Source organism: Okeania sp. SIO1H4, from assembly GCF_010672695.1.
In the GTDB taxonomy this organism is placed as follows: Bacteria; Cyanobacteriota; Cyanobacteriia; order Cyanobacteriales; family Microcoleaceae; genus Okeania; species Okeania hirsuta.
This window is the reverse complement of record NZ_JAAHGB010000044.1, coordinates 10,819-59,618: the sequence shown is the minus strand read 5'-3', so window position 1 is coordinate 59,618 and position 48,800 is coordinate 10,819. Positions and strand designations below refer to the sequence as shown.

Annotated in this window: 40 protein-coding genes, 2 tRNA genes and 4 pseudogenes; 18 read left to right on the top strand and 28 right to left on the bottom strand. The window is 35.8% G+C overall.

Annotated elements, in window-relative coordinates; translation table 11 throughout:
* Nucleotides 1–231: 231 nt before the first annotated feature.
* From F6K06_RS23170 to F6K06_RS23135, 8 genes are all read right to left on the bottom strand, one after another.
* Nucleotides 232–915: a Uma2 family endonuclease gene (locus F6K06_RS23170; protein WP_287243041.1), complete on the bottom strand. Its 684-nt coding sequence runs from the start codon at nt 913–915 to the stop codon at nt 232–234.
* Between the two features lie 244 nt (nt 916–1,159).
* Nucleotides 1,160–1,369 carry a type II toxin-antitoxin system Phd/YefM family antitoxin gene (locus F6K06_RS23165; protein WP_192901224.1) on the bottom strand — a complete coding sequence of 70 codons (210 nt, stop codon included), beginning with the start codon at nt 1,367–1,369 and terminating at the stop codon, nt 1,160–1,162.
* A 256-nt stretch (nt 1,370–1,625) separates the two neighbouring features.
* The gene (locus F6K06_RS23160; RefSeq protein ID WP_287243038.1) at nt 1,626–3,137 is read right to left on the bottom strand and encodes a GUN4 domain-containing protein; all 1,512 of its coding nucleotides are present in this window, start codon (nt 3,135–3,137) and stop codon (nt 1,626–1,628) included.
* A 54-nt stretch (nt 3,138–3,191) separates the two neighbouring features.
* Entirely contained in the window at nt 3,192–4,448 is a 1,257-nt protein-coding gene (locus F6K06_RS23155; protein ID WP_287243036.1) for a GUN4 domain-containing protein, read from the bottom strand.
* A gap of 531 nt (nt 4,449–4,979) precedes the next feature.
* Nucleotides 4,980–7,076 (bottom strand): peptidoglycan DD-metalloendopeptidase family protein, encoded by a 2,097-nt coding sequence (locus F6K06_RS23150; RefSeq protein ID WP_287243034.1) that lies wholly within the window; start codon nt 7,074–7,076, stop codon nt 4,980–4,982.
* Between the two features lie 783 nt (nt 7,077–7,859).
* Complete coding sequence (locus F6K06_RS23145; protein WP_240038740.1) at nt 7,860–8,756, bottom strand: biotin--[acetyl-CoA-carboxylase] ligase; 897 nt, start codon at nt 8,754–8,756, stop codon at nt 7,860–7,862.
* Nucleotides 8,757–8,926: 170 nt separating this feature from the next.
* Entirely contained in the window at nt 8,927–9,100 is a 174-nt protein-coding gene (locus F6K06_RS23140) for a hypothetical protein (protein WP_161564294.1), read from the bottom strand.
* Nucleotides 9,101–9,393: 293 nt separating this feature from the next.
* Nucleotides 9,394–9,528: a hypothetical protein gene (locus F6K06_RS23135; RefSeq protein ID WP_287243032.1), complete on the bottom strand. Its 135-nt coding sequence runs from the start codon at nt 9,526–9,528 to the stop codon at nt 9,394–9,396.
* 310 nt (nt 9,529–9,838) lie between these two features.
* Here F6K06_RS23135 and pgeF point away from each other — a divergent pair, with 310 nt between their 5' ends.
* Together pgeF and F6K06_RS23125 are read left to right on the top strand one after the other, a co-directional pair.
* Nucleotides 9,839–10,699 carry a peptidoglycan editing factor PgeF gene (gene pgeF / locus F6K06_RS23130; protein ID WP_124142797.1) on the top strand — a complete coding sequence of 287 codons (861 nt, stop codon included), beginning with the start codon at nt 9,839–9,841 and terminating at the stop codon, nt 10,697–10,699.
* 582 nt (nt 10,700–11,281) lie between these two features.
* The gene (locus F6K06_RS23125; RefSeq protein ID WP_124142798.1) at nt 11,282–11,893 is read left to right on the top strand and encodes a CPP1-like family protein; all 612 of its coding nucleotides are present in this window, start codon (nt 11,282–11,284) and stop codon (nt 11,891–11,893) included.
* Nucleotides 11,894–12,170: 277 nt separating this feature from the next.
* On the opposite strand, the gene F6K06_RS23120 is transcribed toward F6K06_RS23125, so the two are convergent.
* Nucleotides 12,171–13,826 carry an ABC transporter substrate-binding protein gene (locus tag F6K06_RS23120; RefSeq protein WP_287243031.1) on the bottom strand — a complete coding sequence of 552 codons (1,656 nt, stop codon included), beginning with the start codon at nt 13,824–13,826 and terminating at the stop codon, nt 12,171–12,173.
* A 1,256-nt stretch (nt 13,827–15,082) separates the two neighbouring features.
* Between F6K06_RS23120 and F6K06_RS23115 the strand changes: the two genes are divergently transcribed.
* Nucleotides 15,083–15,589 carry a hypothetical protein gene (locus F6K06_RS23115; protein WP_124144961.1) on the top strand — a complete coding sequence of 169 codons (507 nt, stop codon included), beginning with the start codon at nt 15,083–15,085 and terminating at the stop codon, nt 15,587–15,589.
* Between the two features lie 520 nt (nt 15,590–16,109).
* On the opposite strand, the gene F6K06_RS23110 is transcribed toward F6K06_RS23115, so the two are convergent.
* Nucleotides 16,110–16,757, bottom strand: a complete 648-nt coding sequence (locus tag F6K06_RS23110; RefSeq protein WP_240038941.1) for a hypothetical protein — start codon at nt 16,755–16,757, stop codon at nt 16,110–16,112.
* A gap of 657 nt (nt 16,758–17,414) precedes the next feature.
* Here F6K06_RS23110 and F6K06_RS23105 point away from each other — a divergent pair.
* Nucleotides 17,415–18,083: a hypothetical protein gene (locus F6K06_RS23105; protein ID WP_124144838.1), complete on the top strand. Its 669-nt coding sequence runs from the start codon at nt 17,415–17,417 to the stop codon at nt 18,081–18,083.
* A gap of 593 nt (nt 18,084–18,676) precedes the next feature.
* On the opposite strand, the gene F6K06_RS23100 is transcribed toward F6K06_RS23105, so the two are convergent.
* Both F6K06_RS23100 and F6K06_RS23095 read right to left on the bottom strand, forming a co-directional pair.
* A tRNA-Ala gene (locus tag F6K06_RS23100) sits at nt 18,677–18,749 on the bottom strand.
* A 634-nt stretch (nt 18,750–19,383) separates the two neighbouring features.
* Nucleotides 19,384–19,457: transfer RNA gene (locus tag F6K06_RS23095), tRNA-Val, on the bottom strand.
* Nucleotides 19,458–19,789: 332 nt separating this feature from the next.
* Between F6K06_RS23095 and F6K06_RS23090 the strand changes: the two are divergent.
* The 5 genes and pseudogenes from F6K06_RS23090 to arsJ form a co-directional block, all read left to right on the top strand.
* Nucleotides 19,790–20,119: pseudogene (locus F6K06_RS23090) on the top strand (arsenic resistance protein); the annotation flags it as partial.
* A gap of 156 nt (nt 20,120–20,275) precedes the next feature.
* A pseudogene (locus F6K06_RS23085) lies at nt 20,276–20,464 on the top strand (arsenical resistance protein ArsH); the annotation flags it as partial.
* 2 nt (nt 20,465–20,466) lie between these two features.
* A complete protein-coding gene (locus F6K06_RS23080) occupies nt 20,467–20,916 on the top strand; it encodes a dual specificity protein phosphatase family protein (protein ID WP_124144837.1) in 450 nt (149 codons plus the stop codon).
* Between the two features lie 246 nt (nt 20,917–21,162).
* On the top strand, nt 21,163–22,176 hold the full coding sequence (locus tag F6K06_RS23075) for an ArsJ-associated glyceraldehyde-3-phosphate dehydrogenase (RefSeq protein ID WP_124144836.1): 1,014 nt from the start codon (nt 21,163–21,165) through the stop codon (nt 22,174–22,176).
* A gap of 878 nt (nt 22,177–23,054) precedes the next feature.
* Nucleotides 23,055–24,311, top strand: coding sequence for an organoarsenical effux MFS transporter ArsJ (gene arsJ / locus F6K06_RS23070; protein ID WP_124144835.1), 1,257 nt, complete (start codon nt 23,055–23,057; stop codon nt 24,309–24,311).
* Nucleotides 24,312–24,524: 213 nt separating this feature from the next.
* Here arsJ and F6K06_RS23065 read toward each other — a convergent pair whose 3' ends face one another.
* The 3 genes and pseudogenes from F6K06_RS23065 to F6K06_RS23055 all read right to left on the bottom strand — a co-directional run bounded on the left by F6K06_RS23065 (nt 24,525) and on the right by F6K06_RS23055 (nt 27,165).
* Nucleotides 24,525–24,788, bottom strand: a complete 264-nt coding sequence (locus tag F6K06_RS23065) for a hypothetical protein (protein ID WP_124144834.1) — start codon at nt 24,786–24,788, stop codon at nt 24,525–24,527.
* Nucleotides 24,757–25,836 (bottom strand): annotated as a pseudogene (locus F6K06_RS23060) (RNA-guided endonuclease InsQ/TnpB family protein). The gene F6K06_RS23065 and the pseudogene F6K06_RS23060 overlap by 32 nt, the downstream one beginning before the upstream one ends.
* 126 nt (nt 25,837–25,962) lie before the next feature.
* Complete coding sequence (locus tag F6K06_RS23055) at nt 25,963–27,165, bottom strand: FAD-binding oxidoreductase (RefSeq protein ID WP_124144833.1); 1,203 nt, start codon at nt 27,163–27,165, stop codon at nt 25,963–25,965.
* A gap of 784 nt (nt 27,166–27,949) precedes the next feature.
* Between F6K06_RS23055 and F6K06_RS23050 the strand changes: the two genes are divergently transcribed.
* Nucleotides 27,950–28,741, top strand: a complete 792-nt coding sequence (locus F6K06_RS23050; protein ID WP_124144832.1) for an aspartyl/asparaginyl beta-hydroxylase domain-containing protein — start codon at nt 27,950–27,952, stop codon at nt 28,739–28,741.
* A gap of 460 nt (nt 28,742–29,201) precedes the next feature.
* On the opposite strand, the gene F6K06_RS23045 is transcribed toward F6K06_RS23050, so the two are convergent.
* Nucleotides 29,202–29,324, bottom strand: coding sequence for a hypothetical protein (locus tag F6K06_RS23045; protein ID WP_275670365.1), 123 nt, complete (start codon nt 29,322–29,324; stop codon nt 29,202–29,204).
* Between the two features lie 295 nt (nt 29,325–29,619).
* On the opposite strand from F6K06_RS23045, the gene F6K06_RS23040 reads away from it, so the two are divergent.
* Nucleotides 29,620–31,146, top strand: a complete 1,527-nt coding sequence (locus tag F6K06_RS23040) for a GMC family oxidoreductase N-terminal domain-containing protein (RefSeq protein ID WP_240038940.1) — start codon at nt 29,620–29,622, stop codon at nt 31,144–31,146.
* Nucleotides 31,147–31,473: 327 nt separating this feature from the next.
* The gene (locus F6K06_RS23035; protein WP_287243030.1) at nt 31,474–31,629 is read left to right on the top strand and encodes a hypothetical protein; all 156 of its coding nucleotides are present in this window, start codon (nt 31,474–31,476) and stop codon (nt 31,627–31,629) included.
* Between the two features lie 78 nt (nt 31,630–31,707).
* Here the strand turns inward: F6K06_RS23035 and F6K06_RS23030 are convergent, their stop codons facing one another.
* The 6 genes and pseudogenes from F6K06_RS23030 to F6K06_RS23005 form a co-directional block, all read right to left on the bottom strand.
* Nucleotides 31,708–32,631 (bottom strand): aminotransferase class I/II-fold pyridoxal phosphate-dependent enzyme, encoded by a 924-nt coding sequence (locus tag F6K06_RS23030; RefSeq protein WP_287243044.1) that lies wholly within the window; start codon nt 32,629–32,631, stop codon nt 31,708–31,710.
* 2 nt (nt 32,632–32,633) lie between these two features.
* A complete protein-coding gene (locus F6K06_RS23025) occupies nt 32,634–33,044 on the bottom strand; it encodes a hypothetical protein (protein ID WP_287243029.1) in 411 nt (136 codons plus the stop codon).
* Between the two features lie 104 nt (nt 33,045–33,148).
* Nucleotides 33,149–34,219 carry an acyl-CoA dehydrogenase family protein gene (locus F6K06_RS23020; protein WP_287243028.1) on the bottom strand — a complete coding sequence of 357 codons (1,071 nt, stop codon included), beginning with the start codon at nt 34,217–34,219 and terminating at the stop codon, nt 33,149–33,151.
* A 1-nt stretch (nt 34,220) separates the two neighbouring features.
* Nucleotides 34,221–34,376 carry a hypothetical protein gene (locus F6K06_RS23015; protein ID WP_287243027.1) on the bottom strand — a complete coding sequence of 52 codons (156 nt, stop codon included), beginning with the start codon at nt 34,374–34,376 and terminating at the stop codon, nt 34,221–34,223.
* Nucleotides 34,373–34,511, bottom strand: a pseudogene (locus F6K06_RS23010) (IS1 family transposase); the annotation flags it as partial. The pseudogene F6K06_RS23010 and the gene F6K06_RS23015, both read right to left, overlap by 4 nt.
* Before the next feature lie 569 nt (nt 34,512–35,080).
* Nucleotides 35,081–36,154, bottom strand: a complete 1,074-nt coding sequence (locus F6K06_RS23005; RefSeq protein ID WP_287243026.1) for a DMT family transporter — start codon at nt 36,152–36,154, stop codon at nt 35,081–35,083.
* 391 nt (nt 36,155–36,545) lie between these two features.
* Between F6K06_RS23005 and sppA the strand changes: the two genes are divergently transcribed.
* From sppA to F6K06_RS22990, 3 genes are all read left to right on the top strand, one after another.
* Nucleotides 36,546–37,364 (top strand): signal peptide peptidase SppA, encoded by an 819-nt coding sequence (gene sppA, locus F6K06_RS23000; protein WP_287243025.1) that lies wholly within the window; start codon nt 36,546–36,548, stop codon nt 37,362–37,364.
* A gap of 37 nt (nt 37,365–37,401) precedes the next feature.
* A complete protein-coding gene (gene aroH, locus F6K06_RS22995) occupies nt 37,402–37,779 on the top strand; it encodes a chorismate mutase (protein ID WP_124144829.1) in 378 nt (125 codons plus the stop codon).
* 318 nt (nt 37,780–38,097) lie between these two features.
* Nucleotides 38,098–38,556 carry a hypothetical protein gene (locus tag F6K06_RS22990; protein WP_124144828.1) on the top strand — a complete coding sequence of 153 codons (459 nt, stop codon included), beginning with the start codon at nt 38,098–38,100 and terminating at the stop codon, nt 38,554–38,556.
* A gap of 90 nt (nt 38,557–38,646) precedes the next feature.
* On the opposite strand, the gene F6K06_RS22985 is transcribed toward F6K06_RS22990, so the two are convergent.
* From F6K06_RS22985 to upp, 3 genes are all read right to left on the bottom strand, one after another.
* On the bottom strand, nt 38,647–38,928 hold the full coding sequence (locus tag F6K06_RS22985; RefSeq protein ID WP_124144827.1) for a YggT family protein: 282 nt from the start codon (nt 38,926–38,928) through the stop codon (nt 38,647–38,649).
* 131 nt (nt 38,929–39,059) lie between these two features.
* A complete protein-coding gene (locus F6K06_RS22980) occupies nt 39,060–39,383 on the bottom strand; it encodes a hypothetical protein (protein ID WP_124144826.1) in 324 nt (107 codons plus the stop codon).
* A 607-nt stretch (nt 39,384–39,990) separates the two neighbouring features.
* Nucleotides 39,991–40,641, bottom strand: a complete 651-nt coding sequence (upp, locus tag F6K06_RS22975; protein WP_124144825.1) for a uracil phosphoribosyltransferase — start codon at nt 40,639–40,641, stop codon at nt 39,991–39,993.
* A 225-nt stretch (nt 40,642–40,866) separates the two neighbouring features.
* On the opposite strand from upp, the gene crtH reads away from it, so the two are divergent.
* The 3 genes from crtH (at nt 40,867) to F6K06_RS22960 (ending at nt 46,903) form a co-directional block, all read left to right on the top strand.
* Nucleotides 40,867–42,417: a carotenoid isomerase gene (crtH, locus tag F6K06_RS22970; protein ID WP_287243024.1), complete on the top strand. Its 1,551-nt coding sequence runs from the start codon at nt 40,867–40,869 to the stop codon at nt 42,415–42,417.
* 446 nt (nt 42,418–42,863) lie between these two features.
* Nucleotides 42,864–43,928 carry a sulfurtransferase gene (locus F6K06_RS22965; RefSeq protein WP_205127349.1) on the top strand — a complete coding sequence of 355 codons (1,065 nt, stop codon included), beginning with the start codon at nt 42,864–42,866 and terminating at the stop codon, nt 43,926–43,928.
* Nucleotides 43,929–45,013: 1,085 nt separating this feature from the next.
* Complete coding sequence (locus F6K06_RS22960; RefSeq protein WP_287243023.1) at nt 45,014–46,903, top strand: SBBP repeat-containing protein; 1,890 nt, start codon at nt 45,014–45,016, stop codon at nt 46,901–46,903.
* Between the two features lie 154 nt (nt 46,904–47,057).
* On the opposite strand, the gene F6K06_RS22955 is transcribed toward F6K06_RS22960, so the two are convergent.
* From F6K06_RS22955 to F6K06_RS22945, 3 genes are all read right to left on the bottom strand, one after another.
* Nucleotides 47,058–47,228, bottom strand: a complete 171-nt coding sequence (locus F6K06_RS22955; RefSeq protein WP_287243022.1) for a hypothetical protein — start codon at nt 47,226–47,228, stop codon at nt 47,058–47,060.
* Nucleotides 47,225–47,923, bottom strand: a complete 699-nt coding sequence (rnc, locus tag F6K06_RS22950; RefSeq protein WP_287243021.1) for a ribonuclease III — start codon at nt 47,921–47,923, stop codon at nt 47,225–47,227. Before rnc ends, F6K06_RS22955 begins: the two co-directional genes overlap by 4 nt.
* A gap of 286 nt (nt 47,924–48,209) precedes the next feature.
* The coding region (locus F6K06_RS22945; RefSeq protein WP_287243020.1) for a ribonuclease III family protein at nt 48,210–48,800 on the bottom strand (591 nt) is incomplete at its 5' end.

The window sequence follows — 48,800 nt, the reverse complement described above, 5'->3', positions numbered from 1 at the left end:
TTGTCGGTAGAGTTTTTCCAACTCTTCGATACTTTTGTGTGGTTCTAGCTTTAACAATCTCGGCATGGCGATCGCCCAACTCTTACTATTCATCCCTTAATTTATCAGGTTTAATTTTTTTATACCGATGCTACCGGATTTGATATGATATCATGTCCGGATAATCAGCGATAAAAAAACCTTCTCCACTTGAACCTTTCTTTACCTTCTGCCTTCTGCCTTCTGCCTTCTTCAAGATGATAATTTCTCCACAAAATTTTGATGTTCTGCTGTAGCTAACCCCAGTTGTACAACTTCAATTACTTTGATTAAATTTCCTGTTAATAAAGCTGCTTTATCTAACCATAAACCAGGAAAAACTTCACTACAAATTATTCCCTCGGAATTAGGTTGAAGCTGAACATATTCCCCTTTTTGTAGGCTAAACCAATCAATTTCTCCATCTTCGACGCGCCAAACCAGATATTCTTGAACTTGATTACGACGATAGATTTTCTTTTTTTCATGCACATCAATAGAAACAGTACTAGCAGCAATTTCTACTATTAATTCCGGTGCTCCTTCCACATAACCATCTTCACTAATAATTGACTGTCCACCATTTTCAATTCGCATTAAAGCATCGGGTTGAGGTTCATTATCTCCATCCAAACGAACAGTCGAATTATCTCCAAGTTGCACTCCTGGTGTTGAAGCACGATAGAGTAATAGCCATCCCATAATTGAAGCATGGGGTTCACCATGTTGGGTCATTCGTAAAGGAGATGCCATATAAACTGTTCCCTCAATTAATTCTGCTTTTTTAACATTTGACTTACTGTAACGATTTTCAAACTCAATTCGAGTTAAGCGATCGCCATTTTCTAGGGTGGGAATTATTGATGTTAATACTGTATTTTTAAATCCAATTTTCATAACCATCTGGCCTCAATATGTTAGATTTTGTTAGTAAATATATAATATAAAATATTAATTTTTGAGGTGTTTTGAATTGTCAAGGATAGGCAAAGTTTAGTTATTAATACTATTGTTAAATGTGGTGTGATTTTACTATCTGAATTAGATGCGATCGCTAATTTCAATTTGGTATTCCATGCTTCTGTTTGAGCTTGGTTAATGCTTGCTTTGCTGGAAAAGTGCGTCCCTCTTGCACTGAATTTCAACCTGCCTGAATACCTTCTATTGCTTGTATGCGGTCTACTAATTCTAGTAATTTTTGGTATGACTCTGCATCCTGAACTACGACTTCTGCTTTACCATTAACTGTGAGGATGAGTGGGTTTCCGCTTTCCTTAATTCGCTGCAAGTATTGGGTGGTATTACGTTTGAAGTTAGTAAGGGAGTCAATGTCTTTGGTTATGTCTAGCATCTTGTTACTTAGATAATTATTTAGCATCATATTAGCATTTTTTTAGATGTTTGGTAAGTCAGCTACTAGAAAAAAATCAGGGGCTAATTTTACCACTGAAGCTCTATATTGGTATAAATTACAAATGAAAATATTGTAGAAGCAATAAATTTTTGATATGACTGCTATGGTTATTTTGTTAATTTCATTCGTAACAATAAACTTTAAATCTCTTGCTGAACTGATAACTGATAACTGACTAAGGCGGCTGAAACGTTTATATGTTAAAGTCTACAAGTCTCTGCGAGAGAGAAGACAACCGTCGACCTGGCCCTAATTGAAAGAAGTCCTTATGCGGGAGGTGCCCCATTGAATGCGATGATGTATCCTTCTCCCAATTTAGCTCATCGTAGCTCAACAATTCGTCATCCCCCTTCATCCATCCTACTGAATTTCCAAAATTTTTCCATACCCGCCAATCATACTCTTTTCTTCCACCCAAATTATGGTAAATTTTCTTCTGCACAGAAAAGCCAAATTTACCATCACTATATTTTACCCAAAGTCTGTCAATTGTGCGGAGGTCTGTACAAGGAAAATTGTCTATATCTTGTTGGGTTAAATGTCCTTGCTCCTTTAGCCCCGGTACTTTCAACATTAAACGAGAAGTTTCTGTATCTGCCTCTTTCCATCTCTTTTGTTTTAGTAGATTTTCTAGGGTGGAATAGTCTGCATTTTTGTTTTTTGGCGTTGTTGTATTCTTGGTTTGTTCTGTGTTTTCTCCTAGGTAATGTACTCCTATAAAAATACTTATTCCCAATACTCCTACTCCGATAATTCCTGCTACAAAATTACCTTTTAACTTGAAAGTATTAATAGTATGCCAAATTATTTTCAAAGCTTTTAAAGCTTTTTCATTAGCAGGAGAAACTGCTAAAATACGATTCCATAATTGTTCTGCTAATTCTAGATTACTCTCATTTTCTGCTTCTAATGCCTCTTCTCTGAGAGTAGCAATATATTGTTCATTTGGCTGCTTTTTCAATAAGATTAAATGATATTTAGTAGCAGGTTCAACAATAGCATAAGGAGTTTGCCGAGGCTTTTTAAACTGACTATTAATATTAGGAACTTGATGACGTAAACGATTATATAATCTTTCTACAGTGGCACAATTACCTTCACCTTTAATTCTTAAAGATTCTAATAAAGCATAGGTAAAAGAACCCTGTTGTATCCTTTCATACTCAATTTCATAAGACTTTTCATTCGGGTGACAAGAAAAAAATGCAATTACTCCTTTTTGCTTTTCTTTTCCTATACCTAAACCTTTTGAACTTTCCTGACTGCGACAAGCATCCAAAAGTAAAATCACATTATCTGCTCCACATCGCCTCAATCTTTCTGTCACAAAATAAAGGGAAATAGCAGTATCTTCTACTCCATCTGGATGAGGGTCAGCATCAGCAGGCATCAAATAATCTCGGTCTTTAAAACGCATTCCATGACCGCTATAAAAGAACCAAAAATTATCACCTGCGGATAAAAATTCCTTGTCAAATATTTCTCGTAAAAATCTTTTGAGTCTGCCGTAAGTAGGTTGGGAATTAAAAGTTTTACCTGCATAATTAATTGAGGGTGAATTATCAGTAAATAAATAAACATTCTCAAAACCTGCTTCATTGAGAAAATAATTCTGCATTAATTTAGCATCTCTCTGAGCATACTTAAGATTTGGCATACTATTGTAATTGTTAATCCCAATACAAATAGCCCAATTTTTTGCCATTCTTTAAGACCCCTTAAATTCTAATTACGGCTGAAAAGCTTATGTGTTTAAAATTTACAATTTTCTGTGGGAGAGAATAGAGATTACTTCCCATCCATCCTTACCCTCTACTCCTTTCTTAAAAACTAGGCATCCTGGAAGATGTCCTGCCCTAGCTTCATTCAAGTAAAAGGTCAAGTCAGAGTAATATGACCATTCTCCTTCTCTGTACCAACCTACTTCGTGACCAAACGCTTCCCATATTTTTTCATCGTAACTTTTTGTACCATCTAACATATTTTTATAAATTTTCTTCTGTACAGAAAAACCAAACTTACCATTGCTATATTTCACCCAAAGTTTGTCAATAGTTTGGAGGTCTGTAGTAGGAAAATTTTCAATCGACTCAGGTTTTAAATAAGTTGTTATTAAAATTTCTGGTAATACCCCGTCATCTAAATCTATGTCATCTAACCCGAATAAATTTTTCTGTTGTCTGGCGCATTTTACCATTGCTCTAACTGTTTCTTCATCTGCCTGTTTCCACTCACCATTAGCTAGGAATTTGCGGAGTTTTGTATAGTCTACGTTTTTCTCAGAAAGTAACTTTATTTCATCGTTTTGAGGGCTAGTTTCAATAACTTCTGATTGAGGTTCTATAGGTTCTTCCATCTGCCAAATTCTTCTCAAAGCTTTTAAAGCTTTTTCATTAGCAGGAGACACTGCTAAAACGCGAGTCCATAAGTGTCTAGCTAATTCAATATTTTTCTCTACCTCGGCTTGATAAGCATCATTTTCTAGTGTGGCAATATCCCTCAAATTTGCCTGTTTTTCCAACAATATTAAATGATATTTAGTAGCAGGTTCAACAATAGCATAAGGAGTTTGCCGAGGCTTTCTAAATTGACTATTAATATCGGTAACTCGATAAGACAAACGATTATATAATCTTTCAACAGTGGCACAATTACCTTCACCTTGAATTCTTAAAGATTCTAATAAAGCATAAGTAAAAGCACCCTGTTTTATCCTTTCATCCTCAATTTCATAAGACCTTTCATTAGGACTACAAGAAGCAATTGTAATTACTCCTTTCTGTTTTTCTTCTCCTATACCCAAACCTTTTGAACTTTCCTGACTGCGACAAGCATCCAAAAATAAAATCACATTATCTGCTCCACATCGCCTCAATCTTTCTATCACAAAATAAAGAGGAATAGCAGTATCTTCTACTCCATCTGGATAATTAGCTCCAGTATCTACTGGATCTTTCTCACCAGAGACTTTTGAAGCAGTTTCATCAGCAATAATCCAAATTTTCTTGTCTTCCATGATAATAATTAGGTCTAATTCTTAAAGTTTTGGTTATTTTTCAGTGGTTGCCCAGAGATAATCTCTATATTTTAACTTATTTTATTTTTAGATAAACTCTTGAGAGCTTACAAAGTTTTTTGAGACTGAATCTTGCCCCCCTAGCCCCCCAATTTTGGGGGGAACAAGAGTCAATTTGCTATCTTTAAGTCCCCCAATTTTGGGGGATTTAGGGGGCGCGTGATGTAGCAACTTTCAGAGGATATCTCAAAAAACTTTTGAGACTAAATTTTGCCCCCCTAGCCCCCCAACTTTGGGGGGGAACAAGAGTCAATTTGCTATCTTTAAGTCCCCCAATTTTGGGGGATTTAGGGGGCGCGTGATGTAGCAACTTTCAGAGGATATCTCAAAAAACTTTTGAGACTGAAATTTGCCCCCCTAGCCCCCCAAAAGTTTGGGGAAAAAAGAGTCAATTTGCTATCTTTAAGTCCCCCAATTTTGGGGGATTTAGGGGGCTTGGAGTTTTGTAAAATTTTCCCTATTCAACTAACTCTATTCCACCACTTTTTTCTCCTCTTCATTCAAGCTAATTTTTGTCTCTTCATCAGACTTTTCTGCAGCTTTTGTCAATTCAAAAATTGGTGGTTCTAAATCAGGAATAGGTACTTCAAAACCAGGTGGTAAAGGTGGCAGTTGTGGTACACCAGAATCTAATTCTTTAGTTTGTTTCACCAATTCATTAATACTTATTTCCGGTACAGGTGGTATTTCAGTAACTTTCAACGCTGTCATCAAATTCACCAAAGCAAACTGAATATGAGTATCTGGGTTTTTCGCAACCCACCCATCCTTTGTTAACTGTCGCATTTCAAAATGTAAGTGCGGACCTGTAGACATTCCCGTACTTCCAACGCGACCGATAACTTCACCTTGTTTCACAACTTCCCCTGGTTTCACAAAAATTTCTGATAAGTGACCGTAGAGAGTTTCCAAAGATTTTTTCTGGTGGTCTAACACCACAGTTACACCATAACCTCCTAACCAGTCAGCGATCGCTACTTGACCTGCATAAGTTGCAACTACTGGGGTTCCTGTTGGCGCTCCTAAGTCTGTACCTGTGTGAAATTTCTTATAACCTAATATTGGATGTTGTCTCCAACCAAAAAATGAAGTTATCGGTGCGGGGATAGATAGAGGAAATATTATTCTAGTGTTACCATTTCCTGGTACTGCTGGCGGTCGCATGGTGCGGTTGTAATATGCTAAACCTGACTGAGTAATGGGGTTATCAAATAAACCCTGCACCTGAGCGGGTAAAACTGCAGCGACTTCTACTCCTTGTGACGACCCTGAGTAGTAACTTGGAGTGTAGGAAGTGCTGGAGTAATAACTGTTTTGACTGGAGGATGAACCAGAGTAGTAGCTAGTTTGACTATAACTAGAAGTGTCTGAATAATAATTGTTGTTGGAGGAGTAATAGTTACTTTTGGAGGATGAGTAATAGTTGTTATCGTAGGATGAGTCTTGATAGTTATTTTGAGAATAGTAACTTTGTTGAGTTTCCGCACTCCATGAATTGTTGGATGCTGTTTGAGCAGGAGCGCTCCAGTTATTAGTCTGAGCAGGAGCGCTCCAATTATTTGTTGCAGTTGTAGAACTCCAGTTATTAGTCTGAGTAGGGGCGCTCCAATTGTTATTTTCGGCAACAGCACCCCAATTTTTGTTAGTTGTTGGATATTGGGCGATATCACCTGTGGAACGTTCGGAGAAAACTACTGTGTTTGGTGCTTCATAACTTTCTGTTGCGCCAGTTTTGTATTCTGTATTATCTATATAAGCGTTGGTCGAACCGTCATAATAATAAAGTTTTTCAGGTTTTGGTAATGTTAGAGGTGGTAACTCCTGATATTTTGGTTGTTTTGATAGGTTGACTCCTGTATTCGTCGGAGGTGCGACATACAAATTTTTCGGCAGATAAATACCACTGTCTGGTTCCGGTTCTGGTTCTGGTTCGGGTTGGGAATAATAATATGGTTCAGGTTCGTAATAACTTGGCGCTGGTTGAGAATAATATGGTTCAGGTTCGTAATAACTTGGCGCTGGTTGAGAATAATAATAAGGTTCTGGTTCGTAATAACTTGGTGCTGGTTGAGAATAATAAGGTTCTGGTTCTGGTTCGTAATAGTATGGTTCCGAATAGTATGGTTCCGAATAACTTGGTGAAGCAGAATAATAAGGTTCTGGTTCGTAATATGGTTCTGGTTCGTAATATGGTTGTGAATAATAAGGTTCCGGTTCGTAATATGGTTCCGGTGTATATGAAGGTGCTGGTTCGTAGTAGGGTTCCGGTTCGTAATATGGTTCTGGTGAATAGGATGGTTCCGAATAGGATGTTTGGGGATAATAGTTATCTACTGGAGCAGGTTGATATGATGGCTCATAGTCATACACTTCTATTTCTAAAATTGCTTCGGCTAAAACTATACCTCTACTCAGCATTCCTAGACTTGCTAGACAACAACCAAGCTGCATAAGAGACTTATGAGTTAGAAGTTTGGTCTGAATAATATTTTGGTTTTGCTTTTTGGTTGTTTCCTGTAGTTCAGTTTTAGACTCTACTGACAGGTTTTGCTTCTCTGATACCATCATTTCCTCACACTATACTTATTACTTTGACAGGACTTACCCATGGACACTAAATCAATTGAGGGCGAATTAATTAGCCCCTACATATGGCGTTTTTAAAGTGAATTTGCGTAAGTCCTATTTGAATTGACAATTAATGCAGTTTAATAAAAATTAACTTTAACATTGAAGAAGGCATAAGACATAAGGTAGAAGACAGAAAGCAGAAGGGAAAATTGCCTATGGATCAACGACCGACCATGAGCGTGTCTTATAGCACAAGGAAGAAAGAAGAAAGAATAAGGAAAAATCTGACGTTGTCTGAGTTTTAAGATTTTGATATATCCGCGTCCTTTACTTCGACTGCTATATTAATTTCCCTAGTAGAAAAATCTACTTGCTTTATTTGACTTCAACTACAGCGCTTTTCATTTAACATTTAAGTAGACCACACAAAATTATTTTGGGTTAGGAAGTAGACAGTAGGAGAATGATTTAGCCCCTGTAGTCTATCTATATTGAAAAACCGCTATATGATTTTTTTCTGGTAATTAAATTGATTTGTTGCCCAAAAAAAATATTGCAGTTTCTTACTTTTTACCTTCTTATACCAAGGGTGAAAAAAGAATACTTAACTTAGGTGACACTTCAATTATTAAGTCAGGACTTACGCACGGACACTAAATCCAGTGAAGAAGGCGAATGCCATTCGCCCCTACTCCCCCACTCCCCTACTCCCTGACCTATCCGTATATCCGTGCCATAATCCGTGTGAGCCACTCCCCCACTGCCCTACTCCCCTACTCCCTACCTACTTCCGGGAAAAAGTTGGCCATAACCCAGATTGATTGTACCGGGTTTTAGGAAAATTTCTGAGGAAGATATTTGAGGCTGAGTCAGCGGACTAGTTGAGTCTTGGTTAAACTTGACCCGTAATTCCCCATTGGTCGTTACTCCCACAATTGTGCCAATACGATCTTCTACTACTACTTGCTGCCCAATATTTATAAGTAGTTGCTGATAGGAAGGTAAGATACTTTCTATTCCTGACTCTAAAAGTTGTTTAATGCCAAAATCTAGTCCATGAAAGACTATAGCAGCTAACATTTCTAGAGAGAATATTCCTGATTTAGACTGTTTCATATAATAGCTCTGCAAATTAATTCCTGTGTCTGGCACAGAATTAGCCCAATTAATCCCTACGCCAATTACTGCCTGAGAAATTTTTTTCTTGTGTATCCTGGTCTCTGTTAAGATGCCTCCTAATTTTTTGTGTTCTAAAATTAAGTCATTAGGCCACTTGACTTGAACTGGCACACCATAATCCCTCAAACTAGAAGCTATACCCCAAGCACTTGATAAAGTTAGCTGAGAAGTTTGAGATATAGAAATATTAGGAGCGATGGTATTGCTCTTGGCGATCGCTATTGACATATATAGTCCCCCGACAGTTGACTGCCAATTTCTTCCCCATTGACCACGTCCTGCTGTTTGTTGACTGGCAATAACAATGCTTGATGGGTTTCCGGAGTCGATTAACTGCCAAAGAGTTTGATTTGTTGAGGGGAGACTCAGAAAAATATGGAGATTGGCGAAAGTTGAAGCGGTTAATTTATCTGAAACTCCTTGAATATTTGACAAGCTGTCTATAAATTTTTCTTTGTTAAATTCTGCTACTGACAATTTTCCTAATATTTGGGTCAAAGTTTATAGATATAGCGCTGTGCGCAGGCAACAGGCAACAGGCAACAGGCAACAGGGGGAATAAAAAAACCGTTTGCGCAGCATCTCCGTTGGAATCATATAAGACTTTTAGCTATTGGACACCTCCTGTCATTTGTAAATATGCCTGCGCACATTGCTATACCAACACTCTACAATTGATTGGCAAGTTCTTGTTTCGTGAAGTAAGAAAATATTTGTATTGTTTGTGACTCAATTATTAGTTCTACTACTGTTGCGAATGCCGCAATAGTCATTTCATTGTCTGAAGCACTCGGAGTTGGGGGTGTGACTTCTACTTCTATTGCGACATCCGCAATAGTCATTTCATTGTCTGAAGCACTCGGAGTTGAGGTGCGACTTCTACTTCTGTTGCGAATGTCGCAATAGTCATTTCATTGTCTGAAGCACTCGGAGTTGGGATGCGACTTCTGCTTCTGTTGCGAATGTCGCAATAGTCATTTCATTGTCTGAAGCATCCAGGATTGATGACTCAATCATTAGTTAGTTCTACTTCTATTGCGACATCCGCAATAGTCATTTCATTGTCTTAAGCACTCAGAGTTGAAGGTGTGACTCCTACTTCTGTTGCGAATGTCGCAATAGTCATTTCATTGTCTTAAGCATCCAGGATTGATGATTTAATCCTTCTCTCTACTACTGTTGCGACATCCGCAATAGTCATTTCATTGTCTGAAGCACTCGGAGTTGAGGGTGTGACTCCTACTTCTGTTGCGACATCCGCAATAGTCATTTCATTGTCTGAAGCACTCGGAGTTGGGGTGTGACTTCTACTTCTGTTGCGACATCCGCAATAGTCATTTCATTGTCTTAAGCATCCAGGATTGATGATTTAGTCCTTCTCTCTACTACTGTTGCGGATGTAGCAATAGTCAAATTCATTCTGTGCAGCACTCTGGCTTTAGGTAAACTTCCTATCCCGTGCAGTAGAGCGAACAAAAATGTCAAAATAAACGAAGGCACTTATGCTGAGGTCAGGAGTCAGAATTTCCCTCTGCCTTCTGCCTTCTGCCTTCTACCTTTCCTGATAACTGATAACTGAAATGACTTTAGCTGACTCTGATTCACAAAAATCAAATAGATACTATCAAATTTTGGGCGAGAATAATACCACTTGGCACTGGCAAAAATGGCAAGGATTATCTTACCTAACTTGTAGCCTCTTGGAACATTGGCCTCATGGCTTTTTTACTCACCATTTCTGGCCTCGTACACCAGGAGAATTAGTAGAAGTATTCCCTTCTTCTGCTGAGGTATATCGTGTGAAACAAGTACATGGCAATACTGTACTGACAACAGGGAAAGCTACTCAGGTAGAGATGCCTAATTCTAGTCCCGAAAAAACTTATGCTGAAGCTGATGGTTTAATAACTCAAACAGCAAAACAAGCAGTTTGGGTTTGCAGTGCAGACTGTGTACCTGTTTTGATTGCGGACAAAAAAACAGGACAAGTGGCAGCAGTTCATGCCGGATGGCGTGGCACGGCCGCTAAAATTGTTCCCGTAGCATTGGCAAGTTTTCAAGCTCAGGGTAGTCAATTATCCGATTTATTATTTGTTCTTGGCCCTGCTATTGCTGGAGAGGTTTATCAAGTTTCTGAAGATGTGGCGGCTGAGGTTGGGGCGACTGTTGTTCCACAAATAGATAGAGCAACTACTGAAGATATTTTGCATTCTCTAGAGCTTTTGCCTAATTCACCAATTTTATCCGATCCTGAACCGGAAAAGGTCCGCTTGGATGTGCGTATGGTTAATGTTTTACAGTTGGAGCAATTGGGTATTGGTCATTCACAGATGGCGATCGCTCCTTATTGTACTTATCAACAACCGGATTACTTTTTTTCTTATCGGCGTGAAAAACAGAAGAAAGTGCAGTGGTCAGGGATAGTGAGTGGGTTGAGTTAGGGTTTGCTGAATACAGTATGAGTGGTAGGGGTAGGAGACAGGAGACAGGAGACAGGAGACAGGAGAAATGGAAATTATAGAGGAGGTAGTCGGGTATATTTGTCCCAAGATTTTTCTGCCATAATCATCCCAAAATACTATCTTTTTGACCTTTTTAGACCAAAAAAGGCAGCAAACCAATATCTGTCAGTGCTTTGATATTTAATCAGCAAGCCCGATCGAGTCAAGAGTCTAAATTTACAAGCCAAAAGATAGGTAAAATACATTAATCAAGTGGTAATTTCAGTGTTTGGCAGAAAATGCTCTAGAGCTAGAATTCCTTTTTTCTCTAACCAATGTTAAATGCTTCCCTAAGTAAAGTCGTATTCTTTGCCTCTAGATATCTTTTTTTGATTTTCCTTCTATTAATCTCAGGGGGTTAAAAGCTATTTTTGATAGTCAGTACTTATGTTAATTTATGAGATTATTCGGTAATTTGTGTAGAAATGTTTGTATATTTAACTGAGCATATTTCTGGAAAACTAGATAAGATTAAAATACTAGAAACTTTGTCATAGTTTAAAAAATTATTAATAAATTGAAATGAGCGATTTAAGTCATTATCAACAACTTGGTCTCACTGAAGATGCTTCTTTTGATGAAATTCAAGCAGCAAAGGAACGTTTGAAGCAGCAGCATAGTGGCGATCAAAAAGTTATAGAAAATATTGAAGCTGCTTATGATTCGATTTTGATGGACCGTTTACGGTTGCGTCAGGAAGGAAAGATTAAGGTTCCTGAGCGTATTCGGTTTCCTGAGAAGCAAACAAAGAAAGTCCCTGATAGTTTTACTCCTGGGTTGACGGAAAAAGGGCCAGTTTGGCTACAAAAGTTAATTGATACTCCTAGTCAAGCTGATATTTTGTGGCCTACTGGTATATATGTGGTTTTAGGTGCTATTAGTATTTATTCTGGGGTTAGTCAACCGTCTATTTTGCAACTTACTTTGGCTTTGGGAGTTGGTGGTTGTCTTTATTTTCTTAATCGTAAAGAGAATAAGTTTGGTCGTGCTGTATTGTTGACTGTTGGGGGTTTAATTCTTGGGTTGATTTTAGGTGGAATATTGAGTGCTTTAGCAACTGGTTTAAGCACAGAAATATTTATTACTTTGGTAACGTTTTTGGTGTTATGGATGGTTAGTTGTTTTTTACGTTAATTTGTTAAGGAGTCAGGAGTCAGGAGTCAGGAGTTAGAATTAATTACTAAGAACAGAGGTTTTAAATCTACTTAATTTATGAATAACTCAATGATTTATCCTGAATTTTAGCTCCTGTACCTTGCAAATATGTCTTCTGAACTCCCTTGAAAGTTATAACTCTAACTATCTACATAGATCTCTTAGCTCAAATTCTTTTTCGATCAAAAATCTAAATCACTAAATCAGAGTATCTAATTCTAAATCTTTACTTCCTTCTCAATTCCAGTCAGAATCTCTACGATTTATTAATTGTCCAGAAAGGAAACTGCTGAGTCGGTTCTAAATTTACTCCATTAATGTTTTTCTGAGCAAATACATAATCTTTATCTAACCAAAGTGGAATAAAAGGAACGTCTTCTCCTAATAAGTCTTGAATTTCTCTGAAAATATCTTGGCGCTTTTCTGGGTTTTGTTCTTGACGTTGTTCTTCTATTAATTGATTGATACGATCACTATAATAAAATGAACCTTGAAATTGGCTAGCTCCTGCTTCGCAACCTGTTTCTTCTGAACCTTTTGTACATTCTAAAAATGGTTGGATATAGTTATCAGCGTCAACAAAATCTCCGTACCAATCTAACATAAAAGTTTGATATAGTCCTTTATCTAAATTTTTAAAGGCGGTTGCTGCTTCTACACTATTTAATTCTAATTCCATTAAACCGTCTATTTTTTCTTCTACAGATGCTTTGAGTGTACTAGCGACTAATTGTCTTTTTGTCGAATTAGAAGCATACCAAATTTCTATTTTTGCTGGATTATCTTGAGAATGTCCTGCCTCTTTTAATAACTCTTTAGCTTTGTCAAAATTTCCATCTCCATAATTTTCTTGAAATACTGGTTTATAACCTTCAAATTTATTGGGAATTAGACTATAAATAGGTTCAGCTTGCTCTCGTAAAACTCGTTTATTTAACAAATTCCTGTCAACAATAGCTGCTAATGCTTGTCTCACTGCTTTGTTATCTAATGGTGCTGAATTAATATTTAAAACTATATAATTAACTGTCTTGCCATCTGTAGAAATTACTTGCCAACCTTGACGTTCTGATTCTTGTTCTAAATTAGAAATTTGGTCAGTATCAAGAGATAAATAAGCTACATCAATAGCACCTGTTTTAAAAGCATTAAATAAATTGGCTGAACTAGAAAAGATTTGAATATCAATTCCTTGATTTTGTGGTTTCTCTCCCCAATAATTGTCAAATATATCTAATCGTAAAACATCAGTACTGTACTCAACTAATTTGTATGGTCCGGTACCAATAAATGTATCGGGTTTAAATTTATTTTCATCTATTGTATATGCTTGAGGCGAAACAGCACAAAGACCAGAAAATGCTAGTAGAGGAGTAAAAGCAGCAAAGGGTTTTTTTAACTTTATTGTTAACTGATATTCTCCCGTAGCTTCTACTGACTCTACTGTATTTGCTAATAAAGAAGAAGGTGGACCTTCATTTTCAATAAAACGTTTTAAAGAAAAGGCCATTGCTTCGCTGTTGAAGGGAGTACCGTCATGAAATGTTACCCCCTGACGAATAGGAATTGTATATGTTATGCCATCTTCGCTAATTTTTGGCATTTCTGTAGCTAGTTGAGGGACAAGTTCTGTTGTTCCTAACTTGTAACCATAGAGGCGATCGCCCAAGTTATAGAGTAAGTTACCAGATATTACTTCGTAGGCATCTGCCGGGTCTACAGTACGAGGTTTAAGAGTTGTACCAATTGTAATACGATTTGTTTGAATTTCTGCGGTGGAGGTGTTATTAGGATTATTCTGTGGTTGACTACAACTAATGACCAGGAAACAGCAAAGACAAAACAAACTAATAAATTGAATAATTAGCTGTCGGGAACGGTTGACAGAATTAAATAATTGATGTTTGAACAATTTAACTATTTACCTCACTTATACTGGAGCTTATTATTTTTTCTGAGATAAATTCTACCAAGATTTTAACTTCTAAGAAAATTATTTAAAATATTGCTTCTAGTGCCGCTACGCGGAAGTTAAAAGTCAAAAGTCAAAAGTTAAAAGTCAATCATTTTTGATTTGTAATTGTGTTAGGATTTTGTAACTGCTCAGTTATTTCTGCCATCCTGCATTAGATTATGACTTGTTAGTGCAAGTTTCAACAAAATATGAGAACTAATATAGAATTACTACTATTACTATATGTATGTATGTGATGACTTTAGGGAGAATTTATGGAGAGTTTTGTTGACAATTTATGATTATACTAATTTGATGTGAGACTACAGGGAGTTATACATTTATCTTTTTCTTGAAATACCAGGGACTTATTTTAGTAATACTATTCACTTTTTCTTTTTTTGGTCTTTCAGTTCTGGTTTTTTCCAGAAAAAATTATTCTTTATCTACAGTCAACTGTGAGTAAATTTTTATTCAGAGAATTACTACTATTACTATGTGGTTGATGTTAATTAATTTGATATACCAGTCGAAGCAAAGGGTACGGATATATCAAAAGCTTAAGATTCAAACAACGTAATATTTTTCCTTCTTCCTTCTTTCCTCTTCCTTCTTCCTTGTTGATGGTTGATGTTAATTCATTTGATATACCAGTTGAAGCAAAGGGTACGGATATATCAAAAGCTTAAGATTCAAACAACGTAATATTTTTCCTTCTTCCTTCTTTCCTCTTCCTTCTTCCTTGTTGATGGTTGATGTTAATTCATTTGATATACCAGTCGAAGCAAAGGGTACGGATATATCAAAAGCTTAAGATTCAAACAACGTAATATTTTTCCTTCTTCCTTCTTTCCTCTTTCTTCTTCCTTGTTGATGGTTGATGTTAATTCATTTGATATACCAGTCGAAGCAAAGGGTACGGATATATCAAAAGCTTAAGATTCAAACAACGTAATATTTTTCCTTCTTCCTTGTTGATGGTTGATGTTAATTCATTTGATATACCAGTCGAAGCAAAGAGTACAGACATATCAAAAGCTTAAAATTCAAACAACGTAATATTTTCCCTTCCTTCTTCCTTCTTCCTTCTTCCTTCTTCCTTATTTATTCTGCTATAACTGAGAAAAAAGTTAAGAATTATCACAGATTATAGATCGGTTTAGAAGTTCAAGTTTAAAATTGCTATACCATATAGCTTTATACTGGCAAATTATATGTGTAATTCTCAAAATATCAATAAAGATTTGAGTGTAGAAGAAGTTTATACTTGTCCTGTATGTTATCATGGCCAGATATCAGCAATGATTTTAATGGATGCTTTTGCTTGTAACTTCTGTAACCATATTTTTACTGCCGATCTGGTAAAGCAATCATTGAAAATAGTAGATAGTTCTTCTAATTTAAGTTGGCGGTGGAATGGTAGAAATTGGAAAGTCGATCATCCTAATGTAGAATTGAACTGGGTAATTAAGTTATTAGCAGTTGCATTTGTAATATTACCAACAACATTAATAGGATTAACGGCTTACTTTTATCCTCCAATACCTGGTACTCCTTTGTGTTGGTTACCAAGAGTTTGGACTGGTTTAACTTTTTTATTTCATTTGCTAATTATCGTTAATATTTTCATTGATTATTATCAGTTTCCAGTCAGGTTATATTTAAAAGCAGTAGGACGATATTTATGGCTTAGGATTTCACCACAAAATTCTTCTACTTGAAAAAGGAAGAACCTAAGTTGGAAAAAGTGGACGGGGATTCAAACCCAAACCAATTGTAAACACTGTGTAGACGGCAGGGTATTAAACCCAAAAGAAAAAGATAAATTTCAAGATTTGGCAGTGCTAAATCAGATACAATTAATGAGCAAGATATGAAGATATAAAAATTCCAGATGAGTTATGAAACTGGATTATCATTTTTTACCATACTAAAAAATCTGTAAAAATTTTCACTTTTCCCTGTTCCCTGAAGTCTTGAATTGTATTTTTACATTTCACGAGATGTAAATAAATAGTATATCAGGCTTCATGTTTAAATTTAAAGATACAGCAGATTGCAAGTAAATGAGGTACACTTCTTAAATTTGATCAACCCCCAGAATTTTAAAATTGGTTGACAAATTGTTGTTACTGTACCTCATCAACCTGAAATGACCTGCATTATATTAACCAGCTTTTAAATCTTCAGAGGGAAAATTCAAAAAGCCGTTCTCTAAATTTTAATTGCTACAAAATTATCTTAGCTAAAGATAGCATTAATTAAAACATCAGTTAAATTCATCTTTTTCAAATCGTCAATAGTCACAGTATTACAAATATCAAACCTGGCACCTATTGTTTGTAATTCATTATCTAATAATTGAAAAAACTTTGTTACTTCAGGCTTATTTCCTACCTGAATAAGTGAAATACCCAATTCTTCATCTTGTTGCAAATTATTAGCCGCAAAAATTATAATATCCTTGACTCGCTCAGGGTCTTCTATCTCACCTACCGTAACAACTAAGATAGTTTCCCCATTTGGCTTTGCTGTATTTAAAGCACGTCGCTCAAAATAATTATCAATAGCATCCTTAAGAGCATCTGCTAAATTAGTTTTGCCCGAAGGTTGATTTTCCAGGAAGATATGAGCTAAGTCCGTGGATGTCACCTGGTCATATCGTTTAAAATAGTCTGAAAATAGGTAAACTGTTAGTCCATCTAAATCTAGCTTCTCACATTCACTTGCTAATTTGATTACCGACTCTTGCATTAGTTCCCAAGGACTTTTGTCTATGGCAGAGTCAGATAGATACATATCTTTGCTTTTATCGATGATTAAGGTGTAATCACGCTGTTGTATAGCAGCACCACCTTCAAGTAACGGGTCCATAATATTGGTCTCCATTATCTTCTCTTACTAAATTGTTAATAGCACCAAAATTTGTTTGTGCTGACTTAATTTTCTACTGCCTGCGGAAAATATTTTTATCCATCTGTAGAAACTTCTAAGTTGTGATGAGATTATAATTATAATTTTGATTTGTCAGTAAAAATTTAGAAATTCACTAGCTAAATATTGTATCGTCTTGTTGATAGCTGCAGATCTTTTCAATTAAGCAGAAATTTTAGATAGAAGCAAACTTTCATTTACATAAGCTTTGGGAAAAAGTCTCTTCTCCGGAAAAACACCCAATTAAGTTGAAATCAAGTAATAGTTGTTTGTTTTTAGAGCTTTTATGACAAATTATTATGGAACTAACTGACTTTTTAGTAAGTCTATTGATTTTAGTTAAATACTGTAAATTTGTATTATCTGTGACTAATCAGACAAAATGGTACAAATCAAGTCCATTTTAGTGATGATAGATTAATTAGAGATAGACAGATTAAGTTCAACTAATACTAAATTTTGCAATTCTACTGTTATATGTAGCCAAGTAGCAGAATAAAATTAAAACTTAAACTTTTATTTGATCCTGTAGTTCTAGTCATAGTTCTCAAGTGACTGGTTTCCCAACTAATAATCACAAGTAAATCTAGCAATAATAAATGCGTATTAACCATGAAATTAAACTCTAAAAATCATAAACAAAATCCAAATGAACGAGTTGATCATAAATCACCTCATCCTTTTTTACTAGCATTAATTTTGACTGGAATATTAGCTGCTGAAGCATATCCCAATCTTACTGAAACAGCAATTGCTGCTGTAAAAGAGCTTCAATCTCAACAATTAGAAACAAATACCAAAACTAATTCTACAGCTAATAAATTTGCTAACCTTATCAAGTCTGCAACAGAGATTAAAATCGACAACCAGACAGAAATATCTCAACCATTTTCTCTAAAAAATAAATCTATCAATCAGATACTTGCTGTTAGCGAACCTTCCATTAATCAAAATTTTGATGATCTAAAAAAAATCAGTAAACCCACCCTAGATAAAGTGGAAAAAATTGCCGATCGTGACGAAATAATACCTAATAATATAGTTGATGCTGTTCGCGAAGATTTAAGTAATCAAACGGGTATTTTGCCTAAAAATATCAAAGTTACTCAAGTCAGTCAAGAAATTTGGCCTAATACTTGCTTGGGACTTGCAAATAGTGATGAACTTTGTGGGCAAAGATTAGTAGAAGGTTGGTATATTATCTTGTCTGATGGTAATGAGACCTGGTCTTATCGTACAGATAATAAGGGTAAATCAATCAGAGTAGAAGCAAAAAATTAAATATAGTTATCATAAATCCCCTATATAATTACCAAATACTTTAAAAAGGATAAATGAAGATTCCATAAATGTATTGTGTTACACTACGTTTTGATACATCAAATGAAATATTTGACAATTGTGGAGCAATAGCTAAGTTTGGTATTATGAAAATCTATCGACAACTATAGCTAGGTTTAGTAGGTGAAGGAAAACCTTCAAACAGACTTTAGTCTATCTTAAAAATGATATGGTTTTAAGAACTGAAGTTTTAATTTGAACAAAAAGGAAATATTTGGAGTATTTAGATATTCTTGTTTCAACAGACTTACTCTATCAGGAGTAGTTTATGATTAATTTATCTAGTTTCAGTCCATACAAATAAGAATTGTTAAAAGCATTGATAACGGTAAAAAAGTAAACTCAAAACTGCTATTATTTAAAGTTGAATTTCACAGCTAAGTAGAACATGGTAAATTTTGGGCGCTATGTATCAAATTGTAAATTAGCTCAAAAGTTTATATTCATTTTCTTTAGGGTTTTTTTTGATTAAAAATGCAACGTCTTTTTTTTAGCCTGCTCTACTTAAGCTAAGTAGTTATTGAATATTAACATGGAGTTAAGCGGACTCGAACCGCTGGCCCCCTCAATGCCATTGAGGTGCTCTACCAACTGAGCTATAACCCCTAATCACTAATATTTTAGCCTTTTCTAGACTAACTACTTTTTCCAATTTAGTAATCTGATTATACCATGACTTCTAGATTTTACAGACACTTTATCAAAAATACTTCTTTTAAATTAATTTGTATATAATAATCTTTTATATTGTCGTATAAAAATAAGCAGTTGGCCAATAAATAATGTCTAGTGGTATTTGTATGGCATTTAGACATCTCCAGAAAAGAGGCAGTAGGCAGTAGGCAGTAGGGAGAAAGAATTGATAATTTATGTGTGATAATTGATTTGATTTTGGATTTTTACCAGATGTCTATTTACATATCTTGGTTGTACCTATAGATGGCCACCTCTAATAGTTTCGCTATATTTAACAAGAAAAGGAATTAATTTTTACACTTCTTTAGATTGTGACTAAAGAGGTAAAATATTCTCTCTGTATGTGTTAAGCATGAGTTATCTTGATCATTTTTACTTCTTTAGTATCGAATAGATTAACGAAACAATGGGTATATTATTAACATGACTTACCCAAAGACACTATATATAGCCCATACCAATTTAGGCGATTGCTGACACAAAGCTCCGCTAACACTATAATCTTTTCAGGATAAACTTCTACTCAACAAGGTTCGCAGAAAAATGGACGTAACAGGACTCGAACCTGTGACCCCTACCATGTCAAGGTAGTGCTCTAACCAACTGAGCTATACGTCCAAACTATGCTTTAGTATACCAATTCTAGAGCAAAAGTCTAAATTTTATGAGAAATATATAAATAATAACTATTTTTTATATATAAAAAATAAGTATATCTTATAAAGATACCTTTTACCCCAGCAGGGGTATTGTCATAGATACTGAACTACCCCACTGTAACCTACGCTGTGGGGAAATTTTCTGACTTCAGAGGGGACTGCGTAAGTTTGTTCTTACCTCCACTTTTTTCGCTATACTAGCCTTACCTAAAATATCAATTTTTTTTGAAATATACAGATATAAAAAATATGAACAAAACTGTAAAAATACTGCTGAGAGATTTCAAGAAGGCCGTACCACTATTTCTCCAGACTAATTTTATTTTCTTGATTACTTATGTAGCAGCTTTGAAAATGAAATTACATTATGAAGATGCTACTCCCGCTGCTTTAATTGGAGCTAGTAATCATTTTGAAGTAGCGATCGCCACTTCAGTTACTCTATTTGGTTTGAATTCTGGGGCAGCTTTAGCAACAGTAGTGGGAGTATTAATAGAAGTACCAGTAATGTTGATGTTGGTATAGTTTTGCAAACGCACAGCTTTTTGGTTTCCTCACGAACCAGAGAAGGCAACTTTATTAGATTCTCCTTGTTGTGCGACTCCATTTGTTGGAGATTAGGGGAAGGGGAGTGGGGGAGTAGGGTAGAAAATTTCACTGAAGTTAGAAGTCAGAAGTCAGAAGTCAGAAGTTAGATTTGATCTACTAAAAACTTTGATAAGACCATAGTTTGGGGCAATTATTTGACATTTAAAGGAGCGAAACTATTTATAACATCCCTATCAGTCTTCTGTAGCGAAAGCTTATCAGGAATTTAATGAAGATGGGACAATGAAAGATTCAGCTTATCGCGATCGCGTTGTTGATGTTATGGAGGAATTATGCAAGTTTACATTATTGTTGCGAGATAAGGTTGATTATTTGACAGACCGCTATAGTGAGCGTAAAGAAAAGGAAAGAAATTAACTATGGAAGAAAAAACAACTCAACCGATAGCAGAAAATTTGTGGTGGGTGATTCCACAGAAACTGGCAGGAGTTCGCAAACCATTGCCAGAAGAGTTGCCAGAATTACAGAAACTAGGTATCGGTGCAATAGTCTCTTTGATGGATGATCCCTCTAACTTAGAGCTTTACAAACAAGCAAACTTACCTTACTTGTGGTTGCCTACCAAAGGAGGAACTGCACCAAGTCGGGAACAAATTAAACAACTACAGGATTTTATTGATAGTCAAAACAATGGTGTTGTAATTCATTGCAGCAATGGCAAAAGACGAACAGCTACTGCTCTTGCGGGGTATTTGATTATTTCTGGTTCATCTTATGATGAGGCAATGGAAATTATTTCAACTGCAAACCCAGAAATTGATTTACGGGAATCTCAAAGTAGCTTTTTACAGACTTTGGCAAAAAATTAACTTGTTTAAGAGATTAAAAAGCTGGATACTATCATGCCATTTGCTTCTACAGATAGTGTATTATCTAATAATTTGCCTAAGTCCTGAGCTAGTTAAGAAAAAAGAAAATTTGGTGTTGGTGCATTGTAATGGTAGTGCTTTGTAGTTATTTTTATTATGAGACACTACAGTGGGAGCATCTTCCTCCCGTACTATGCTATTCACCATTGCTATGTAAAACTATCGAAAATTTAAAGGAGGAAAAATATGGCAATGCGCATAGGAATAAATGGATTTGGTCGCATGGGAAGGTTGGCACTGCGTGCAGCTTGGGAATGGCCAGAACTAGAGTTTGTTCACATTAATGAAATCAAAGGAGGTACGGCAGCAGCAGCGCATTTACTTAAGTTTGATTCTGTACATGGCAGGTGGTCGCCGGAAGTAGAAGCAGCAGACGAACAGGTAATAATTGATGGTAAACCTCTCAGTTTCAGTGAATATTCCCAACCAGGTGAAGTACCTTGGGACAAATTTGGTGTTGATATTGTGTTGGAATGTTCTGGCAAGTTTAGGACTCCAAGCACTCTCGAACCTTACTTTCAGAATGGTGTCAAAAAGGTAATTGTGGCAGCACCAGTTAAAGAAGAAGCTTTAAATGTAGTCATGGGTGTTAACGATAATCTGTATGAACCTGAAAAACATCACTTACTCACGGCAGCTTCTTGTACTACCAACTGTTTAGCTCCAGTGGTAAAGGTGATTCACGAAGGATTGGGAATTAAACATGGAGTTATTACTACTATCCATGATAATACTAATACTCAAGTTATTGTTGATGCACCTCATAAAGATTTGCGTCGTGCCAGAGCTACAAGTCTTTCACTGATTCCGACTACAACTGGTTCGGCAACAGCGATCGCATTAATTTACCCAGAACTTAAGGGTAAGTTGAATGGTTTAGCGGTGCGGGTTCCTTTGTTGAATGCTTCTTTGACAGATTGTGTGTTTGAAGTAGTTCGTCCTACTTCGGTAGCAGAAATTAACAGTTTATTGAAAGCTGCATCTGAACAACCACCGCTGAAAGGAATTTTAGGTTATGAAGAACGTCCTTTAGTTTCCGTTGACTATAAAGATGACCCCCGCTCTTCTATTATTGATGCTCTTTCAACAATGGTAGTAGATGAAACTCAAGTGAAAATTTTGGCTTGGTATGACAATGAATGGGGTTATGCTAACCGTATGGCAGAGTTAGCTCGAAAAGTTGCTCTGAGTTTGAAATAGTTATTGTAATATTACAGTAAATAGGCAATAGTAGGGAAGGGAGCAAGATGCTCCCACTATTGTTCTTCTTGGAAAGCTGCTACAACTAGAAAAAAGATTTCCTAAACTTAATAAATGGGAAAATAAATCAAATAAAAATGAGAAAAATATGACTGATGTTTCTATTACAATGAAAGATATTTTTAAGCAGAGATAAATTCCAATTATAGATAATTTCCTTGCTACTGATAATTTGTTTGAAAATTTAGAAAGAGATGAAATGGTTGAAGTTATATTCGATACTTTTATGAGAAATTGTTCTCTAGAAGAATTACAATAAATGACTGAGGAAATAATTAGTTCTAAAATCAGACGTATATTGGGGGACAAGTATTATATGAATTAATAAGTGATTTAACTCCTGAATAATAAATAGAAGAGTTTGATGCAGCAATGCGAGATATAAGGAAAATGTGAATTGAATATTTATTAGATACAAATATTTTAACTGCTATTCTTAAAAAAGATTCTAGACTTGATATTCGGCTGAATAATTTTAATTATAGAAAAGAAAAACTTTTTATCAGTTGTATTACCTATTTTGAAAGTAAGGGAGTTTTATTAGCAGTTAATCCCCAAAAAAGTTAGCTATTTTGGAGGATTTGTGTAATAGTGATATCAATATTTTGTTTTTAGACAAGATAGAGATAATTAATATCACCTCTGGCATTTATGCAAATTTAAGGAAAAAATGAACACCCATACAATTTCCCGATATTTTGATTGCTACTACAGCAATTTATCATAATCTAGTGTTAGTTTCTAATGATTCTGATATGTTAAGAATTGAAGGTTTAATTTTAGCAAATTGGTTACAATAGTTTAAATTAATTAAAATCATGGCTTCTACCACAAGTTCTAGTATAAAAAATTATGCCCTAGTCACTCTTGCTTACTGGGGTTTCACCATTACTGATGGTGCTTTACGAATGTTAGTGCTACTCTACTTCTACAAAATTGGTTACTCTCCCCTAGAAATAGCCTTTTTGTTCTTATTTTATGAAGTTTTTGGCATCTTTACTAATTTTTTTGGTGGTTGGATCGGTTCACAGTTTGGATTAAGAGTAACTCTTTACAGCGGTCTTGCTCTGCAGGTTTTCGCCCTAATTATGCTTTCATGGGTAAACCCAAGTTGGGCACAATGGTTGGCTGTATCTTATGTGATGGTAGCACAAGCATTTTCGGGAATAGCTAAAGACTTAACGAAAATGAGTTCTAAAAGTGCGATTAAGTTAGTTGTGCCTGAAGATGCTGAATCATCTCTATTTAAGTGGGTGGCAGTATTAACTGGTTCCAAGAATGCTCTGAAAGGAGTTGGTTTTTTTGTCGGTAGTGCGCTACTGACATTATTTGGATTTGTCAATGCTCTGTGGATAATGGCAGGCGGATTATTTTTAATTCTGTTCACCAGCATAATGTTGCCAGAAGACATGGGCAAAATTAAGCAGAAAGTGAACTTTAAAGAACTTTTTTCTAAAAGTGAGGAAATTAATATTCTTTCTGCTGCTCGCTTCTTTTTATTTGGTTCGCGAGATGTCTGGTTTGTGGTAGGATTACCTGTTTTCCTGGAAGGTACTTTGGGTTGGTCGTTTTATGAAGTTGGTGGATTTATGGCTTGTTGGGTCATTGGTTATGGTATTATTCAATCTTTAGCACCAACACTGATACAAAAATTTGGTTCTGGTGAGCCACCACAATCAAAAACTATTCAATTTTGGACGTTTACATTAACTGGTATTCCCGGCGCGATCGCTATTGCGTTACAATCAGGTTTACCTGCTAATTGGGTTATTGTTAGTGGACTGATGCTGTTTGGTGTAGTGTTTGCTTTTAACTCTGCGGTTCATTCCTACCTGGTATTGGCATTTACAGATGATGACAAAGTAGCTTTAAATGTTGGCTTCTATTATATGGCTAATTCTGGTGGTCGTCTTGCAGGTACAGTTTTATCTGGGTTGGTTTATCAGATATTTGGTTTAGTTGGTTGTCTGTGGGTATCAATGTCGTTTGTATTAGCAGCAGGTTTAATTTCCCTGAAGTTACCCGATCCTCAACCGAGTCAAGCTATTGCTTGGAAAGCTGGTGGAGGCGATTAAGAACGTAGGGGCGGGTTCCACACCAAATTCATCGGCATTAACATTAAATTAAATAAACCCGCCCCCATTCCGCGTTCAATCAATATCAACATACACCCAAAATCTGGTTGAAAGCAGGGCGGGTTTAGAGAAATCAATCAGTTATAACAATATTTTTGGTGAAACCCGCCCCTACAAACCCCACTGATAACTGATAACTGAAAAAAACCGCCCCTACCACTCCACAGAATAATTGGGAAAACGGTTCGCTTTAATAAAATGTATCGCTGTCTGTGCAATTTCTGGAATTTCTATCAAGACAATCTTTTCTATCAAAAATGGTAAGGGTATTTGTCCGGGAGATACCTTGCTTTTGGGAACTTTGCTCAATATTCTCTTGCCCCAATCATTTTTCTTGGTTGTTTTTTTCCTGGGTGTGTAACGGCGACAGAAACCTTTGTATTTGTCAGCGCATTCTTCTAAAATTAATTGAGGCATTTAAGTCTCGGTCTATTGATAGACCGCATTCTGGGCAGTCATAAGTTCTGATATTCAAAGGCATATCCTGTACATGACCACAACTAGAGCAAGTTTTAGATGATGGAAAAAATCTGTCTACTACTACTAATTCACAGTCGTACCATTGACACTTGTATTCAAGCTGTCTTCTAAACTCATAAAATCACTATCTGCTAATTGATTTAGCTAGTTTATGGTTGGCTAACATACCAGACACATTCAAATCTTCAATGACAACACAGCCGTGGTTCTTAGTTAAGTAAGTTGTCAGTTTATGAAGTGCATCTTTGCGGATATTAGCTACTCGTCTATGCTGCTTGGCTAACTTGATTACAGCTTTGTACCAATTATTTGAATACTTGACTTTTCTACTAACTTGACGTTGCAGCTTAGTCAGTTTTTTCTCAGCTTTTCCATAAGGTTTGATACTAGGAAACACCTTGCCATCGCTTAAAGTAGCTAAGGTTTTTACACCTAAATCTACACCGATAACATCAGTTTTTTTGGGTATGGTGTGAGGATGAAATTCAAAGCTAAAGCTAATATACCAATCTCCTGCTTGCCTGCTAATAGTTATTTTTTTAACTGTTGCCTCAATAGGTTCATAAGTTTTAACTATACCAATAAAAGGTAATTTGTGACTCCATCCGTTTAGTTCTATTGGTTTTCCACAATTATCTATTGTGTTTGCGTAGCATTCCGTAGGAAATGAATCAGACTTACCTTTCTTCTTAAATCTTGGATATTTACCTAACCCTTGAAAAAACCTCTTAAATGCTTCACCCAAGTTAATAAAAGCATATTGATAAACTTTAGATGATAAGTCTTTCATCCAAGGATAAAGAGGTTTTGTGTGATTGGTAAACACTTCTCTGAGTTTACGAGTATTAGGCTCGTAACCATCAATGTATGCAGCATTCCACAAACTTAAACCCCAGTTATAGCACCATCGAGAGTAGCCCGCGTGTTGAGCCATCAGAGTTTTCTGCTTATTATTTAATTTGAGTTTGGTTCTAATGGATTTCATGTACGAGTTAGCGCAGCCTATCTAAAAGTATGCTTTTTAACGTATTGTATCGTTATTCTTTGATTAAGTCAATGCTCCTCCCACACTCCCCACAACCACAAATTCATCCCGCACTCTATGCAACGCCTAAATTTCAGAACCTCTCGCTTCTTCAACTTGAACGGTATCAGGTGTTAAATGTCGCCATCTAAACCTTTGGGAAAATTGATTTGATTTCCCTTCCATAACATCCGCTGTAATTTCTCCTAATAAAGGTGCCATTTTAAATCCATGCCCACTGCCACCACTACTCACAGAAAGACCTTTAATTTCTGGATGGTTATCTATCCAGAAGTGTCCGTCAAGGGTATCAGTATATAAACATCTACGAGTATACACCAAAGGTGCATCTACCAATTCGGGGAAAGTCATTTTCAGAAAAGACCGCATCTTCTCTACCTCATCATCCTTTATTCGGCGATCGCTATTTTCGGGATGAAGAGGTACACCACTAGAATGTTTAGCTATTTTGACAACACCATATCTAGGCAAAAAAGGAAAACCATACCAACCAGAATTAGAAATATCGGCTGCAAAAACGCTCAAATATGGCGACGAAAAGTATTTAGGATTTTGAGGTTTTAACCAAAAAACAGGATGGCCAGTCGTTTTCATGTAAGGTTGTAGTTCTGGCAAAAGATAGGGAGTATTCGCACCTGCTGCTACTAGCGCATGACCACATTGAAAAGTATTTCCCTCTCTAGTTTTGACTCCTTGTAGCTTCCCGTTTTCTACAATCAAACTTTCTGCGGTTTGCCCTTGGTAAATTTCAACACCTAAAGAACAAGCATACTCAGTTAGTTTTTCTACTACCAGTGAAGATTCTACATAACCTCCTTTGGGATTAAAATTAGCATCTATGTAGACCGAGGTATTCACAACTGGAAAACGTTCTTTAATACTTTCAGCATTCATTCTGTCTGGAGAATAACCACTTTCGATGAGATTTTGGTAACTAAATTTTTCAAAGCTGTGGCGATCGCTTTCTATTTTATCTTTACACAGCATTAAAAAACCTACTTCGTGATATAATTCTTCCGCAAAAAAATCATTCCATTCTTTCCAGCGGTCAATACATATTTCTGCCATGCGGAAATATTCTTTATCAGTACCATATTCCATACGAACAACTTTAGTAATATCAGTAGAAGCTGCTAGATGATGGGGAATGGTATCTGGGTTAATAACTGCCACTTTATATTTTCTTTTGGCTAATTCTACAACAGCAGTAATACCAAAGATGCCGCTACCTACAATTAGAAAATCATATTTTGTATTGGGATTTTTCATTAGACATCTCCAGAAAAGAGGGAACAGGGAACAGGGAACAGGGAACAGGGAACCCACCCCTCGCCCCTCCCAGGAGGGGAGTAATTGATTATTTATGGATAAGAATTGATTTTATTTTGGATTTTTGGAATTTTTGTAGACTTTTTCCTGCGTCATACTTACCTGGAGTTTTGTGAGACTTAAAATATAATTGTCTGCCATAATATATTCCCATGTTAGTGAGCTTGTGAGACTGTTCACATAAGAATTTTAAGATAGCAATTAATTCGGGATTTTTACTTACTAAAACTTGCGGACAAGAGTAAATTGGAAACCGGCGGTGCGAAAACTTATTATTGATCATAGTAACAAAGGACAACTAAAGTTGTCTAGTCCAAACAACTCCCTTGTTTTCATGTCCCGGTTCAAACACGGGGAGCTTCAACGTTGCTTTGAGGTAAAATAAAATATTCGGATTAAAATCCGACTCCTCACCTTTGATCCATCGCTTAAAAGACTATGGCTTTCATGCTCCCGTGTTATTTAGGTGATTTTGTATCCGCTCAGTAAATTGGGGGTAAATAACAGCTTGACAAGAACTATGATTATTTAGAGAAAATCATAGATTTATGTAGATAATCGTAGGTTTCTAAGAATGGATACCAAAAGACGTAGTGCCATAGACAATTGTTTTAAAATGTTTTAATTATTCTCGACTTCCAAAATATTAGTTTGTGTACTATATTAACTTGGACTGGTTAAATAAAAATTATCCAAACAGCTTAAAATCAAGCCAAAAAAATCTATGGTGAATCTCTCTTTAGAAACAATCAGGGCAAAATTTAGGAGAATATTAATATATGGTATTGGAGTTAAACTTCTTGGATATTATGAAAAGTTAATTCCTAAATATTCCTTGATTGGCGATACAGCATTTTTTGACTCTAAACAATTTGACTGGACCACTGAGGTAGAAGCAAATTGGGTATTGATTCGCAAAGAATTAGATGAACTCCTAAAATACAGAGATAATTTACCAAATTTCCAAGACATTTCTCCAGACCAAGCTGATTATACTAGCCCTGATGATTTGTGGAAAACATATTTTATGTATGGGTATGGTATTAAATCAGAAAAAAATTGTCAAAGATGCCCAGAAACAACTCGTTTAATCGAAAAAATTCCGGGGATGAAAACAGCATTCTTTTCAATTTTATTACCTGGTAAACATATTCCCGAACATCGAGGTCCCTACAAAGGAGTTATTCGTTATTTATTGGCATTAAAAGTACCTGAACCAAAAGAAAAATGTCGCATTCGAGTTGGTAATGAAACCCGTCATTGGGAAGAAGGAAAAAGTATGATGTTTGATGATTCTTTTCCCCATGAAGCTTGGAATGAAACTGATGGTGTCCGTGTAGTTTTATTCTTAGACATAATGAGACCAATGCGTTTTCCTCTTTCAGTTTTTAATGAATTATTTATGAAGCTAATTGCAATTTCTCCCTATATTCAAGATGCTAATATTAATCAGAAACATTGGGCAGACCGTTTAGAAAAATTGTTTGCACAGGAACGTGAAAAAGAGAAAGTTTAAAGTTGAAGAAGGCAGAAGGCAAAAGGCAGAAGGCATAAGGAAAAATTGCTTATGGATAGTCTTCCACAGGGCACTCCGTGTCTACAAACCCTAAACAATTTTAAGCACCCCCGTTGACGGTGGGGTATTAAACCCGCAAAAGAAAAGATAATTATGGAGTTTTGTTCAGAAATCCAGTGAGCAAAAATGGTGACAAAAATAGTTGCCAATTATCCTTTATATCTATTTGGTAAAAATCTAGTGGCTAAACTATAAATACAGTCATAAATTCATTGAAATTATCTCTCAGTAATTCTGATAAAGCCAAATAAAAACCAGAAAAAACTTGAGAATAAACTATCCTTGCTGCATTTTGTTTGAGGGAGACATACTTATACCATTTCTCCATGAAGTTGCACTTAATATCAAGATTAGAATAGTCAGCTTAATTAGGTCTGAGCAACAATTATTAAGCACATTGTTACAGAGAAATGGTATTACCATCGGTTAAACTAAACCAGTCAAACTGACCAGGATAAATTTGCCCAACTATTCTGTTACGATGGTAAGAATTTTTCTTGTCTCCCAAATCAATAATAGCCATAATAGCTATAATTTTTCCTCTATAATCATTATTGATTAATTCCCTTAGTTAGATTCTAAACTTGATGGTATTTTTTAAAATTTAGAGGTTAAGTAAGGCAATCGCTATTTTTTTTGCTAGAGGTAAACTTGAAATTTTTAGCTTTTTTATATTGATAATATTTACTCCCCTTTTTGTTCTACATATAAAGTGTTTTGTATCTCAAATAACAAAAAATTAATGATAAATTATTCATATATTTTAGGTAACTTATACTTAAGTTTATTTAATCAAAAACAAAACTCAAAAAATATATTTGGAGAGAGTAGTGGGTTACGATTTTGACGCAATAATTATTGGCAGTGGTGCAGGGGGAGGAACAATTGCCCATACTCTAGCAAAAGCTGGTAAACGAGTTCTCCTTGTGGAACGTGGTCCTAGATTTAGTGATGTTGAAGCCTTTCAAGATGAGCAACGAATGCTGATTGATAAAGAAGCTTTTGATGATCGCCAAATTCAAGTAAATGGACGTAGCGCCCAACTTCACATCGCAGGAATATTAGGTGGTGGTACATCCCTATATGGTGGGGTACTCATGCGCCCAAGTCCATACGATTTCCATCCAGGTAAATTTTATGACCAATGGTTACCCCGTCATCTATGGGATTGGCCGATCGCCTATGATGATATGGCTCCTTACTTCGACCAGGCAGAAATTTTATTCGGTGTCGCCGGGGATAAACCACACAAAATGCTGAATATTGGTACGCCAAGTCATGGTTATCCGGCCACAGTTCCACCTCTCGAACCAATTAACCAACAATTAGAAAAAGGTATTAAAGCTGCGGGACTAACTCCATTTCATCTTGCCTTCGGTATAAACTTCGATACTTGTCTACGTTGTTCTAAATGTCCTGGTTTCTACTGTCCCAATGAATCTCGTGCTTCTACAGTGATGCGTGCTATTGATCAGGCAATTCTTGATTATAATCTCAAAGTTCAAACCCTAACAGAGGCAGAAAATTTAGTTACTAATACCAGTAAAAAAGTTACTGCTATTCGCCTTCGTTGTCGCAAAACTGGCACAGTTGAGGAACTTACAGCTAAAACTTATATTCTGTCTGCTGGAGCATTGGGTAGTCCAGTTATTCTGATGAAGTCTGGTTTAACAGGGCGTAGCGGACAACTAGGACGGAATTATATGTATCATTGTGGTGCTTTAGTGGCAGGATTATTCAAACAATCTACTGGTGGGGCGGATAAATTTATTAAACAGTTAGGGTTTACAGACCTCTATCTTGGTTCCAAAGAATTTCCACATAAATTAGGGTTAGCTCAAACTGTACCTATTCCCGGACTTCTTTCTCTACAAGAAAATTTTCCTGTGCCAATTCCTCAACCCATTGCCGAATTTCTGTTGAAGCGGATGTTGGTAATAACTGGTATTGTAGAAGATTTACCCCAACAGGAAAATCGGATAGAAGTTGGTCAGGATGGGAAAATTCGTCTGTTCCACAAATTTCATTCCTATGATGTTTTTCGTTCTCGGTATTACATGACTAAGTTAAAACGCGTCTTTCGGTTAGCAGGAGCAATATTATGCTTTGGGGCGATGGGTCATAAGGATGATATTCATACGTCCCATCAGGTAGGTACAACTCGGTTTGGTAAAGATCCAAATACATCTGTGCTTGACCAAGACTGTCGTTTACATGACCATGAAAATGTTTTTGTTGTGGATGGTGGTTTTATGCCAAATGCTTTGGGTGTTAGTCCAGCTCTGACTATTGCAGCTAATGCTCTGAGAGTAGGGGATATTATGTTGCAAAAAGCGATAATTTGAATTTGTGGCTTCATGGCGATCGCATTTCTCTAACTAGGGTTTGCTGAAAAAGTCTTATGGGTGAGGGTAGGAGACAGGGCAAACGCATCTAAATTCTGGAACCTTCTACGGTTAAGCTTTAGAGAAGTGATAAGTATAAACACTCAGACCCCTAACATCCTTGCCCTGTTAGAACTTCAAAATAAGATGCGTTTGCCCTGGTTAAATTGAAATTGAAATCCCAGGAAATTTGAAGAAAATTTAGGGTTGTTTTTTCAATATTCATGCAATCGTTTCAGCTTCATCTGGATTTAAGGAATTTGTAAATCTTCAAATTTTCTCATCCAGATGATAGGAATAGCTGCTTTTCCCGGAAATTGGTTAGGTAATTTTGTATTAGAAAAAGTCAGTCGCCAACTCTTCCGTTGGCTAGTTATTACTTTTATACTTTTCAGTGGAGTTTATATTCTCTGGGAACAAAAGCAGTTGTTAATAATTTGGTAGATTGACTGGTTGCTACAGCCATTACAGAGTAGAGTTCTATCGTATATCATGGATATCTGAACCGCCATACTTTCACACCTAGATCCCTTCCCAAGGACGATAACCTTGTCTCAACATCTCATATTCTTGATTGATTTCTCTCTCTAAAGAAATATAAGAAACTCCTTTCTTAATATTTTCAATGGTAGCTTGCATACAGGCTAATCCGCTTTGATACTCCGAAATATTTGTCACGTTTATCCGAAAGCCAATTTTCTTTGTAAACATTGAGCTTAAAGGTAAAAGTGTAACCTTTCCAATTTGAGAAAAATATTCACCCAAATTATAACTATCCCCTATCCCTAAACTCTTCATCCTAGATTCAAGTTCTGAGTTAAACCCAATATTGATAAAAGGCCCGGCACAGCTACTCTTTATAATCTTCATTCCCATAGCCAAGAAATCAGAATTCATCAGCAAAGCTTCAGCATTCGCCCTCAATCTCTCTAACTCTTTTCTCAATTCTTCACGATGATTCAAGTCTCTTTGTTTTAGAGCCCAAGAAGCTGTAAGTACCTCGGCATTGGTGTAACGAATATGTGCTGCAACAACAAAGCGCTTAATTTCTTTTACAAGTGCCTCATTCTGACTTGTCAAAAAACCTACTTTGCCAATACCGTCAATTCCAAATTGTCTTCGCATTCCACAGGTTGTGATCACTAAATCTGAGCGACTACTCACACTTGCTACTGAAACTTGGTCATTTTCTATTGCTTCAGTTCCTGAAAAATACAGATCATTAATGATTAGGATATTATGTTGATTCGCGACCTCGGCTAATTCTTTTAACTCATCTGGACTATAAATTTGGCACCAGGGATTATTAGGGGTTTCCAGTATAAAAGCAGCAATTAGATATCCATTCTTTTTTGCAGTACAAATGACTTCTTCCAATTTGTCTGGCTTAATCTTAAAACTCGAGGGACAAACTTCTACTAAATGCCGAGTAGTGCCACAAAATATATCTATATTATGTTATGGTTGTAGCGAAAGTTCCCTTCTGGATAAATGACTGTAATAGGTTTAACATTTCCTCCCATCCGTAATAATCTATCTTTGGAGGCTAGAATCGACATTTTCACAAGAATTGTTGAAGTCTTCGGGAAAATAACTACGGATTTCGGATCAACTTTAGGAAAAGAGGGAATTAGCCCAAAAATCTTTTCTGTACCTAGATTAGCAAGAATTTCTGGCACAGTTACTTTATGAGAATCGATTAAATACTGGGCAGGGTAAGATGCATATAAATTCTCCAGTTCTACCATTAGATCTTTCTTCTTATGTTCAGGGGCATCTGAATGACCCAGATCAACCTGACCTTGATAGCGTTTAAGTTTTCTAAATAATTCATACTCTTCTGTTGAACGTGATTTCATAAACCAGGAGATTAATTAATAGTAAAGTTTACTAATCTCATCTATACTACTGGCAACTCAGTCTGTCTTCGAGTCGGCTTTAAATTCTCTTTACAAATCAGCTATTAAAGTGATGACTGCCGACTTAATCGATTGAGAGTTGCTGCCATTAGACTTTGATTTTGACCAGAAACTGTAAAAACTAATGCTTCTCGATAAACTCTTTGGGCATGATGATGACTTAAATTAGCACCTCCACTTGAACTCGTAACAGCAGCATGAGCGCATCGCAGGGCTAAATCAATTGCCCACGCTCGGAGTTGATATTTTTGGTCGATATCTAGATTAGAATTCTGTTGGGCTTTTTGAATGATTGCACGACATTGATTCAGTTCCTGATTCAGTAATTCTGTCGCATCTTGAATAAAGATAAATTTCTTTTGTTCAAAAACTGTTTCCAGAATATCTAACCCAGCTTTAGCACAGCCCAGGGCTAAAAAACTGGCTGGTAATGCATTTTTTTGATCCCTTTGATGAATCCAATCTATGGGTTGAATTGAAACAACTTTTTCTGCGGGTAAAAACCAATGATTGAGTGTAGCAGTAACGGTATTGGTTGAAGTCATGGCACACAGAGACATGGGCTGACTGAATGAAATTTGTTCGCTATTTTGAAACGGAACTAAACCAAATACAGCTTGACCATCCGCTAAGGTTGCTGCCACAATAAATTGATCAAAAATTTGCCATCCACTCACCCAAGGAACGTAACCATTGATGTGATACCCCCCTTCAACTGGAATCGCTGTAATGGTTGGATTTCCTGTTCGTCTGATTTGAGAAAAACCCACCCCGATTTTTATTTTTCCATCACTCATTTTGGGAAGATAAACCTCCTGAAGTTGAGTGTTTGAACTCTGCATCAGCATGGCGGATGCACTTTGATGTTGAGTTTGTAAAAAAGCTAATGCGCCGGAATATCGTGCGACTAATTCCTGAAATTGAACGAAGGTTTCTGAAGTCATTCCTATTCCACCCCACTGTTGGGAGACACGTAATGTTAATACTCCTAATTTACCTAAGCCGTCTAAGGCTTGATAAAGTAACTCTGGAGAAAAATCGATTTCATTTGATCGGGGATAAACATCGGTTTCTAGATAGATTTTAGTTGTCTTGAGTAGATGTGAAATTGTCATTTTATAAAGTTTGTGATAGAACTGACGTTATGCCCAGAGCGATCGCGCTGCGATCATCAACAACAGTTGGGCAAATGCCGGCCTTCAAGCAGTTTGACAGACTTTGAATAGGTCTTAATTGAAGCATCCCATACCATTTACATACATTTTTCAGCATTTATCTGGAGAGTTCATCACTATAACCTCTATAAGTTTCATCGCCATCAATAAATTGACAACCACATTCTACACAGATATAGTTTTGCTTTCCTTTCTTTTGGCTATTTTTATTGATGTTAGTTGATTGATCCATTTGGACATTCCATAATTTTTCTGCCTAAGATCGCGATCGCTCCTTTCTCAAATCATACCTTAATTCACCAACGTCATTTTTTCCACTAAGAACTTTGTACTGTCCAGATCCTAATACAAATCTGGATACTCTCTTAGAAATATGGACATATCAGGTTACAGCGGTTTTCATTTGCGTAGACCACAGTAGGGACATTCCATGGAACGTCCTTACAAGGTTTTGCTTGTGAAGATGTGGTTCATCAATTTGAAAAGCGCTGTAAGATAAATTCAAGATTTACATAGATAGCAATCCATCTCTCAATAAAATTCTAGAATATCATTCTCTATTGTGCAACACCTAATTTCAGTATAATTAGGCTAGTAGTTGTGCTTTAGGAACTAAAGCACTTATTTTTTTGATCAACAAGTCCAACTATAAACAAGTACTTGATTATAATCTACTTACAGCGGTTTTCATATTGATGACCTCAAGTCAAAACTAAAATTTTCTAGGTATGATTCGCGTTTGCCGAGCATAACCCAGGAAATAATCCCTACTATGGTCTACCCAAATTAAAACCACTGTAGTTAAATTTTCTCTGATATTTCAACTCCAACTGGCACCTTAACTTCAACTGCTTCCTGTTGAGACTGTTTCAATAATTTGCCTGTAGTGGTATTTGAAACATCTTTTTGTTTTGAACTCCTCAATTTCAACTTCTCGGCTAATACATCCCGTTGATTAATCAGATAAATACTAACTAAAGTTAAACCAACTCCCACTGACTGCAACGAACTCAAAACTTCCCCTAAAAACAAATTGCCAAACAATAAAGCAAAAATTGGAGTTAGAAAAGTTAAAGCACTTAAACTCGTAAGATTTCCAGAAGAAGCAAAATAAAAGAACAAACCATAGGCGATCGCGCTGCCGAAAATTGCTGCATAACCCATCGCTATCCAACCATACCCATCAATATTTACCCACTGTCCAGACTCAAACCCAGCGGAAAGAACAAGTAATGGAACACCACCTAAAATCAAATGCCAACCAGTTGCCATAACTGGGTCATTATATTTGCAAACCCAACGCACTAAAACTGTTCCGACTGCCATAGATAGAGATGCTAATAACATCAACCATTCTCCACTTTGAAACAGTGCACCCATTCCCAGAGATGCTTCTATTGTTTCTGGATGCAGCAAACTCCCGATCCATTCATCAGGTAAACCAATTAAACTTATACCAAAAACGCCAATACCTAACCCTAACCAACCCCAAAATCTAATTCTCTCTTGAAATAGCCATAATGATAAAATAGCTACTGCCAAAGGTTGGGAGTCAATCATCACCGAACCCAAACCAGCACCTGTTCTGACTAACCCTTGAGCCAAAAATCCCTGAAACAAAGCACCATCTACTAAGGCAAATAATAAAATCCACAACCAAGCTATTTTTCCTTGTGGTTGAGGTCTTCCCTGAATCATTCCTACCAGTAACAATAATATACCTGCTGGCAATATACGCATTGCTGCCATAAAAAATGGTGTTGTCTGAGGAATAACACCTTTCATAGCTACCATTGCAGTTCCCCAGAAGAAAAAGGGAGCAATTAGTAACAGTGGTGCAAAGGGGAGTTTTGAGTTAGTCAGTTTTAGCTGCATAGTAATTTCAGTTATCAGTTATCAGTCATCAGTTATCAGTACCGACCGCTGTTTGCGCAGCATGACCTAGGTAAATCAGAGGCACCGAAATACTGAAGTTTAATTTTTCTGTCCCCTTGTAGAGCGACAGCTCGTGGCGCAGCCAAGGGGAGACTATTGACCCTATTTTTTGGTCATTATTTTATACATTTTAATATTAAAACTTTATTTACAAATTGTAACAATTTTTCATAGAAGTATCTATTATTAAATTTAATGAATTAATAATAAGGCAAAATTTCCAAATATTCATTAAATATTATCTTTGTTGACAATTTAAGTTGAATATGTTAATAAATAAATTCAGATAATTTGTGCTATAATTAAATTTTACTTTTGACTGAATAAAAGTATGATTTGGCCATTTAAGCCTCGGTATCGTAAACAAATTGCCCGAATTGAAATTAATGGTGTCATCGCGAGCGACACCAGAAAGCGAGTTTTAGAAGCACTGAAAACAGTAGAAGAAAGAAAATTTCCGGGTCTGTTACTGAGAATAGATAGTCCCGGGGGTACTGTTGCTGACTCTCACGAAATTTACAATGCCCTGAAAAATTTGCAAGATAAAGTCAAAATTGTATCTAGCTTCGGCAATATTTCAGCCTCTGGGGGCGTGTATATCGGCATGGGTTCTCAACATATTGTGTCTAATCCTGGGACAATTACAGGTAGTATTGGGGTGATTTTGCGAGGCAACAATATAGAACGTCTTTTGGAAAGAGTAGGGGTTTCTTTTAAAGTAGTAAAGTCTGGTCCATACAAAGATATATTAGCCTTCGACCGAGAAATGACAGATCCAGAGAAGCAAATTCTCCAAGACTTGATTGATAATAGTTATCAGCAATTTGTCAAAATAGTGGCTGAGGCGCGAAATTTAGCTGTAGAAACTGTCAGAAGTTTTGCAGATGGCCGAATTTTTACAGGAGAACAGGCATTAGAATTAGGTGTGGTTGACCGTTTAGGTACTGAAGAAGATGCCCGTAAATGGCTTTGTGAACTGATAAAATTAGACCCAGAGAAGACGGAGAGTTGTACTCTCGAAAAACCAAAATCTCTAGTAAATCGAGTTTTGGGTAATAATCAGGTATCATCAAAACTGTCGGCAGCTCAAAGTTGGGTAGAATTTGAAGTTTCTACCAATGGTTTACCTTTGTGGCTGTATCGACCTTAAGTTAAAATAAAAAGTTGTTGATTGGGAGGATTTTGGTGTGGTGTGGCGAGTTCAAGCAATTCGTGGGGCAACTACTGTCTCAGAAAACTCAAAAGAAGCTATTCAAGAGGCAGTAACGGAACTACTAGATGAGCTAGAGAACCATAATCAAATCGAACCAGGCCAAATTATTAGTACGACTTTCTCTGTGACTCGTGACTTAGATGCTATTTTTCCTGCTGCGATCGCCCGCCAACGTCCCAACTGGAATAATGTACCTTTATTAGATGTGCAGCAGATGCACGTTGAAGGTAGTTTAGAACGTTGTATTAGATTTTTGATTCATGTGAATATGCCAGAAACTCAGGCCAAAAAAATTGTTCATACCTATTTGCGAGGGGCAAAAAATTTGAGGCCTGACTGGCAAAAAGCTTGAATAAGGCATAAGGCAGAAGTCAGAGTTGCTTATGGATAGTCAACGATCAGCCACTCCGTATCTGATAACACCAAGCAATTTTAAGTATTGCAAGTGACTGTGGGGTATTAAACCTGCAAAAGAAAAGAAATAGCAATAGTCTGCTACGGATTTTTTTCTACCCAACGTTACGTTAATGCAAACTATTAAGACAGACTATAACCAATATATTCAAGGGTTATTTTAGCTGCTTAGTTTCACTATACTCATTTTTTTTTGATAACCTTTTCAGAAAATAAGCTAGAGTTACTTATAATTCTCACTCTAAATTTTTATTACATGAGAGCGCCATTTTTTTCCAATATTGTGATATCTACCCTTGTTGCCATAGTCACTTGGCTCTGGACTAGCACTGCCTTGGCTGCAATTCCAGTTCAACTATACGACCTAGAATACAAAGAATGTCCCTCTAGTTTAGAAAAAGGAATGATTTCCAGTGGTTCTAGTATGGCAGCTAACTGTTTTATTATCGGTGGTAAAGCTAAAAATTCTACTGATAAAACTTTGTATGATGCTGATGTATATGGGCGTATCTATGACGCTGATAATAATAATGTTATGCAAAATCGTACAAGACTTGGGTCAATTGAAAAAGTCCCCCCAGGTGTAACTGATTTTGAAATTAGAGTTTCCGTACCAGCAAACCTACCTACTCCATTGAGACTTAAACAGTTTAAATCATCTGGCTTTTCTCATAAAGTTCGGTGGCAAACTATAGAAGAATTTGATGGCTTTTAATTCTTGAAGGCAGGTTGAGTTCTAAGAATTAATATCTTTTTTCAATCTGCCTCAAAGTTTTTTTTTAAAAGAAAACTATATTGATAGATACTAATAAGCCAAGCCATTTAGTAACCCAGTCAAAACTTGAGCAACAAACTGGAGAGCAAATATAGCAATTATAGGAGAAAAGTCTATACCTCCCAAGGGTGGAATAATAGAACGAAATATATTTAGATAAGGATCAGTCAATTGACTCAATACAGAAAATGGTGGATCGTACCAGTTAATATTAGGGAACCAACTTAATAAGATCCTAATGAACATTAAAATTAAATATATTTGTACAAATGTTCCTAAAGTTTGTGCTAGTAGTCCTATGGAGGCATTCATAAGTGTTATTATTCTGAAACTACAAACAATTCATTCATAGATATTAAAGTCTATTTTAACACAGCTTTGCCTTATTCATCTTTCATTCTGGGCTATATATAAAATCTATTTCATAAAATCTAGATTTATTCTTAATAATTTGAGGATTCTTCAGAGAGCGATCGCCCAGAATTTGTCAAGCTTCCATTAACACCATTTATTTGTTGGCGCACTTCATCAATTGCTTGATTCAATTGGGCTATTTTACCTTCCAAGGTTTGACGAGTCTCTTCTATAATTTCTGATTCTTTTATGGCTTTTTGTTTTTCAGTATCTTGAGTCTCTAATAAATTTTCTGCCTCATCTGCATCATTAGATACCCTTGCTCCTACTAAAATTCCCAATAACCCACCAACTAAGCCGCCTACTGCTGCTCCTGCAATCAAACCACTTGCAAAACCATCTCTATTACTCATATTTAGCAAATAGCTAATCGTTTATGTTAATCTTTAATCATTACAATCTAGCATATTCTTAATAGAATGTCAAAAATAAATTAATTTTGATTTGCTTCAAGTGGCCAGTAATATAAAATCCCGTTGAATACTTATTATATAGTTGGGAGTAGGGGAGTGGGGCAGGGTCAATTTATTGTCACCAGAGAAAAAAGGAGGGGGGTGGGGAGTGCGGGGACTGTGGGAAGCACAGGATCTCAAAAAAATATAGGGTTGTAAATATTCTCTGACGACAAAGAATTAGCCTTGGGGGAGTGGGGGAGTAGGGAAGATGAAATATTGAAGTAATTATAGAATTATCAACAGATATTAAACATATCCTCCAAAAAAGGGAGTAGGGAGTAGAGGGAAAGAATTGATAAATAATAGTGCGATAATTGATCTGATTTTTTATCAAAATAATTGGGTTTAAAACCCCGCCTTTTAAGGGAAAATCTTTTTGGAGAGTTGCTCAAATCCCCGTGACAAAAATAACTTTTGACTTCTGATTTCTGACTTCGTTAATATTGGATATATATATTTAATTATAACCAGATTCTATGTGCAACCCCACCGGATTTGATATAACTTAAGTACCAAAAGTTCGATCGCCAGCATCGCCAAGACCTGGTATAATATAGCCAACATCATTAACAACCTCATCAATAGTTGCTGTGTAAACAACCAAGTCAGGATAACTAACACTCAACTTTTGTAGAGCAGGAGGAGCAGCTACTACAGAAATAATTCTGATTGAAGCAACATCAACCCCACGCTCAGTTAATTCAGTCATGGCCTGCATAATTGTTCCACCAGTAGCTAACATTGGGTCGCAAATCAAAACCCGAGCATTAGGGGCCAACTGGGGAGGCAGTTTATTCAAATAACAGCTAGGTTCGAGAGTTTCTTCATTTCTAACTATTCCCAGATGATAGATGGATGCCAAAGGTAAAACAGTTTGCGCCCCTTCTAATAATCCTAGACCAGCTCGGAGAATTGGTATTACTACGACAGGGACTTGAGGATTAACAAAAGTAGCAGGACATTCAGCTAAAGGAGTTTGTACTGTTGTTTCTATTATTGGTAACCAATCTCGAATTGCTTCATAGGTTAACCATCGGCCTAATTCTGTCATTGCAGAACGAAATAGAGCAGAGGGTGTATTTATGTCACGAGCTACGCCTAACCAATGTTTTACTAAAGGATGAGGTGGGACATAAACACGAAGTTGCATAGTCATTTCAGTTATCAGCTATCAGTTATCAGTTATCAGTACCTCTAGTTAAAGTCAGAGGTTTGAAATATTGAACTTTATTTCTCTTGGTTGATTGGATATGGCGCAGGTTTCCTCGCCATCCCTCGACCGCTTTGTCACGCCACTACTAAACTTTGATTGACTCAAGTCAAACACTATTAACATCATAAGCGCTACACTGAAATCTAGCAAATTTTCAAAGGTGTTACTATGGCAATTTCTCCTGCATCTCAGTCATTAACTGATAAATTTCCTCCAATACTTGAATATGATGCAATAGTTATCGGTTCTGGTATTGGTGGTTTAGTTACAGCTACTCAACTTGCAGCTAAAGGAGGCAAGGTTATAGTATTAGAAAGTTATACTATTCCTGGTGGTAGCTCTGGTTATTTTGAGAGGGAGGGATACACATTTGATGTTGGTGCATCAATGATATTTGGTTTTGGTAAAAAAGGTACAACAAATTTACTGACTCGTGCTTTAGATGCGGTAAATGTTAGCATAGAAACAATCCCCGACCCCGTACAAATACATTATCATTTACCAGATAATTTAGAGTTAAAAGTTCACCAAAAATATGAAAAGTTTATCCAAGAATTAACTGAAATATTTCCCCATGAAAAAAAAGGAATTCGTCAATTTTATGATGAATGTTGGAAAGTATTTAATTATCTCAATTCTATGGAGTTATTATCTCTAGAAGAGTTAAAATATCTCTCCAAATCATTTTTTCAAAATCCTGGTTCTTGTCTGGGTTTATTGAAGTATTTACCTCAAAATGTAGGTGATGTTGCACGTCGATATATTAGCGATAAACAATTATTAAAATTTATTGATATGGAATGTTATTGTTGGTCAGTAGTGCCAGCAGATTTAACACCAATGATTAATGCTGGAATGGTGTTTTCCGATCGCCATTATGGTGGTATTAATTATCCTAAAGGCGGTGTGGGTAAAATTTCTCAAAAATTGGTAGAAGGTTTGGAGAAAACAGGGGGAGAAATTAGATATAAATCTCGCGTTCAAGAAATTATTATTGAAAAGGGAAAAGCTGTAGGAGTTAAGTTAACTAATGGAAAGGTTTATCGAGGTAAGCGAGTTATTTCTAATGCGACGAGATGGGATACTTTTGGCAAGTTAATTCCAACAGAAAAGATACCGTCAAGTGAGAAAAAATGGCGCAGTAATTATCAAAAGTCACCAAGTTTTTTAAGTTTACATTTAGGAGTAGAAGCTTCCGTATTTCCAGAAGGTACAGAATGTCATCATATTCTCTTAGAAAATTGGGAGAAAATGGAGGATGCAGAAGGTACTATTTTTGTCTCTATTCCTACACTTTTAGACCGAGATTTAGCGCCAAAAGGTTATCATATTGTTCATAGTTTTACACCTTGTTATATAGAAGATTGGCAAGGATTAACAATCAAAGAATATGAAGCAAAAAAAGAAGAAGCTGGGGGGCGAGTTATTGATAGATTAGAAAATATTTTTCCTGGTTTAGATGCTGGTTTAGATTATATGGAAGTAGGAACAGCTCGTTCCCATCAAAGATTTTTAAATCGTGAAGATGGTACTTATGGACCTATTCCTAGTCGTAAATTACAAGGTCTATTAGCAATGCCATTTAATGGTACTGCAATACCTGGTTTATATTGTGTTGGAGATAGTACATTTCCTGGTCAAGGTTTAAATGCTGTGGCATTTTCTGGTTTTGCCTGCGCTCATAAAGTTGCTGTTGATTTAGGATTAAAAAAAAGATGATTTTAAGGCAGAAGGCAGAAGGAAAAATTGCTTATGGATTAAACCCCAAACAATTTTAAGCACTTTGTAGACGGTTGGGTATTAAACCCACTACAGAAAAGATAATTAATTCTCCTTAAAAGAAGAGAGTTTACTAAAATAATTTTTTTCTTTTTCATCCTTAAAAATAGAGGCTTTAAATCTTCATAATTCAGTAATTAAAGATAAAGGGAAGATTGAAAATAAAGTTTTTTACTTTAATGTTTTTTCTTTCTTCCTTTCTCATAAAATATGATATACATAATTTTTTAAGAGATTGTTTGTATACAAAAGATTAAAAGGTGTGGGGTGCGTTCATCTAAATTTAATGTTGAGCAATTAAGAATAGCGCAGAACCCCCCCCCTAGTATTGCAATATTTTAGGCGTGTTACGCCACTACATAATTTATTAATGAGGAAATTGCTGTATGTTTAATCCCCTCAATTTAAATACAGTTAAAATTATTGCACTGATAGGATTAATGATATTGGGATTAATTTCTACATTGGCGATATCCAGTTTTATTCAAACTACCAATATAATCAAAAATCAATCTATTGATTCTCAGTTTGTCATTAATAAATTTCCCCAACAAATAATCAAAAATCAATGGATAATTAGCTCTGCTCAAGCTCAGGAATTAGTTGCACAAGGAGCAACAATTTTAGATGCTCGTTCTTGTAAAATATTGAATCCTCAAAGTTTGTTAAACGCAACTTGTATAAGTTGGCAAGAATTTTCTCAGTCTCAATCTCCATTTAAAGGAAAATTACTTACAGATGACAAAGTTTTGACAGAAAAATTACAAGCTATAGGCATTTTTAATCACAAACCAGTAATAGTGTTTGGTAATACCATAAATGGTTGGGGAGAGGATGGCAGAATAGTTTGGATGTTACGCACTTTAGGTCATCAAAAATCCTTTTTAGTAGATGGAGGTTTTACTGCTTTAGTTAAAGGGGGTTTTCCTACAGTTAAGTTTACGAAAAATAATTCTCCACCTAGAGGAGATTTTGTGGTTAATCAGAATGAAAATTGGCATATTAGTCAGAATGAATTAAAAACAAGTTTAGGAAAAGATAATCTGGTAATTATTGACACTAGGGAGCCACAAGAATATGCTGGAAAAACACCTTATGGAGAACAACGTGGGGGTCATATTCCAGGGGCAATTCATATCTATTTTAAGTATTGGTTAGATAATAATGGGATGTTATTATCGCGGGATAAAATTTTAGAAATGTTGGCAGAAAAGGGAATTACAAAAGATAAAATTATTGTTACTTATTGTACGGGTGGTGTACGTTCTGCTTGGTCTACTTCTGTATTGAAAGATTTGGGATTTAAGGTGAAAAATTACTCTGGTTCTATGTGGGAATGGTCGGCGAGTAGTGCAGATATTTATCCTTTGGAAAAATCCAGAAAAGAGGGAGTAGGGGTTATTGAGGACAGGGAGAAGGGGAGACACGGAGACGCGGAGAGGGAGAAATAAACAGAAGAATAATTAACATTAACTGAGCTGCTAATTAACAAAAAGGGACTTTTTCTGTATTAATTATTTAATAACTGAAGTGTCACATAAGTATAGTATTACTTTTGAGAATTTGTATTAAATTCAAAATCAAAAAAAACTATTTCAGTAATAAAATTTTTGCTAAAAACCCTAAATATTTTGAGAGTTAAAAACGAAAAATTAAGCTTTTCAAACACATTTTATACCAATTTGATAAATGTTTGCTACAAATAGCTAGGGTATTTTTTAGAATTTCCGTTTGTCATGCTCCGCAAACAGAATTCAGAAGCCGTATGGGAATAGATTTAATACCAATTTTTAGGTCGGAAATTCTCTTTTTTGTCAAAGGGACATTTCCTACAAAATCTTTTTATTGCACTTATTATTAGTAACATTCTTTTTTCAAATTGGTATTACTTAAACAAATAAACTTGTTAAAGCGCTTGCCGTTGTTATGAGGTACACCCCGGAGTGGGCAAGATGCCCGCACTACAATTTTTTCATCATTTACCCTATACCTCATTTGCCCGAAATATGCTGTAAAAATAGTGGGATAGGTTCAAAATAAAAAAAATCAATGATTAATGGTTAAGTTTTTAGAGATGAAATTGAATAATATAATGTTTTTCAAGTTACTGATACCAATTTTATAAATGTTTCCTACAAATAGCTAGGGTATTTCTGAGAATTTCCTACGGAATGCTCCGCAAACAGAATTCAGAATTCAGGAGTCAGAATGAATATATTTAGTACCAGTTTTTAGGTTGGAAATTCTCTTTTTTGTCAAAGGGACATTTTCTACAAAATCTTTTTATTGCACTTATTATTAGTAACATTCTTTTTTCAAATTGGTATGAGGTATAGTTGTTTTTCTTCTTTGTTATTTCCTACTCCCGCGCAACAAAGGAATTTTGTACCTCAACAATATGGGAATTGCTATATCTAATATTTAGATAAAATAATCGGTAATAATACTGACTAATTAGCCATGTATTAAGAAATAATTATTGTATAATAACCAAAATAATTTCTCAGTAAATTTTGAATTTAATTTAGTACTAATTATGGATGAATTAAACTCTCTAATTGAACAGTCACAGATAACATTAACACCTCCAGATTTTCCACCGCCACCACCAATAGAAGTTTCTCCAGATGTAATTACTCCAGTGGAAAATTTCCCAGAAACTAATGATATAGTTTTGATTAGTAACCCAGGGTTAAATTTCGGTTCCCAAATTCCTTCAAATAATAACGTAAATATAGAATATTCTGACCTTTTAGGAGGCAGTAATTTTGAAGATGGACGAGGCATAACTACGGACGAAGAAGGCAATATTTACATTACAGGTAGTACCAACTCTATAGATTTTACAGTAACTGCAAATGCTGTACAAAATAGTTTTGCTGGAGGTAATGAATTTGGTTCTGGCGATGCTTTTGTTGCTAAATATTCTCCTGATGGAACTCTGATTTATTCTACATATATAGGTGGAAGTGGTGATGATTTTGGTACAGATATTGAAGTAGATGAAAGTGGAGATATCTACGTCACAGGTAATACTAATTCTGTTGACTTCCCGACAGTAAATGCTTTACAAAATACCTATGGTGGGGGTGAATTTTTAGGAGATGCTTTTGTAATTAAACTATCTAATGATGGTACTAATATTGAATATTCTACTTATTTAGGTGGGCAAGATAACGATTTTAGTAGTGGTATTGCTTTAGATGATAATGGCAATGTTTATATAACCGGAGATACGGGTGCTTTACTCCGTTTTCCCATAGTTCCTCTTACTGGTATTGGCGACTTTCCTACTACAGAAAATGCCCTACAAAATACTTTAATTAGTGAATTTAATCGTGATGCTTTTGTCAGTAAAATATCTACCGACGGTAGTGAATTAATCTACTCAACTTTATTTGGTGGAAATGATACGGAGGTAAGTAACGATATTACTATAGATAGTAGTGGCAATACTTATATAACTGGTGATACTCGCTCCGTTGACTTTCCCACTGAAAATGCAGTACAAAATTCTTTAGGTGGAGACCGAGATATATTCATTACCCAACTTAATAGTGACGGTAGCGACTTAATTTTTTCCACTTATTATGGTGCAGTAGATGGAGATACTGGTAATAGCATTGCTGTAGATGAAGTGGGTAACATTTATGTAGCAGGAGCTTCCGGTAGTCAAATTATCGGAGGTGATGCAGTAGTACCCCCAGTTGGAGAGTTTCCCACTGTTAATGCTTTGCAAAATAATTTTGGTGGGGGTGAAAGTGATGGAATTTTGATTAAAATTAATAGCGATCGCTCTGTTGGATATGCGACTTATTTAGGTGGAGCAAATTTTGAGTCTATTGAGGGTCTTGATATTGATGGGGTCGGTAATACTTATATTATTGGTAACGATAATTTTGCCGATGCTTTTGTCAGAAAAATATCTAACGATGGTGGAACTGTAGAATATTCAATTTCCTTTGAGACCAACAATAATTTGGGTATATTTGGCAATGACATTGCAGTAGATGAAGTTGGTAATGCTTATATTGTTGGTTCCAGCAACTCCACTGCTTTTCCTGAATTTATTCCAGGTGGTAGTAGTACAGCGAACGATATTTTTGTTGCGAAACTAAACTCTAGTAGTCAACCTCCAAATATTCCCTTTCCCAATATTCCTAGCAGTTTCAACGAAAATCTTTACTTGCTAGAAAATTCCGGTGTAGCAGATGCTGTGACAAATGGTTTATTTAATAACGGGTTTGAACATTGGTTAGAATTTGGTTTTTTAGAAGGGCGATCGCCTCAGTTTGCTTTTGATGAAGAATTTTATCTGGCCACTTACCCAGTAATTGCTGATGCAGTGGCAAATGGTTTATTTATCAATGGGTTAGAACATTATATTCGGTTTGGTCAAACTGAAGGACGTCAAGCAGTTGCTTAATTTGATAGACATAGGGTTCAACAATTAAAATTAATAATTACCCCTTCTTTTTTCCCCTCCTGGGAGGGGTTAGGGGTGGGTTGACTCCGTACTACTGCCTACCCTAACAAAAAGACTTTATTCAGCAAACCCTAATTAAGATTAATATCATAAACTAATTCAGCAACGCCGTTTTTTTGCCCCATATTTTTGGGTGCATCTCAATATTTGCAAAAATACTTTTTCCTATATATTCCCCGTTGCCTGTTGCCTGTTGCCTGTTGCCTAAAAGCGATAAATTTTTGGCTTTATTCAAAATTGAGATGCACTCATATTTTTTATTCAAATTAATCCTACTTTTCTCAGAGCTTTTTCTGCGGCCCGTTTTTCAGCTTCTTGTTTACGATGACCTTTTCCAACACCATATAACTTTCCCTTAACTCTAACTTCAGCAGTGAATATTTTGGCATGATCCGGACCTTCTCCATTATTAGATTCATATTTAGGATTTTCTCCAAATTTTGCCAATGCCCACTGTTGAAATTTACCTTTAGTATCTACTAAATCATCTGTTTGTGCATCACTTTCTGAATCTGGAAAAATTATTTCATCTGCAACTGGTTGAAAAATTTTTTTCACAAAAGGGCGAACTTTCGTCAAAGTTGAGTCTAGAAAAAAAGCTCCAATTATTGCTTCAAAAGTGTCACTAAGTAAAGCCGGGTTTTGACGACCTCCATCTTTTTCTGCTCCCCTACCAAGGCGCATTAATTCACCTATTTCTAGTTGAGTTGCAAATTTTGCCAATTGTTTTTCATCTACTAAAAGTGAACGGAGACGAGTAAGTTCTTTAGGTTTTAAATCATATTCTTCTTTATAACGTCTATAGAGTAGTTCTCCTACTAGGAAACCTAACACAGCATCCCCCAGAAATTCGAGACTTTCGTTATCTTCTTCTCCAGAATTTTCGTTTAAAAAAGAGCGGTGGGTGAGAGCTTGTTTTAAAAGTTCAGGATTTTTAAATTCAGGTAGTTTCTTTGTCATTTGCCAATCTTACATTTATTGAGATTCGTCTATATTAATCCTTCTTATTTCAATTTAGCTAGTGCATTTTTAGCAGCTTGTTTTTTTGCTTCTTTTTTACCGAATTATTAATTATTAATTATTAATCATTAAATGATTCGCGCCTTGAAGCCTCCCCTTTTCAGAGGAAAATAAAGAAATAATATCTCCTTATATTCAATTCCGTAACGGTTTTAACCAGAGGTAATTATCAATTATCCATTATCAATTATCAATTAATGAATACCTCCTTCACCTTGAGCATACTTTATATTATCCACAAATACTTGAGACAAAAAAATAGGTTTATCGTCTTAACCACCACATTTATTAGATTCATATCTAGGAATTTTTTAATTTCTTCTAATGCCCACTGTTGAAATTTAGCTTGAGTATCTACTAAATCATTGTCTGAAAAAATTATTTCATCTGCAACAGGTTGAAAAAGTTTGTTCACAAAAGGACGAACTTTCGTCAAAGTTGAGTCTAGAAAAAAGGCTCCAATTATTGCTTCAAAAGTGTCACTAAGTAAGGCCGGGTTTTGACGACCTCCATCTTTTTCTGCTCCCTTACCAAGACGCATTAATTCACCAATTTCTAGTTGAGTTGCAAATTTTGCCAATTGTTTTTCATCTACTAAAAGTGAACGGAGACGAGTAAGTTCTTTAGGTTTTAAATCATATTCTTCTTTATAACGTCTATAGAGTAGTTCTCCTACTAGGAAACCTAACACAGCATCCCCCAGAAATTCGAGACTTTCGTTATCTTCTTCTCCAGAATTTTCGTTTAAAAAAGAGCGGTGGGTGAGAGCTTGTTTTAAAAGTTCAGGATTTTTAAATTCAGGTAGTTTCTTTGTCAT

Coding starts and splice junctions, on each gene's coding strand:
- F6K06_RS23170 (WP_287243041.1), bottom strand. CDS start 915: ATGAAAATTGGATTTAAAAATACAGTATTAACATCAATAATTCCCACC.
- F6K06_RS23165 (WP_192901224.1), bottom strand. CDS start 1,369: ATGCTAGACATAACCAAAGACATTGACTCCCTTACTAACTTCAAACGT.
- F6K06_RS23160 (WP_287243038.1), bottom strand. CDS start 3,137: ATGGCAAAAAATTGGGCTATTTGTATTGGGATTAACAATTACAATAGT.
- F6K06_RS23155 (WP_287243036.1), bottom strand. CDS start 4,448: ATGGAAGACAAGAAAATTTGGATTATTGCTGATGAAACTGCTTCAAAA.
- F6K06_RS23150 (WP_287243034.1), bottom strand. CDS start 7,076: ATGATGGTATCAGAGAAGCAAAACCTGTCAGTAGAGTCTAAAACTGAA.
- F6K06_RS23140 (WP_161564294.1), bottom strand. CDS start 9,100: ATGACTATTGCGGATGTCGCAATAGAAGTAGAAGTCACACCCCCAACT.
- F6K06_RS23135 (WP_287243032.1), bottom strand. CDS start 9,528: ATGACTATTGCGGATGTCGCAACAGAAGTAGGAGTCACACCCTCAACT.
- pgeF (WP_124142797.1), top strand. CDS start 9,839: ATGACTTTAGCTGACTCTGATTCACAAAAATCAAATAGATACTATCAA.
- F6K06_RS23125 (WP_124142798.1), top strand. CDS start 11,282: ATGAGCGATTTAAGTCATTATCAACAACTTGGTCTCACTGAAGATGCT.
- F6K06_RS23115 (WP_124144961.1), top strand. CDS start 15,083: ATGTGTAATTCTCAAAATATCAATAAAGATTTGAGTGTAGAAGAAGTT.
- F6K06_RS23110 (WP_240038941.1), bottom strand. CDS start 16,757: ATGGAGACCAATATTATGGACCCGTTACTTGAAGGTGGTGCTGCTATA.
- F6K06_RS23105 (WP_124144838.1), top strand. CDS start 17,415: ATGAAATTAAACTCTAAAAATCATAAACAAAATCCAAATGAACGAGTT.
- F6K06_RS23080 (WP_124144837.1), top strand. CDS start 20,467: ATGGAAGAAAAAACAACTCAACCGATAGCAGAAAATTTGTGGTGGGTG.
- F6K06_RS23075 (WP_124144836.1), top strand. CDS start 21,163: ATGGCAATGCGCATAGGAATAAATGGATTTGGTCGCATGGGAAGGTTG.
- arsJ (WP_124144835.1), top strand. CDS start 23,055: ATGGCTTCTACCACAAGTTCTAGTATAAAAAATTATGCCCTAGTCACT.
- F6K06_RS23065 (WP_124144834.1), bottom strand. CDS start 24,788: ATGCCTCAATTAATTTTAGAAGAATGCGCTGACAAATACAAAGGTTTC.
- F6K06_RS23055 (WP_124144833.1), bottom strand. CDS start 27,165: ATGAAAAATCCCAATACAAAATATGATTTTCTAATTGTAGGTAGCGGC.
- F6K06_RS23050 (WP_124144832.1), top strand. CDS start 27,950: ATGGTGAATCTCTCTTTAGAAACAATCAGGGCAAAATTTAGGAGAATA.
- F6K06_RS23045 (WP_275670365.1), bottom strand. CDS start 29,324: ATGGCTATTATTGATTTGGGAGACAAGAAAAATTCTTACCATCGTAAC.
- F6K06_RS23035 (WP_287243030.1), top strand. CDS start 31,474: ATGATAGGAATAGCTGCTTTTCCCGGAAATTGGTTAGGTAATTTTGTA.
- F6K06_RS23025 (WP_287243029.1), bottom strand. CDS start 33,044: ATGAAATCACGTTCAACAGAAGAGTATGAATTATTTAGAAAACTTAAA.
- F6K06_RS23020 (WP_287243028.1), bottom strand. CDS start 34,219: ATGACAATTTCACATCTACTCAAGACAACTAAAATCTATCTAGAAACC.
- F6K06_RS23015 (WP_287243027.1), bottom strand. CDS start 34,376: ATGCTGAAAAATGTATGTAAATGGTATGGGATGCTTCAATTAAGACCT.
- F6K06_RS23005 (WP_287243026.1), bottom strand. CDS start 36,154: ATGCAGCTAAAACTGACTAACTCAAAACTCCCCTTTGCACCACTGTTA.
- sppA (WP_287243025.1), top strand. CDS start 36,546: ATGATTTGGCCATTTAAGCCTCGGTATCGTAAACAAATTGCCCGAATT.
- F6K06_RS22990 (WP_124144828.1), top strand. CDS start 38,098: ATGAGAGCGCCATTTTTTTCCAATATTGTGATATCTACCCTTGTTGCC.
- F6K06_RS22985 (WP_124144827.1), bottom strand. CDS start 38,928: ATGAATGCCTCCATAGGACTACTAGCACAAACTTTAGGAACATTTGTA.
- F6K06_RS22980 (WP_124144826.1), bottom strand. CDS start 39,383: ATGAGTAATAGAGATGGTTTTGCAAGTGGTTTGATTGCAGGAGCAGCA.
- upp (WP_124144825.1), bottom strand. CDS start 40,641: ATGACTATGCAACTTCGTGTTTATGTCCCACCTCATCCTTTAGTAAAA.
- crtH (WP_287243024.1), top strand. CDS start 40,867: ATGGCAATTTCTCCTGCATCTCAGTCATTAACTGATAAATTTCCTCCA.
- F6K06_RS22965 (WP_205127349.1), top strand. CDS start 42,864: ATGTTTAATCCCCTCAATTTAAATACAGTTAAAATTATTGCACTGATA.
- F6K06_RS22960 (WP_287243023.1), top strand. CDS start 45,014: ATGGATGAATTAAACTCTCTAATTGAACAGTCACAGATAACATTAACA.
- rnc (WP_287243021.1), bottom strand. CDS start 47,923: ATGACAAAGAAACTACCTGAATTTAAAAATCCTGAACTTTTAAAACAA.